Raw genomic sequence first — 56,109 nt, forward strand, 5'->3', positions numbered from 1 at the left:
CTCCTCGGGAAACCGGTCGGCGATCGGGTCGACGCCCACGTCGGCCAGGACGGCCAGCGCCTCCCGGCGGGCCTGGCCGGCGCGCACGCCGTCCAGTTCCCTGGGCAGCATCACGTTCTCGGCGGCCGTCAGGGACGGGATCAGGTTGAGGTCCTGGAAGACGTACCCGACGCTGCCGCGTCGCAGCGCGGCCAGGTCGCGGACCCCGGCCAGGTCGCGGCCCTCGATCAGGACCGTGCCCGACGTGGGCCGGTCGAGGCCGCCGGCCAGGTTGAGCAGCGTCGACTTCCCCGAGCCCGACGGGCCCATGACCGCGACGAGCTCCCCTTGTGCCACCTCCAGGCTCACGCCGCGCAGGGCGTGCACCTGGCCGTGCTCGCGGGTCACGTCCCGCAGCTCCACCACAGTCATTGGTTCTTCTCCTTGACAACGGCCTCGCAGTGGTCGAGCCAGCGCTGCTCGGCCTCGGCCTTGAAGATCATCGATTCCAGGACGAGCCGCTGGGCGAGGCCGTCACCGGCGGCCCTCTTGGCCCTGGTCAGGTCCTGGAGCGTGCGCATGGTCGCCATTCGCTGGGCCAGGATGACCGCGCCCACGTCCACGTCGGTGGCGGCGACGGCCATCGCGATCTTGATGGCGAGTTCGTCCCGAGGCCGGTCGGAGTGGTCGACGGGGGTGCTGAACCATCGCTCCAGTTCCTCCCGACCGGCCTCGGTGATCGTGTAGACGGCCCTGCCCTGCTCGTCGGCTCCACCCGGCGCCACCAGGCCGTCACGTTCCAGGCGGGCGAGCGTCGTGTAGACCTGGCCGATGTTGAGCGGCCAGGTCGCCCCCGTCGACGCCTCGAACTCCATCCGGAGCTGATAGCCGTAACGCGGTGCGCTGCTCAGCAGGGCGAGCAGTCCGTGTCTGATCGACATGGATACTGAGTATGCATACTGAGTATGGCCATCGCAACTGATCCGCGTATTCTGGACACGGAACGCCGTTCAGGCCGATACTCGGGACATGAGCTCCACCCAACCGCCGTTCCGCGCCTCCGACGGGGAACGCGACCGCGCGATCGACGAGCTCAAGCACCGGGCCGTGGAGGGCCGGATCTCCCACGACACCTTCGTCGGCCGGGTCGACCAGGCGCTGCGGGCGCGCAACCAGCACGAGCTCGACGAACTGGTCGCCGACCTGCCGCGCCGGCCCACGATCAGGCAGCGGCTGACGGACGCGGTCTCGTCGGTGTCGGAACTCACCACCCGGCTGCAGGCGGCCTGGCGGCGGCCGCGGCTGCCCCGGCTGGCATTGCCGGACGACGACCGGCTGCGTTACGTCGTGGGCCGGGGGTCGGCCTGCGACCTCGTCCTGTCGGACCTGACGGTGTCGCGCGTGCACGCCGAGCTGCGGCGGGAGGGCGACGGCGGCTGGCTGCTGGTCGATCTCGGCTCGCTCAACGGCACCCGGCTCAACGGGTGGCGGCTGGTGGGGCCCGTCCGGGTCAAGTCGGGCGACGAGATCTCCTTCGGCGACTGCGGCTTCCTCCTCGCCTCCGGCCAACCTTCCGCCTGACCCCCGCCCCTTCTCCGGGCCCCGCGCCGAGCCGGCTTCAGAAATACGGATATTTGCGGATTACACGGCGACTGCGCTGATTCATGCTCACATGCGATCCCCCCAGTCCCTTGGAGACCACATGCGGCGCACCTCAGCCTCCCTCCTCGCGGGCACGCTCGTCGCGGCACTCGCGTGGGCGTCCGGCCCCTCCACACCGGCGGTCGCCCTCGACCCCTCGCCCGGCGTGGCCGACCTGACCCAGGACATCAACCAGATCCTCGGCGACTCCCGGCTCACGATCGCCAGGGCGGGCGTCGTCGTGAAGAGCGCCGCGAACGGCGAGCAGCTCTACGCCACCGACGCCGGCAAGCTGCTGACCCCGGCGTCCAACACCAAGCTGTTCACCTCGGCGGCGGCGGTGGAGACGCTCGGCCTGGACTACCGCTTCCCGACCACCGTGCTGAACGCCGGCCGCAAGGTCGGCTCGGTGCTCACCGGCGACCTCGTGCTGCGCGGCACCGGCGACCCGACCATGCTCGCCGAGGACTACGACGCGCTGGCGGCCAAGGTCGCGGCGGCCGGCGTCAAGGTCGTCACGGGCAAGCTGATCGCCGACGACACCTGGTTCGACGGCCAGCGGCTCGGCACCGACTGGGCCTGGGACGACGAGACCGCCTACTACGCGGCGCCGATCTCCGCGCTGACCGCCTCCCCCGACCGCGACTACGACGCCGGCTCGGTGATCGTCTCGGTCGAGGCCGACGCGGGCCAGGTCAAGGTCTCGACGACCCCGGCGACCGACTACCTGAAGATCGTCAACAAGGCCACCGTGGGCGCCGAGACCGACGTCCTCATCGAGCGGCAGCACGGCACGCGGACGGTCGTGATCACCGGCACGGTCGCCGACCCGTACCAGGAGTGGGTCGCGGTGGACGACCCCACGGCCTACGTGTCCTCGCTGTTCCGCAAGGCGCTGGCCGCGCACGGCGTACGGGTGCTCGGCCCGACGGCGACGGGCGCGGCTCCCGCCGGGGCGGCCGAGCTGGCCAGGCACGACTCGATGCCTCTGAGCGAGCTGCTGGTGCCGTTCCTGAAGCTGAGCAACAACATGCACGCCGAGATCCTCACCAAGGCCATGGGCCGCAAGGCCGCGAACCAGGGCACCTGGTCGGCCGGGCTGAAGGTCGCCACGGACTTCGCGAAGGCCAACGGCGTCCAGGTGATCAACATGCGGGACGGCTCGGGCCTGTCGCGCCGCGACGGCTTCTCGCCGGGCTCGATCGTCCAGCTCCTGACCGCCGTACGGACCAAGCCGTGGTTCAGCACCTGGTACGAGGCCCTGCCCATCGCCGGCAACGCCGACCGTCTCACCGGCGGCACGCTGCGCAGCCGGATGCGGAACACCCCCGCGGCGAACAACGTGCACGCCAAGACGGGCTCGCTGACCGGCGTGACCTCGCTGTCCGGCTACGTGACCAGCGCCGAGGGCGAGCCGCTGATCTTCTCGATCATGCTGAACCAGTACCTGTCCGGCTCGCCGAAGGACATCGAGGACAAGATCGCCGTACGGCTCGCGCAGTTCTCGCGGGCGACGGCGACCGACGTCACCGCCCAGCTCAAGGCCGCCGACCAGGGCACGGCGGGCGACCTGGAGTGCTCGTGGCTGAAGCCGGCCCAGTGCTGACGAACCAATGAACGCCCCGGCGGCCTCCGGATGCCCGGTGGGCCGCCGCGGTGCACCCGGCTCGACAGGCTGGTCATCACGCTCCGATCACCTGGAGCTCCAGATATAGTCCGCATTTTCACTACATAGCCGACATAGGCGCGCCAGAATGCGGATTCAACGCCGTGGCGAACCCCTGACCCCGAGAGCGCCGGGCCGTCGCCGGCCCCCACCCCCAAGCCGGTCGTCCCACCGCATGCCCGGCACGCTCCCCTCCCGGCGGGCCCGCGCCGCACGTCCCCCCGCACACCGGACCGCGGCCGGGCCCGCCCCCCTCCGGCAGAGCGCGGCCCTTCGGCCTTCGCGCTGGACCCGGAAAAGGACACGACAAAGGGGCCTGCCCCGGTGGACAGGCCCCTTAGTCGTGCAGTTCAGCCGCTGAGGAATTACTTCAGCTGACGGCGCACTTCGTGTCTTTGCTCTTGATGCCGAGGATCTGGCTCAGGATGTCGCCGGTCTCGAGGACGAGCACGCCGCTGGTGCTGTTGTCGACCTCGCCACGGGCGAAGATGTTCTCGTCACCGCAGACGAAGAGAACCCGGCCCGGGTCCTCGTCGGAGTGAGGGACGAAGGCCATGTGAGGGGTCGCCGCTAGAGCGGAGCCGCCGACCATGACCATCCCGCCGACGAGCCCGGCCAGGATGAGCCCTTGTCTGAACATATCGATTCTCCTTGATACCTATCGACTACTCTCCGTAGCTATCGGGAGGAGATTTGCCCTAGGCCCTCTTTCAACAAACGCCGCTATTTCTGTCTTTACCTGCACAAATACGCGGCTTGGGGGAAGGGGTGCCACAGCTCGCCCTTCTTGACCGATCGGTGTACGCAGCAGAGGAATATCCGGTCCGGCCGTGACCGCGCGCTGACGGGAGGCGTCAGGGGAGGGTGAGAACCACCGGGCCGTCCGCGGTGATGGCCACCGTGTGCTCGACGTGGGCGCTCCTGCTGCCGTCGCCGGAGCACACCGACCACCCGTCCTCGGCCATGACGTACTCGTCGTCGCCGCCCGCCATCAGGCTCGGCTCGATGGCGATCACCAGTCCGGGGCGCAGCCGCAGGCCGCGTCCGGGGCGGGCCTCGTTGGGCACGAAGGGCGATTCGTGCATGGCCCGGCCGATGCCGTGGCCGCCGAAGTCGTTCTGCATGCCGTAGCCGGCGCCGCGGCCGACCAGCGACATCGCGTGCCCAATGTCGCCCATCCGGCCGCCCGGCACGGCGGCCGCGATGCCCGCCGCCAGCGTCTCCTCGGCCACCCGGATGAGCTTGAGGTCCTCGGCGCGGCCGGGCCCGACGGTGAAGGTGACCGCACCGTCGGCGTGCCAGCCGTCGACGTGCGCGCCGAAGTCCACGCTCAGCACGTCGCCCTCGCGCAGCCGGTACGGCGTGGGCAACCCGTGCAGCATGACCCCGTTCACGGACGTGCACACCACCCCCGGGTACGGCATGGCCCCGAACGACGGGTGGTAGCCGAGGAACGACGACCGCGCCCCGGCCGCGTGCATGACCTCGCGGGCCACCTCGTCGAGCTGCAGCAGCGACACCCCGGCGGCGGCCCGCTCCTTGACGGCGGCGTGCACGTTGGCCACGACACGGCCCGCCTCCCGCATGGCGTCGATCTCCCCGGCGGTCTTGAGCGTGATCACAGCGGCCTCCCAGCCCTCGGCGCGATAACTATACCGGTATTATTATCACGCTTCCCGGAAGCTCGCAGCTGTCCCGCCACCCTGTTGACTAATCACCCAGAGTAATCGTTATAGTGCTCAGAGTATGCGTTTCGGACGGTTCTCCATGCTCGCTCTGGCGCTCGCGGCAGGGGCCGTCGACGCGCTGAGCTTTCTCGCGCTCGGACAGGTGTTCACCGCGAACATGACCGGCAACGTCGTCCTGCTCGGCCTGGCGCTCGGCACCGGCGACACCTCGCACGTCATCCGCTCGGGAATCGCCCTGACCACGTTCTGCCTGGGTTTGACGATCGGCTTCACCCTGCTGGGCGGCACCACCCCCGCAGGACGCGCTCCCCCGCCCCCACGGACCACCACCCCACCCGCCCGCGCCCCGACAGAGGCACAGGCCCAGCAGCCCGCGACGGCGCCGGACAGGGAACCGGCAGAGGCGCAGGCTCACGAGCCCGCGGCGGCCCGGGGCGGGGAACCGGCAGAGGCGCAGGCTCACGAGCCCGCGGCGGCCCGGGGCGGGGAACCGGCGGAGGCGCAGGCTCACGAGCCCGCGGCGGCCCGGGGCGGGGAACCGGCGGCGAGGCCGGACCGGGAACGCGTGGAGGTGCAGGTCCAGGAGCCTGTGGAGGGGCCGGTGGGGGTGCCGATCGGGATGCCCGTGCGGCCGCTGGTGGTGCTGCTCGCGGAGCTGGCGCTGCTGGTGGTGGTGGCGGCCGGATGGGCGGCGCGCGTGCTGCCGCATCCGGCGCTGATCGCCGCCTCGGGGACGGCGATGGGCCTGCAGAGCGCGGTCACGCGCTGGGCGGGCGGCCCCGGGCTGTCCACGACCTACGTCACGGGCACGTTGACCAGCCTGGCGGGCCGGGCGGTCCGCCCGCGCTCGGGGGTGCTGCGCCCGCTGGGCGTGGTGCTCTGCGTGGTCTCGGGCGCCGTCGTGGCGGCCTCGGCGCTGCGCGTGCACGCCGCCGTCACCCCGTTCATCGCCCCGGCCACGGTCGCGGCGGCCACCGCCGCCTGGGCCCTCACCGCGACCCATCGCGCAAGACCGCGCCCACGCGGCCGGTCAGCCCTGTAGCGGGAAGCCGGGCGCTTTGCGGCAGGTGAGCGCCACCCCGGAGGGGGGCGCGCCTGGCGATAGGTCAGCCCGGAAACCCCAGACGGTACGCCTTGCGGCAGGTCAGCCGGAACCCCCAGGCGGCACCCTCTGCAACGAGTCAAGCCCGGAAGCCCCGAGACGACAGGTTGCGGCAGGTCAGACCGGAAGCCCCGAGGCGGCAGGTCAGACCGGTAGCCCTGAGGTGGCGGGTTCGCGGTGGGTCAGACCGGATGCCCAAAGGTGGCGGGTTTGCGGTAGGTCAGGAGGTAGCGCCAGAAGAGGAGCCGGCGCAGGGAGAAGCCGGGCAGCAGGGACGCCGCTTCCCGCCGTACCTCAGCGAAGGACATGTCCGGCGGCCGCACCGGCGCGGGCACGGACCCGGCACGCGCCCCGCCCACGCGCTCCCCCGCCGCCACCACCACCCGGGCCGCCGCGTTCACCGGTATGGCGGCCAGGCTCCACGCGAAGTCGGCGGCCGTCCGCTCCGCGTAGCACCCGAGGACGGCCAGCACCCCGCCGGGCGCCAGCGCGTCCCGGAAGGCGGCCACGGTCCCGAACGGCATGTGGTGCAGGCTGGCCAGGCAGGAGATGTAGTCGTAGCGCCCCGCGGGCAGCTCCATGCGCGTGACGTCGGCGCACAGGAACCGCACCCCGCTCACCGGCGCCGACGAGGCGGCCTCGATCACCTCGGGCGCCGGGTCCACCGCGTCGACCTCGATCCCGAGACCCGCCAGCCGCCGCGCGAACCGCCCGGTGCCGAAGCCGACGTCGAGCGCCCTCCGGGCCCCCTCGGGCACGAGCCGCGCCATCGCCGGGTGGTAGTGATCGTTGTGATCGAAAGGCATCCCGGCATCATGCCATCGCCTCGCCAGGGAACCCCCGAAAACGGGCGAAAAGCATCGCCCGCCCGCTGACCGTGCAGCAGGCGGGCGACGTACGGCGAAAGGTCAGCCCTTCAGCCAGCTCATCATCGGACGCAGCTTCGCGCCCGTCTTCTCGATCGGGTTCTCGGCCAGCTCCTCGCGGTGACGCGTGAACTCCTTCTGGCCGCCGTCGAACTCCTCGACGAGCTGCCGGGCGAAGGTGCCGTCCTGGATCTCGCCGAGGATGCGGCGCATCTCCTGGCGGGTCTCGTCGGTGATGACGCGCGGGCCGCGGGTGTAGCCGCCGTACTCGGCGGTGTCGGAGACCGACCAGTACATCTTGGAGATGCCGCCCTCGTACATGAGGTCGACGATGAGCTTCATCTCGTGGAGGCACTCGAAGTAGGCGACCTCGGGCTGGTAGCCGGCCTCGATGAGGGTCTCGAAGCCCGCCTTGATCAGCTCGGAGACGCCGCCGCACAGCACGGCCTGCTCGCCGAACAGGTCGGTCTCGGTCTCCTCGGTGAAGGTGGTGCGCAGCGCGCCGGCGCGGGTGCCGCCGATGCCCTTGGCGTACGACAGCGCCAGGTCGAGGGCCTTGCCGGAGGCGTCCTTCTCGACCGCGACGAGACACGGGACGCCGCGGCCGGCCTCGAACTGGCGGCGGACCAGGTGGCCCGGGCCCTTCGGGGCGACCATGCAGACGTCGACGCCCTCGGGCGCCTCGATGAGGCCGTAGCGGATGTTGAGGCCGTGGCCGAAGAAGAGCGCGTCGCCCTCGACGAGGTTGGGGGCGACGTGCTCGGCGTACAGGTGGCGCTGGATGTGGTCCGGCGCGAGGATCATGGTGAGGTTGGCCTCCTCCACCGCCTCGGCCGGGGTGACGACCCGCAGCCCGTCGTTCTCCGCCTTCTCGCGGCTCTTGGAGCCCTCGGGAAGGCCGACGCGTACGTCGACGCCGGAGTCACGCAGGGAGAGCGCGTGGGCGTGGCCCTGGCTGCCGTACCCCAGCACGGCCACGTGACGCCCCTGGATGATCGACAGGTCGGCCTGGTCGTCGTAGTAGATCTCGGTCACTTGAATAAAACCTTTCAGGCGGTACGGTCCAGTGCCCTGAGGGACCGGTCTGTGATGGAACGGGCGCCGCGGCCGATGGCCACCATGCCCGACTGAACGAGTTCTTTGATCCCGAACGGCTCAAGGACCTTGACGAAGGCCTCAAGCTTGTCGGGAGTGCCGGTGACCTCTATGGTCACCGCGTCGGCCGCGACGTCCACGCAGCGGGCACGGAAGAGGTTGACGAGTTCGAGGACGTGCGACCGGTTCTCGGCGTCCGCCTTGACCTTGATCAGCATGAGTTCGCGCTGGACCGACTGTGACGGGTCCAGTTCGACGATCTTCAGGACGTTGACCAGCTTGTTGAGCTGCTTGGTGACCTGTTCAAGGGGCAGCTCCTCCACGCTCACCACGATCGTGATGCGCGAGATGTCGTCGTGCTCGGTGGGCCCGACGGCGAGCGAGTCGATGTTGAACCCCCGCCTGCTGAACAGCGCGGAGACCCGAGCGAGAACACCCGGCTTGTTCTCGACAAGCACCGACAGCGTGTGTCTACTCATCCTCGTTCTCCCACTTCGGCGCCATGTCACGGGCGATCTTGATGTCGTCGTTGCTGGTGCCGGCCGCGACCATGGGCCAGACCATGGCGTCCTGGTGGACGACGAAGTCGATCACGACCGGCACGTCGTTGATCTCCATGGCCTTCCTGATGGTCGCGTCGACGTCCTCGGCGCGCTCGCACCTGAGGCCCACACAACCATAGGCCTCCGCCAGCTTGACGAAGTCGGGGATGCGACGCGCGGTCTGGAGGTTGGTGTTGGAGTACCGCTCCTCGTAGAAGAGCGTCTGCCACTGGCGGACCATGCCGAGGTTGCCGTTGTTGATGACGGCGATCTTGACCGGCACGCCCTCCAGGGCGCAGGTGGCCAGCTCCTGGTTGGTCATCTGGAAGCAGCCGTCGCCGTCGATGGCCCACACCGTGGCCTCCGGCCGGCCCATCTTCGCGCCCATGGCGGCCGGGACGGCGAAGCCCATCGTGCCGAGGCCGCCGGAGTTGATGAACGTCCCGGGGTTCTCGTAGTCGATGAACTGCGCGGCCCACATCTGGTGCTGGCCGACCCCGGACACGTAGTAGGCGTCGGGCCCGGCGATGGCGCTCAGCCGCTCCATCACGTACTGGGGGGCCAGCGTGCCGTCCTCGAAGGTCTCGTAGCCCAGCGGGTAGGTCTCCTTGTAGCCGTTCAGGACGGTCCACCAGTCGGTGTAGTCGCCCTTCTGGCCGGAGGCCTGGATCGCGCCGACGAGGTCGCTGATGACCTCCTTGCAGTCGCCCACGATGGGGACGTCGGCGTGCCGGTTCTTGGAGATCTCGGCGGGGTCGATGTCGGCGTGCACGACCTTGGCCTGCGGCGCGAACGAGGCCAGGTTGCCGGTCACGCGGTCGTCGAAGCGCACGCCCAGCCCGATGATCAGATCGGATCTCTGCAGCGCGCCCACGGCCGAGACGCTACCGTGCATGCCCGGCATGCCCATGTGCTGGGGGTGGCTGTCCGGGAACGTGCCACGGGCCATCAGGGTGGTGACGACCGGGATGCCGGTCAGCTCGGCGAGCTGCAGCAGCTCGGCCGACGCGCCGGCCTTGTGCACGCCGCCGCCGACGTACAGAACCGGCCGCTGGGACTCGGCGATCAGCTTGGCGGCCTCGCGGATCTGCTTGGAGTGCGGCCTGGTGACCGGGCGGTAGCCCGGCAGCTGCATGACAGGCGGCCAGCTGAAGGTGGTCTGGGCCTGCAACGCGTCCTTGGAGATGTCCACCAGCACCGGCCCCGGACGGCCGGTCGAGGCGATGTGGAAGGCCTCCATGATCGTGCGCGGGATGTCCGCGGGATCGGTGATCAAGAAGTTGTGCTTCGTGATCGGCATGGTGATGCCGGAGATGTCGGCTTCCTGGAACGCGTCCGTGCCGATCATCGGGGCGGCGACCTGGCCGGTGATCGCCACGATCGGCACGGAGTCCATGAAGGCGTCGGCGATCGGCGTCACCAGGTTGGTGGCCCCCGGGCCGCTGGTCGCCATGCAGACCCCGACCTTGCCGGTGGCCTGCGCGTAACCCTCGGCCGCGTGGCCGGCGCCCTGCTCGTGCCGTACAAGCACGTGCCGGACCTTGGTCGAGTCGTAAAGGGGATCGTAGGCGGGCAGAATCGCGCCGCCCGGGATCCCGAACACGGTGTCGACTCCCACGTGCTCCAGCGCCCTCACCAGGGCCTGTGCACCTGTCATCCGTTCGGTCATCGGCTCGTTCCTTGCGTGGCTACTCACTTAAGGACATAAAAAATGCCCCTTCCCACCGGCGGGGGTGGGACTGGGGCGGCGCGCAGGTCGGAGTGCTTCGCTATCGGCCTGCGCGCCGGCGAAGTACTACGAGAATCTCACTGCGAAGCATGCCTTACACCATAGCCGCTCAGAACGCCCCGATGTCAACTTGGCGGGACGCGAGTCTCACACGGTGAGACTCGTCCGCATGAGACTGTCCACGCCGCGGGCCGCCATGGGACGCGCCACCAGGAATCCCTGCCCTCTGGTGCAGCCCATCTCGCGCAGCAGCTCCAGCTGCTCGGGCCGTTCGATGCCCTCGGCCACCACGGTGAGCCCGAGGTCGTGGCCGAGCCGCACGATCGTGCGGGTGAGCAGGGTCAGCGTGTCGTCCCTGCCGAGCCCGGACACGAACGACGGGTCGATCTTGATCATGTCGACCGGGAGCTGCCGGAGGAAGGCCAGCGAGGCGTAACCGGTGCCGAAGTCGTCGATCGCCAGCCGCACGCCCAGCGCGCGCAGCTCCGACAGCCGCCTGATGGTCTCCTCGGCGTCCTCGACGAGCATCTCCTCGATCACCTCAAGGGTGAGCGCGGAGGCGGGCAGGCCGCTCTCGGCCAGCGCCTGCTCGACGGTCTCGACGAAGCGGGGCGCGGTGATCTGCCGCGCCGACAGGTTGAGCGACAGCCCGATGTCCCAGGACGAGGCCCGCCAGGACGCCACCTCGCGGCACGCCTCGCGCAGGATCCACTCGCTCAGCGGCACGATCAGCCCGGTGTCCTCGGCCGGGCCGAGGAACTGCTCCGGCGGCACGAACACCGAGCCGCGCCACCACCGCACCAGCGCCTCGACCGCGGTCACCCGGGACGTGGCCAGGTCGACCACGGGCTGGTACTCGATGGCGAACTGCTGCTCGATGAGCGCCCGCTGCAGGTCGGCGGCCAGCTCCAGGCGGCGCACCACGTCGGCGTGCATCTGCGCGGCGAACACCTCGACCCGCCGCCCGCCCAGCTCCTTGGAACGCGCCATCGCCACATCGGCGTTGCGCATGAGGTCGCCGGCGGGCAGGCCGTCCTCGGTGAAGGCCACGCCCACGCTCGCGGTCAGCGCCACGTCGCGGTCGGCGACCCGGAACGGCTCCTGGGAGACCGCGCGTACCAGGCGCTCGGCCATGTCCACGGCCATCTGCGCGTCGCCGCCGGTCTCCACGAGCACGGCGAACTCGTCGCCGCCCCACCGGGCCAGCGTGTCGTCGGCGCGTACGGCCCCGCGCAGCCGGCGGGCGGCCTGGCCGAGCAGGTAGTCGCCGCTGGCGTGCCCCACCGAGTCGTTGACCGAGGTGAACCCGTCGAGGTCGAGGAAGATCACCGCGACGTTGCCGGACGTGCGGCCGGCCAGCACCTCGCGGGTGCGCTCCTCGAAGTAGGCGCGGTTGGGCAGCCCGGTGACGCCGTCGTGGAAGGTCAGGTGGGCGACCTGGTTGCGCAGGGCCTCCTCGTCGCTGACGTCGCGGGTGGTGACGAGCATGAGGTCGTCGCCGCCGATGTGGCGGGTGGCGACCGACTCGGTGGGCCGCCAGGTGCCGTCGGCGGCCCGCACCCGGCAGGCGATCATGCAGGCGCCCGGCGCGGCGCCCTCCTCGTCGGTGGTCATGGCGCGCATCGCGGCCTGGATGCCCGGGACGTCCTCGGGGTGGATGTAGTCGAAGATCGAGCCGCCGACCAGTTCCTCGGGCGGGTAGCCGTAGGTGACCTCGACGCCGGCGCCGATCTCGTGGACGACGCCCTCGTAGTCGCACAGCAGCACCACGTCGCCGGTGCTCTCGGCCAGCTCCCTGAGCTGCCGCTCGCCCAGCGAGACCAGGCCGCGCAGCCGGATGGACGCCGCCGAGAGCACGAACAGGCGTACCAGCAGGAGCAGCACCACGGAGACCGCGACCACCACGACGCCGGTCACCGGCTGCGCGGCCCGGGCTCCGGCCAGGTGGGCGAGCAGCGTGCAGGCGGCCACGGCGACGAGCGCGAGCGGCATCATCGCGACCACGTTGCGCACGACGGGACCGCCGACCGGCCGCGCCCGCGGCCCCCAGGGCACGGCGGCCAGCAGGAGCAGCGCGACGGGCACGAGCATGACGGTCCACATGGGCGGCGGGTCGCCGGCCAGGCGGGCCATGGCGGCCGACAGGCCGCCGACGGTCATGGTGGCCAGCACGCCCACCCCGGCCAGGCCGAGCAGCCAGGAACCGGCCCGGCTGGTGAGCACCGAGGGGATCACCCCGCAGGTGACGAGCAACGCGATCATCGGCGGCACCATGGCGAACGTGAACGTGGGCGCGTCGCCCGCGTCCTCGTAGTAGTGGCGCAGCGCCACCACCCAGCCGATGAGGAAGAGCGAGGCCGCGCACAGGTACGCGTCCGTGAGATGCCGTAACACGACCTTGGCCGGGAACCTGCGGTCGGCGGCGATCAGCGCGCCGCCCGCGATGATCACGGTGCCGAGCAGGACGAACAGATCGGCGAAGCTGACGACGAAGCTGGTGGCGACCGCGCGGAGCGCCACGCCGGCGAGCCACACGACGGCTCCGCCGCCCATCCAGCGCGCGGCCATCGCCATCGAGCGATGTTCGGCCGACCTGACCGAGGCCACCAGCAGCGAGGCGGCGGCGACCAGGGCCGCCACGCCTCCCGCCACGGCACCGGTCAGCACGGCCGGCCCGCCCGCGAGGAGCGCGGCGGCGAACGCCACCACTCCGGCCGCCCCTGCGGCGGCCAGCGGCGCCCGTGGATCACGCCAGCGGATCACAGTCGTTGCCCATCCTGTCTTGAACCCTGCACCAGTGACCGCCGAAGCCCGGCGCTCACATCGCCAGTGTGTGCGGTCGCGGATGCGCGGGTGGTGACAACGCCGATGTCGTCACCGATCTGATAACCACACAGACCAATTTCCGCCAAGAGTTCCTTGACAGCGAGTCAGGAACTCCCTGCAGACGCCACCGTACGCACGAAAGGTCACGGACCAGCCACGTTCCGGGATCCTCTCAATACGAGTCGGTAATGACGTTGATCAACTCTTCACCTGCGAGGTAGCGCCCGAGCTGCTCGCGGATCAGCCGGAGCGTGCGCCGCACGGAGGCGGGGGTGCTGCCCGCGATGTGCGGCGTGATCAGCACGCCCGGAGCGCTCCAAAGGGGGTGGCCCTGCGGCAGCGGCTCGGGCGCGGTGACGTCGAGCGCGGCGCGTAGCCTACCGGTTTTGAGCTCGGCGATCAGGGCTTCGGTGTCGACCACGCCGCCCCTGGCGGCGTTGACCAGGACGGCGCCGTCCTTCATGCGGGCCAGGAAGGCGGCGTCGACCATGCCGGCGGTGTCGGGCGTGGCGGGCACGAGCAGGACCACGACGTCGGCCGACGGCAGCAGCGCGGGCAGCTCCTCCATCGCGTGCACGCCCTCGCGCGCGCTCCTGGCCACCCGGACGACCTCGACCTCGAAGCCGCTCAGCCGCCGCTCGACCGCCGCGCCGATGGACCCGTGGCCGACGATGAGCACGGTGGAGTCGGCCAGCACGCCGGTGTGGTGGTAGGTCCACTCGCCGCGGCGCTGGGCGTCGGTGAATCCGGGGAACTCCCTGAGCACCGCGATCATCGCGCCGACCGCCCACTCGGCGGTGCCGGCGTCGTGCACGCCGCGGGCGTTGCACAGCACCACCCCTTCGGGCAGGTGCGGCCGGTACGGCTCCACCCCCGCGGTGACGGTCTGCACCAGCCGCAGCGAGCGCATCCGCGCCAGCGTCCCCGGCACGTCGGGCACCACGACCAGCGGCGGGATCCAGACCTCGACGTCCTCGATGCCGTCCGGCATGGCCGAACCATCGTAGACAGTGCATTCGACGCCTGGAATGTCAGACAGGACATCCGCCGCCGCTTCGGACGGAACCCAGATCTTCATGCCGAGAACCTTACGACCCGCGGGGAAGTATGGAACACATGAGGAAGCTCTGGACGATCGTGCTCCTGGCCGCGCTCCCCGCCTGCTCGGCCGGCGGCGAGGCGCCGACGGCCGAGGACCCGGCGGCCCCCACCCCCACGGCCTCCACCCCGACGACCGGGGCCCCTACGGCCAAGGCTCCGACGGCCAGGGCGCCCCGCGCCCCCAAGGACGTGGCGACCGGTCTGGCCGTGCCGTGGGCGATCGCGTTCCTGCCCGGCGGGGACGCCCTGGTCACCGAGCGGGACACGGCCAGGCTGCTGCGCGTCACCCCCGCGGGCAAGGTCACCGAGGTCGCCCGGATCGGCGACACGCGGCCCGGCGGCGAGGGCGGCCTGCTGGGCGTGGCGGTCAAGGACCGGCAGGTCTTCCTCTACTACACCGCCGAGCAGGACAACCGGATCGTCCGCTACCAGCTCGGCGACGACGGCCTCGGCGACGAGCGGCTCCTCGTGCAGGGCATCCCCAAGGGCGGCATCCACAACGGCGGCCGGCTCGCCTTCGGCCCCGACGGCTACCTGTACGCCACCACCGGCGAGACCGGCGACCGCGGCCTGGCCCAGCGGCGCGACTCGCTCGGCGGCAAGATCCTGCGCATGACCGTGGACGGCGCCCCGGCCCCCGGCAACCCGTTCGGCACGCTCGTCTACAGCTACGGCCACCGCAACGTCCAGGGCCTGGCCTGGGACACCGCGGGCCGCCTGTACGCCTCCGAGTTCGGCGCCGACACCTACGACGAGATCAACCTGGTCCGGCCAGGCGCCAACTACGGCTGGCCGGTGGTCGAGGGCAAGGGGAAGGACGCCCGGTTCGTCAACCCCATCGTCACCTGGTCCACCGGCGAGGCGTCGCCGTCCGGCATGGCGTACGCGGACGGCGCGCTGTGGGTGGGCACGCTGCGCGGCCAGCGGCTGTGGCAGGTGCCGCTGGCCCGGGACGGCTCGCCGGGCGCGCCCGTGGCCCACTACACCGGCCGCTACGGCAGGCTGCGCGCGGTCGCCGCGGCGCCCGGCGGCGGCCTGTGGGTGAGCACCAGCAACAAGGACGGCCGGGGCTCACCGCGTCCGGGCGACGACCGCATCCTGGCGGTCGCCACGTCCTAGCCGGCCGCGACGCAGGTGAGCGCGGTCTGCGGCCGGTACTTGGTGACCAGCTTCTTGTCCTTCTTCACGATCTCGCCGTCCTTGTGGAACACGCGGGTGACGTCGATCGTGAAGCCCTGCTGGCCGGTGGCCGGCACGCAGCCCGGCTCGCTGCTGGTCGCCCGGCCGAACGGCTTGAAGTCGCGCCGCTCGGACTCGACCGCCTCGACCTTGTCGTACCGCTTGGTGCTCCACAGGGTGACGCTGACCGTCGTGGCGGTGGTGGCGGTCTTGATCAGCACGCCGTACTCGGAGTCGTTGCGCCACTTGAGGTCGCGGTCGGGGTAGAGCAGCGCCACGTCGCGCCCGGCCGGGTAGGAGGGCGCGTAGTAGTCCATGGGCTCGTGCTCGACCAGGTCGAAGCCGCCGAGGAAGGCCGCGTTGTACATGGTGGTGGCGAACTGGGAGACGCCGCCGCCGACGATGTCGACCATCCGGCCGCCGACGATCTGGCCCGCCCGGACGTAGCCGTCCTCGACCGTGCGCTCGCCGGTCGCCTCGTTGAGCGAGAGCGTCTCGCCCGGCTTGACCAGCCTGCCGTCCAGTTCCTGGGCCATGCGGCGGATGTTGGTGACGCGCGGCGGGCAGCAGTCGAAGGACGTGCTGAACGTGCCGACGTTCTCCTTGATGCCGAGGCCGCGGATCTGGCTCGTGGTGACCTCCGGGGTGACCACGCCGAGCTTGACCTCCACGGTCCGCGGGCCCGCCGAGGCGAGCAGCTTCTCGACGTCGCGGGCCAGCAGCTTGGCGTTCACGCCCCGGCCCTTGCGGGCGGGCACCAGCACCGGCTTGTCGCCGACGATCTGGTACGTCGCGTCGCGCGGCTGCTGGGTGGCGTCCACGAGGCTGTTCTCCACCGGCGCGAGCGCGGCCTCCGCGTCGAACTGGGGGACGAGCGCGCCGTCGCCGCCCGGCACGTAGGTCAGGTGGGCGGCGATCATGGCGGGGGTGAGCTGGGCCTGCTTGCCGGCGAGGGTCAGCGTGACGGGCGCGGAGACGGCCTTCCTGGCCGCGGCCAGGGCCGACTCGACGCTCTCGGCCGAGGTGGCGGGCTTGGCCGGGCGCATGGAGAGCACCACGGCGCCGCCGCCGCGCAGGAACGCCTCGCCGATCCGGCGCACGGCGTCGTCGCGGTCGAGGAGCACGCCGTCCTCGGGCATGCGGGCCTTGGGCTCCAGCCCCGAGAAGGTCACCCTGCCCTCGCGGGCCTGCTTGTCCACGCCTTCGGCCAGGCCCTCGACGGTCCTGGTGAGCTGGGAGGAGTCGATGGTGATCTTCGGCGGGACGTCGGTCGTGCCGGTCAGGCCGCGCCAGACCTCGACCGGGCCGGGGAAGCCGCTGGGGGCCTGCCCGATGGTGCCGACCACGTCGAGTTCGAGACCGGCGTCGTCGGGCTGGACGGTGTCCTTCTTGCCGTTGATGTTCACCGTGACCGGCCGGCTGAGCCTGGGGCCCAGCTCGGTGCGCAGCTTGTCGGCCGCCTGGGTGACGGTCAGGCCGCCGATCTCCACGCCGCCCACCCGGGTGCCGCGCAGCACGGCCCCCGACATCATCACGGCCGGCACCACGTACGCCAGCGTGGCCAGGACGAGCACCAGCACCAGCACCCCGGGCAGCAGGCGACGCCGGCGGACGGGCTCCGGCTCGAAGGCGGCCGGCCGGTCGCCGCTCCCCCCGAACACGGGGGCGGGCCCGGCGGGGTCCTTGTCCTTCATCGGCCACGGTTGCGCGGGAGGCGCCTTCGGTGGCAGCGCGCCGCCGGTCTGACCGCCGGGCGCGCTCGGTCCTGGGGCCGGCCGGGGCTCCTGCTGGTCCTGCGGGCCGAAGATGTCACGGGACACGCCCGGAGGTAATCCTTCGATCCGCGGCTTCTTGGAGACACCCGACGTGGGCATCGGCACCGAGGCGAACGGGTCCGTCGGTGATTCGATCGGTCCGGCGTTTCGCACGCCTCAATCTCCTCCCGGTCCGCAGCCAAGTCTCAGGCAACAGTAAGGCACGAGTATCCGACTATGTCACCAGAAACGAATACGGAAGTGTGTCAACCTAGCCACCGGTAGCGATGTTCCGGCCGTCCGGCGGTGCCGTACCTGGGGTGGAGCTCGGCCCGGCCGGACGCGCACAGGTGCTCCAGGTACCGCCGCGCGCTCACCCTCGACAGGCCCGTGAGCTCGGCCGTCTCGGCCGCCGACAGGTCGCGCCCGGCCTCGCGCAGCGCCTGCGCCACCAGCGCGCAGGTGGCCGCCGACAGGCCCTTGGGCACCGGGACGGGCTGCTTGGGCGCGCCGAACAGCCGGTCCACGTCGTCCTGGCGGGCCTGGGGGCCGATGGCGGTGAGCCGCCTGCGGGTGTCGGCGTACTGGCGCAGGCGTTCGGTGAGCGCGGCGGCGGTGAACGGCTTGATCAGGTAGTTGACCGCCCCGCCGCGCATGGCCTCCCTGACCGTGGCGACGTCGCGGGCCGCGCTGATCATCAGGACGTCCACGTCGTCGATGGCCTTGAGCACCTCCAGGCCGGACATGTCGGGCAGGTAGATGTCGAGCAGCACCAGGTCGGGCCGGAGCTCGGCCACGGCGGCGAGCGCGTCTGCCCCGGTGTGCGCCACGGCGACGACCTCGAAGCCGGGCACGCGCGAGACGTAGCCGCCGTGGATCCGGGCGACCATGAAGTCGTCGTCCACCACCAGGACCCGTACGTCGTTCACGCGTGGACCTCGGCGGGCAGCAGGGCGGTGAAGACGGCGCCGCCGGCGTTGCGCACCCGGACCCAGCCGCCGCGGCGCAGGCACGCCTGCCGGGTCAGCGCCAGCCCCAGGCCACGCGGCCCCGACAGGGCGGCCTTCGTCGTGAACCCCTCCCTGAAGACCTCCTCCACCAGCTCGGGGGTGATGCCGGGCCCTGAGTCGCCGACGCGGACGTGCAGCCCCTCGGCGTCGGCCACGACCGAGACCTCGATCGTGCCGCCCGCGCCGTCGAGCGCGTCGATCGCGTTGGCCACCAGGTTCCCGACCACCAGGACGGCGTCCTGCGGGTCGCCGAGCGCGCCCTCCGGCACGGCGGAGTCCTCGGCCAGCACCAGCCGCGCCCCGCGCTCGGCCGCCTCCGCCGACTTGGCCAGCAGCAGCGCGGCCAGCGTGGGGTCCTGGACGCGTTCGCGCAGGCCGGTGGCGTACGCGCCGGCCGTGGTGCGGGTGATGAAGCCGATCGCGGCCTCGTGCTCGCCGAGCTCCAGCAGGCCGACGACGGTGTGCATGCGGTTGGCGAACTCGTGGGCCTGGGCCCGCAGGGCCTCGGTCGCGCTGCTGGTGTCGTCCAGCTCGCGGGCCAGGCGGACCAGCTCGGTGCGGTCGCGCAGGGTGACGACCCAGCCGCGGTGCCGGCCGCGTACCGCGACCGGGGTCCTGTTGAGCACCAGCACGCGCTCGCCGTGCAGCACCACGCGGTCCTCGCCCGGGTCGGCGCCGGTCAGCACGTCGCGCATGCGCTCGGAGACCGGCATGCGGGTCACGTCGGTCCCGAGGTCGCCGAGCAGGTCGCGGGCGGCGTCGTTGACCAGCGTGACCCGCCCGGCCAGGTCGAGGGCCAGCACGCCCTCCTTCACGCCGTGCAGCACGCCCTCGCGCTGCTCCAGCAGCGCGGCGATCTCGCGCGGCTCCAGCCCGAACGTCTGCCTGCGCACCCGGGCGGTGATCAGCGCGGCCAGCGCCAGGCCGGCCAGCAGCACGGCCAGCGCGGTCCAGATCAGCGGCGGCAGCGCGCCGCCGAGCTGGCCGGTGACCGTGGTCTGGAGCACGCCGACCGACACCAGGCCGATGACGTTGCCGTATTCGTCGCGGATGGGGGTCTTGCCCCTGACCGTGGTGCCGATCGTGCCCGTCTCGGTGCCGACCCAGCTGCGGCCCGTACGCAGGACCGCGGTGCCGTCGGTGGACAGCCGCTTGCCGATCAGGGCGGCGTTGGGATGGGCGTAGCGCTTCTGCTCGGCGTTGGCGATGGCCACGTAGTCGGCTCCGGTCTCGTGCTGGACGCTGAGCGCCAGCGGTTGCAGCACCGACTCCGGCCTCTCCAGCCTGAAGGCGTCGCGCACCTGCGGAAGGGCGGCCACCGACTGGGCGATGGCCAGGGCGCGCTGCTGGTGCAGCGCGTCGAGCTGCTCCCTCGTGTGCCCCGCCCACACGCCTGCCGTGCCGCCGACGGCGAGCAGCACGATCACCATCTGGAGCACGAACAACTGGGTGCCGAGGGGGGCGTCGGTAACCCTGCGCACGCCCACATGGAAACAAAGCCAGGTCACGGCCAGGTCGCGACCAATACGACCACTATGACGGCAACCGCCCAAAGCCTCGACCGGGCGGGGAACGGGCATCACCATCGCAGGCCAACGACTGTGCGAATCCCCCTTGGAGTGATCATGCGCTTGCGCGTTTTCGCCGCCGCCCTGGCGGCACTCTCCGTCGCCGCCCTGTCCGGCTGCGGCGAGACCGGCGCCTCCGGCGGCGACGGCTCTCTGCGGATCATGGCCCCCGCGGCGGCCGGCGGCGGCTGGGACCAGACCGCCCGCACGGCCGAGCAGGCGCTCAAGACGGCCGACCCCAAGCGCAAGGTCGAGGTCTACAACGTGCCGGGCGCGGGCGGCACGATCGGCCTGGCCCAGCTCGCCGGCGAGAAGGGCAACGGCAACCTGCTGATGACCATGGGCCTGGTCATGGTGGGCGCGATCGAGCAGAACAAGTCGAAGGTCACCCTGGCCGAGACCACCCCCATCGCCAAGCTGACCGAGGAGTACGAGATCGTCGTGGTCCCGGCCGACTCCCCGTTCAAGACGCTGGCCGACATGGTCGCCGCGTGGAAGGCCGACCCGGCGAAGGTCTCCGTCGCGGGCGGCTCGGCGGGCGGCACCGACCACATCGTGGCCGGGCTGATGGCCAAGGCCGCGGGCGTGGACCCCAAGCAGGTCAACTACATCGCCCACTCCGGCGGCGGCGAGGCGCTCAACGCGCTGCTGGGCAGCAAGGTCAGCGCGGGCATCTCGGGCGTCGGCGAGTTCGCCGAGCACGTGAAGTCCGGCAAGCTGCGGGCGCTGGCCGTCAGCAGCGGCTCGCGCGTCGCCGGCCTCGACGCGCCGACGCTGAAGGAGGGCGGCCTGGACGTCGAGCTGGCCAACTGGCGCGGCTTCGTCGCCCCCGGCGGCCTGGACGACGCCGCCAAGAAGTCCCTCACCGACCTGGTCACCAAGATGCACGACTCCCAGCCCTGGAAGGACGCCGTCGCCAAGAACGGCTGGATCGACTCCTTCCAGACCGGGCAGCAGTTCGCCGACTACCTGAAGTCCGAGGAGACCAAGGTCAAGGGCATCATCGCCGAAATGGGGCTCGTGTCCTGATGGCTCGCCGGTGGCGGCCCGAACTCGGGCTGGCGGTCGTGGTGCTCGGGCTGGGCGTGCTCGTGATGGTCGGCACGCTCGACGTCTCGGCCGCGGCCTCCCAGCTCGGCCTCGGGCCGCGCTTCTTCCCCATGCTGGTCGGCGCGGCCATGGTGCTGATCGGCCTGTTCTACGTGATCGACGTGCTGCGCGGCGGCGCCGGCGACCCCGAGGAGAGCGAGGACGTGGACGCGGACGCGCCCACCGACTGGCGCAGCGTCGGCCTGGTCAGCGGCGTCTTCCTGGCCTTCGCCGCGCTCCTCGACGTGCTCGGCTGGGTCATCGGCGCGAGCCTGCTGTTCTTCGGCCTGTCGGTCGTGCTCGGGGCCGAGCACAAGGTGCGGGCCGCCGTGGTGGCCGTGGTGCTCGGCGTGACGACGTACCTGCTGTTCGTCAAGGGCCTCGGCGTCTCGCTGCCGGCCGGCCCGCTCGGCGGGGTGATCTGAGATGGGCTCGTTCCAGCTCCTCATGGACGGCTTCGCCGCCGCCCTCACCCCCGTCAACCTGCTGTACGCCCTGATCGGCGTCACCCTCGGCACCCTGGTCGGCGTGCTGCCCGGCATCGGGCCGGCGATGACCGTGGCGCTGCTGCTGCCGATCACCTTCACCGTGCCGCCGGCCAGCGCGTTCATCATGTTCGCCGGCATCTACTACGGCGGCATGTACGGCGGCTCGACCACCTCCATCCTGCTCAACACGCCCGGCGAGTCGTCCTCCATGATCACCGCCCTGGAGGGCAACAAGATGGCCAGGCGCGGTCGGGCGGCGCAGGCCCTGGCCACGGCGGCCGTCGGGTCGTTCGTGGCGGGCACGATCGCCACCGCGCTGCTGGTGGTGGCCGCGCCCGCCGTGGTGAGCTTCGCGATCTCGTTCGGCCCCGAGGACTACTTCGCGCTGGCGATCCTGGCCTTCACCGCCGTGTCGTCGGTGTTGTCGCGCTCGGTCGTGCGCGGGCTGGCCTCCCTGGGGCTGGGGCTGGTGATCGGGCTGATCGGCATCGACCAGCAGACCGGTCAGGCGCGGCTCACGCTGGGCGTCCCGCAGCTGCTCGACGGCATCGACGTGGTGATCGTCGCGGTCGGCCTGTTCGCGGTCGGCGAGGCCCTCTACGTGGCCTCCCGGCTGCGGCACGCCGCGCCCGAGGTGGTCCCCGTGGGCCGGGCCTGGATGGGCCGCGCCGACTGGCGGCGCTCGTGGCTGCCGTGGCTGCGCGGGACCGCGCTCGGGTTCCCGTTCGGCGCCCTGCCCGGCGGCGGCGCGGAGATCCCCACGTTCCTGTCGTACGCGGCCGAGAAGCGCCTGGCCAAGGGCGTGGCCAAGGAGGAGTACGGCAAGGGCGCCATCGAGGGCGTCGCGGGCCCGGAGGCGGCCAACAACGCCTCGGCCGCCGGGACCCTGGTCCCGCTGCTCACGCTGGGCCTGCCCACGTCGGCCACGGCCGCCATCCTGCTGGCCGCCTTCCAGCAGTACGGCCTGCAGCCCGGCCCGCAGCTCTTCGACCACAACCCGGCCCTGGTGTGGGCGATGATCGCCTCGCTGTTCGTCGGCAACACGATGCTGCTGGTGCTGAACCTGCCGCTGGCTCCCCTGTGGGCCCGCGTCCTGCGCATCCCCCGGCCGTACCTGTACGCCGGGATCGTGCTGTTCGCCGCGCTCGGCGTCTACGCCCTGAACGGCACCGTCGTGGACCTGTTCGTCCTGTACGTCCTCGGCCTGCTCGGGTTCTCCATGCGCCGCTTCGGCCTGCCCGTCGCGCCCGCGGTGATCGGCATGATCCTCGGGCCGATGGCCGAGATCCAGCTCCGCCGCGCGCTCGCCATCGGCGCGGGCGACGTCAGCGTGCTGGTACGCAGCCCGATCGCGGCCGTGCTCCTCGTCCTGGCCCTGCTCGCGCTGCTCACGCCGGTGTTTCGGCGGCTGATGGCACGCCGGGGCGTCGATGCGGTCACACCCGTGTCACGCGAGGACTGACCGGCCCGCCCGCCGGGAACGTCGCCCGGTGGTTCTTGGGACCCGCCTTCCGACGGCTGCACGCGCGGAAGGCACGGCGCCCGCGAGCGCACCCCTCGGTGGCCCCGCCGATATGTCCGGATCGGCGGGCCCACCAGGGGCCCCGCGGATGTGAACGGATCCGCGGGGCCACCGAGGGCCCCGCGGATGTGCCGGACTACTCCGAGACGCCCAGCTTCTCCAGGATGAGCTGCCGGGCGCGGGCCGCGTCGGCCTTGCCGCGGCTGGCCTTCATCACGCCGCCCACCAGCGCACCGGCGGCGGCGACCTTCCCGGACCGCACCTTCTCGGCCGCGTCCGCGTTGTCGGCCAGCACCTGGTCGATGATCGCCGACAGCTCGCCCTCGTCGTTGACGATCTGCAGGCCGCGCGCCTCGACCACCTCGTCGGGCGTGCCCTCACCGGCCAGCACGCCTTCGAGCACCTCCCGGGCGAGCTTGTCGTTGAGCGCGCCCGAGGCCACCAGCTCGGTGACCCTGGCGATCTGGGCCGGCGTGATGGGCAGCTCGGCCAGCGCGACGCCGCTCTCGTTGGCGCGCCGCGCCAGCTCGCCCATCCACCACTTGCGCGCGTCGGCCGCCGGGGCGCCGGCCGCGACCGTGGCCTCGACCAGGTCGATCGCGTCGGCGTTGTGCATGGCCTGCATGTCGAGGTCGGACAGACCCCACTCGGCCTGCAGCCGCTTGCGCTTGACCGACGGCAGCTCGGGCAGCGCCGCCTTCAGCTCGGCCACCCATGCCGGGTCGGGCTCGATCGGCACCAGGTCGGGCTCCGGGAAGTACCGGTAGTCCTGGGCCTCCTCCTTGGACCGCCCGGACGTGGTGGTGCCGGTGTCCTCGTGGAAGTGCCGCGTCTCCTGGATGATCTTGCCGCCCTCGGCGAGGACCCCCGCCTGACGCTCGATCTCGCTGCGCACCGCCCGCTCGACGCTGCGCAGCGAGTTGACGTTCTTGGTCTCGGTGCGGGTGCCCCACTCCGACGACCCGCGCGGCATGAGCGAGACGTTGACGTCGCAGCGCAGCGAGCCCTCCTCCATGCGCACGTCGGACACGCCGAGCGAACGCATGATCTCGCGCAGCTCGGTGACGTACGCCTTGGCCACCTCCGGCGCGAGCCGGTCGGTGCCCGGGATGGGCTTGGTGACGATCTCCACCAGCGGGATGCCCGCGCGGTTGTAGTCGACGATCGAGTAGTCGGCCCCGTGGATGCGACCGGTCGCGCCGCCCATGTGGGTGGACTTGCCGGTGTCCTCCTCCAGGTGCACGCGCTCGATCTCGATGCGCACGGTCTCGCCGTTGACCTCGACGTCGACGTAGCCGTCGAAGCAGAGCGGCTCGTCGTACTGGGAGATCTGGTAGTTCTTCGGCATGTCCGGATAGAAGTAGTTCTTCCGGGCGAAGCGGCACCATTCGGCGATCGAGCAGTTCAGCGCCAGGCCGATGCGGATCGTCGACTCGATGGCCATGGCGTTGGCCACGGGCAGCGAGCCGGGCAGCGCCAGGCAGGTCGGGCAGACCTGGGTGTTGGCCGGGGCGCCGAAGGCGGTCTTGCAGCCGCAGAACATCTTCGACTTGGTGCCGAGCTCGACGTGCGTCTCCAGCCCGAGCACCGGCTCGAACCTGTCGAGCGCTTCGTCATAGACCATGGTCATAGCGACGGGGCCTCCTTCAGCAGCGGGCCGCCCCAGCGGCTCTCCAGGGCCTTCTCGACGGCGGCGCCGACGCGGTAACAACGGTCGTCGGCCAGAACCGGGGCCATGATCTGCAGGCCGACCGGCAGGTTGTCCTCGTCGGCCAGACCGCACGGCACCGAGATGGCCGCGTTGCCGGCGAGGTTGGACGGGATGGTGCACAGGTCGGCGAGGTACATCGCCATCGGGTCGTCGGTGCGCTCGCCCAGCCGGAACGCCGTGGTCGGCGTGGTCGGCGAGACCAGCACGTCGACCTGCTCGTAGGCCGCCTCGAACTCGCGCGAGATGACCGTGCGCACCTTCTGCGCCTGGCCGTAGTAGGCGTCGTAGTAGCCGCTGGACAGCGCGTACGTGCCCAGCATGATGCGCCGCTTGACCTCGGGGCCGAACCCGGCCGCCCTGGTCAGCGCCATGACCTCCTCGGCGCTGCGGGTGCCGTCATCGCCGACGCGCAGGCCGTAACGCATGGCGTCGAAGCGGGCCAGGTTGGACGAGCACTCCGACGGCGCGATCAGGTAGTACGCCGGCAGCGCGGTCGTGAACGACGGGCAGGACACCTCGACGACCGTGGCGCCCAGCGACTCCAGCAGCTTGACGACCTCGTGGTAGCGGGCCAGCACGCCCGGCTGGTAGCCCTCGCCGGCGAACTCCTTGACCACGCCGATGCGCATGCCGGACACGTCGGGGTTCCTGGCCGCCTCGACGACGCTCGGGACCGGCGCGTCGACCGACGTGGAGTCCATCGGGTCGTGCCCGGAGAACGCCTCCTGCAGCAGCGCCGCGTCGAGCACGTTCCGCGCGAACGGCCCCGGCGTGTCGAGCGAGCTCGCGAACGCGATCAGCCCGTACCGGGACGAACCGCCATAGGTGGGCTTCATGCCCACGATGCCGGTGACGGCGGCGGGCTGCCGGATCGAGCCGCCGGTGTCGGTGCCCGTGGACAGCGGCGCCTCGTACGCGGCGACGGCCGCGCTGGACCCGCCGGACGAGCCGCCCGGGATCCTGTCCAGGTCCCACGGGTTGCGGGTGGGGTGGTAGGCGGAGTTCTCCGTGGAGGAGCCCATGGCGAACTCGTCGAGGTTCGTCTTGCCGAGGATGACCAGCCCGGCCTCGCGCAGGCGCGCGGTCACGGTCGCGTCGTACGGCGGCCGCCACCCTTCGAGGATCTTGGACCCGGCCGTGGTCGGCATGTCGCGGGTGGCGAAGATGTCCTTGTGCGCGACCGGCACCCCGGCCAGCGGCCCGAGCTTCTCGCCCGCCCGCAGCCGGGCGTCGACCGCCCGCGCCTGCTCAAGGGTGGTCTCCCGGTCGACGTGCAGGAACGCCTGGACCTTGGGCTCCACCTCGGCCATGCGGTCGAGGTGCGCCTCGGCCACCTCGGCGGCCGACACCTCGCCCGCGGCGATCATCGCGCCCAGTTCGGCGGCGGTCTTGCGGATCAGACTCATGCCTCCTCCCCGAGGATGCGCGGCACACGGAAGCGGTCGTCCTCGACGGCGGGAGCGCCGGAAAGGGCCTGCTCCGGAGTCAGGGACTGTCGCACCTCGTCGGCACGGAAGACATTGGTCAGCGGAAGCGCGTGCGACGAAGGCGGCACGTCCTCGGCGGCGACCTCGGCCACCTTCGCGACCGACTCGATGATGGCATCGAGCTGGGTGGCGTAGTGGTCGAGCTCGTCGTCGGTGAGCGCCAGCCTGGACAACCGGGCCAGGTGCGCGACCTCGTCGCGGGTTATGGCGGACATGAGTCGTTGAACCCGTTTCGTGGATGGAGTTTGGGACACTGCCATCCTAGGGGGCTTGACGCCGCAGGCCCGAACCCTTAACCCGGCGGAAACACACTCATCCGTAGAGCTGGTCCAGGCCGATCGCCAGCACGTCGCTCTCCTGGGCCACCCCGGCCTCGAATCCCGCTCCGCTGTAGCAGACCAGTTTGGCGTCCCGCACGTCGAATCCCTTGGCGTCGAGCAGGTCTCGTGCCCTCCTGAGCCGGGCGACGTGCCGGGGCCCCATGACCTTGCCCCATTTCACCTCGCCCAGCGACAACACTCGCTTGCGCTCGCCGCGCATCGCGGGTGCGAAGACCGCGACGTCGATCTGGATCTGCTCGTGTCGTACGGGATCGACGACGATCCCGGCCCCGATCTCGCCCGGCGACTTCCCCAGGACCTCGAGTTCCAGCAGGTGGAACTGACGGCACATCTCCTCGAAGTGCGGGCCGAGCACCTGGTCGCTGAAACTCGCCTTGGCGTTCTCCCAGGCGTTGGTGGCCAGGCCGCTCTCCAGCAAGCCCCACTGCGGCCGCATGACGACCTCGTAGAAATGGATGAGCGGCTCGCACACGCGGTACACCGATCGCGAGGGACGGAAGACGTCCGGCTCTCTCCGCAGCAGGCTGCTGTCCTCCAGCACGTTGAGGTGATGACCGATATCGGCCGCCTTGCGCCCCACGTAGTTCGCGATCCCGCCTCGTGTGCTGTTCCCCGTGGCCACCGCCGCCAGGACGGACTTGTACATGGAGTCCCGCGTCTCCGTCTCCTCTTCGAGGACATAGCGCGCTTCCTTGAAGAGCGGGGTCGTGGACCGGAGCACCGTCCGCCGCACCCAATCGTCGAAGTCACCGAGGTCTTCCGGCCTGTCGTTGTTGACCAAGGGCAGGTAGGCGGGCGTTCCTCCGGTCACCGCATGCAGCTGGACGGCCAGCCGCGGGTCGGTGATCTCCCAGTACCGGGCGGCGAGACGGTAGTCGAACGGCCGGACCACAAGCTCCATGGAAGCCCGCCCTCTCAACGGCGCGTTGCCCGCCAGGAGCCGGCCCATCACGGACATCGCCGAGCCGCACAACAGCAGCGACACGGGCAGCTCGTCGAAGACGGCGCGATCGATCTCCCGCTGAATGATCGAGGGCAGTGCCGGCGATGCCCTGCTGAGGTAGGGGAACTCGTCGATCACCATGAGCTGGCGTCGCTCCGCGCTGATGGCGAAGAGGTGTTGAATCGCATCGTCCCAGGTCGCGAAGTGGATCGGCGGCGCCCCGATGTGGCGGCTCAGCGCGTCCGCGAACAGGTTCAGCGACTCCCTCTCCGTGGCCTCCGACGCCCCGAAATAGAATCCGCCCGTTTCCCGGGCCAGCGAGGCGACCAGGAGGGTCTTGCCCTGGCGGCGCCTTCCGCTGACGACGCCCAGCTGCGGACGAGAGGTGCGACGCTCGACGAAATCGGACAGCGCCTGCCACTCGAAGTCTCGCGCGAAGATCCGCTTCGGCTTCGGGATCACTGAGCCCCCAGGACATCGAAGTCAACTTCGACGAAGTGTACTTCGACGAAGTACAGTCCTGTAATCGGTCAGGCCGTCTGGGTGACCTCGGACTGGTACCCGAACTCGATGGCCGGCGCCACCTCGCAGCGGCCCCTGAGCCAGGCGGTGGCTTCGGCGGCCGGCATGGGCTGGCAGAACAGCCAGCCCTGGCCCAGGTCGCAGCCCATCTCGGCCAGCCGCAGCGCGACGTCGTCGGACTCCACGCCCTCGGCGACCGAGCGCAGGCCGAGCGAGCGCACCAGGTCGACGATCGAGCGGACGATGCGGTCGTCGTCATCGGACTCGGCGATGCGGCGGACGAACGAGGCGTCGATCTTGACCTCGGAGACCGCCAGGCGCTGGAGCCTGATCAGCGAGGAGTAGCCGGTGCCGAAGTCGTCGAGGGACAGCGGGACGCCGAGCGTGGCCAGCGCCTTGATGGTCTCCTGGGTGTAGGCCTGGTCGCCGGTCAGGATGCGCTCGGTGACCTCCAGCTGGATGGCGGCGGGCGGCAGGCCGTACCGGGTCAGGCCGACCTCCAGCTGCTCGGGCAGCGCCGCGTCGAGCAGGTCGCGGGCGGAGATGTTGACCGAGATCTGCACCTGCAGGCCGGTGTGCCACCAGCGGGCGGCCTGCTCCAGCGCGGCCTCGATGACGTATTCGGTGAGCTGGCGCATCAGGTACGTCTGCTCGGCCAGCGGGACGAAGTCGGACGGCGGGATCGGCCCGTGCACCGGATGGCACCAGCGCAACAGGGCCTCCACCCCGGTCACCGCGCCGCCGGCCAGGCTGACCTTGGGCTGGTAGTGCAGCTGCAGCTCGCGGTTGTCGATGGCGCGGCGCAGATCGCCCAGCAGGTTGAGCCGTTCAGGCGAGTTGCGGTCTTTGTCGGGCTGGTAGAGCTCTACCCCGGTACGCCCTTCCTTGGCCAGGTACATGGCCACGTCGGCGCGTTGCAGCAGCAGCTCGAAGTCGGGGGCGTGGTCGGGGAAGAGCGCGATGCCGACCGAGCCGTCGAGGTCGAAGCTCATGCCCTCCAGGCGTACGGGCTCGGTCAGGGCGGCCCGCAGCCTGGCGGCCACCTCCCTGGCGGCGTTGGCGTCCCGGATCGAGGGCAGCAGGACGGCGAACTCGTCGCCGCCGAGCCTGGCCACCACGTCGCCCGGACGCACGGAGTGGGTCAGCCGGTGGGCCACCATCTGCAGCAGGCGGTCGCCCACCGGATGGCCCATCGTGTCGTTGACCTCCTTGAACCGGTCGAGGTCGAGGAGGAACAGCCCGACCCGCTCGTCCTGGCGGGACTCGGCCAGCGCCTCCTCCGTGCTGACGATGAGCATCTTGCGGTTGGGCAGGCCGGTCAGCTCGTCGTGCAGGGCCTGGTGGTCGCGGCGCATGGACAGCGTGGCGGTGAAGTAGACGGCGGCGAGGGGGGCGACGAAGAGCGGCACGAGGCCGGGCGAATGGTCCATCACCACGACGACCAGCGGCGCGAGGCCCAGCAGCGCGGTGTAGACCAGCCCCTGCGGCCCGGCGGTGACCCGCAGCACGCGGACGATCGAACGCCGCTCGTGCAGGGCGACCGCCCCGGACACGAGCGCGGCCCTGGTGGCGAAGTAGGCCACCCCGGCCAGCGCGATCGCCGGCAGGTCGGCCCCGCTGGGCGTCCACGGCACGGCCGGGCCCGGCACGACGCCGAACAGCCCGAGCACCACGGCCGCGGCGGTGAGCGCGAGGGTGGACTGGGCGACGTTGAACATGACCCGGTGCCACGCCTTGCGCGTCACGACGCCGTTCATGGCGATCGCGACGGCCTGCATGAGCACGGCGGTGGACAGACCGAAGTGCAGCAGCACCGCGAAGGTGAACATGGTCGACGGATACGTGCCGCCGACCGCGGTCGCCGAGGACACCATGACGGGCCGCAGCTCGCCCAGCATCACCAGCACCGCCAGCATCCAGAACAGCGGGGTACGGGCGAGCTCCGCCAGCGCGACCGGATCCAGCCTGAGCATGGCCACGACCAGCGCGGTGAAGCCGATCACGGTGATGCCCGCGAGGAACGCCCAGAGCGGCGTGCCGACGCGTGGACCGGTGTCACGGGTGTCGGTTGGGTCAGTCATCGGTAACAGAACCCCCATTAGGTCACTATGGGAGGGTACGACCTTCACCCCACTTCGCGAAACCAAGCGCGTACGTTCCGTCACTTCTCCTTTCCGACATATACCCAAAAACCACTATGGGTAGCGCGGTCATCGACAATCCGTACACGACTCTGATCCCCAGCTCGCCGGGCGCGCATCCACGGGGCCACCGAACACCAGCCCCGCCGCAAGGGCGAGCCGGGCTCCCGCTACGTCTCCTCGACGACCGCCACGCGCGCCGCGGCCTCCGGGCCCTCCTTCAGCAGCAGCTCGAACCCCTGCTCGTCGAGGATCGGCACCTTCAGGCTGACCGCCTTGTCATACTTCGACCCGGCGTTCTCCCCCGCCACCAGGAACGACGTCTTCTTCGACACCGATCCGGCCACCTTCCCGCCCCGGCTGGTCAGCGCCTCGGACGCGGTGTCACGCGTGTACGCCTCCAGCGTTCCGGTGACCACGAACGTCAGCCCCTCCAGGATCTGGGGCTCCGTCTTCTCCGGAGCGGGGCCGTCGTCCATCCGCACCCCGGCCCGCCGCCACCGCTCGACGATCTCCCGGTGCCAGTCGACCTCGAACCACTCCCGGATCGTCGCCGCCACCCGCGGCCCGATGCCCTTGACCGAGGCCAGCTCCTCCTCGGAGGCGTTCATGATGGCGTCGATCGACCGCATGGAGTCGGCGAGGTCGCGCGCCGTCGGGGGCCCGACGTGCCGGATCGACAGCGCGACCAGCACCTGCGCGAGCGGCGCGGACTTGGCGCGGGCGAGCTCGTCGACCAGTGTGCGGGCGGCCTGGCTGGGCCCGCCGTCGAGGTTGGAGAACAGGGAGACGACCTTCTGCTCGCCGGTCTCGGGGTCGAGCTTGGGCAGGCCGGTGTCCTGGTCGCGGACGACCGACCGGATGGGCATGAGCTGCTCGATCGTCAGGTCGAACAGGTCGGCCTCGGTGCGCAGGACGGGCTCCTGCGGCGGCACCGGCTGGGTGAGCGCGGTCGCCGCCACGTAACCCAGCCCGTCGATGTCGAGCGCGCGCCGGCCGGCCGCGAAGTAGAGGCGCTCGCGGATCTGGGCGGGGCAGCTGCGGGCGTTGGGGCAGCGCAGGTCGGCGTCGCCCTCCTTCTCGTAGGCCAGCTCGGTGCCGCACTCGGGGCAGTGGGTCGGCATGACGAACTCCCGCTCGGAGCCGTCGCGCAACGCCGTGACCGCCCCGACGATCTCGGGGATGACGTCGCCCGCCTTGCGCAGCACCACGGTGTCGCCGATCAGCACGCCCTTCTTGATCACCGTGGCCGCGTTGTGCAGGGTGGCCCGCTCGACGGTCGAGCCCGCGACCACGATGGGCTCCATCACCGCGTACGGCGTGACCCGGCCGGTGCGGCCCACCCCCACCTGGATGTCGAGCAGCTTGGTGTTGACCTCCTCCGGCGGGTATTTGTAGGCGATCGCCCAGCGCGGGGCCCGTGAGGTGGACCCGAGCTCCCGCTGCGTGCGGAAGTCGTCGACCTTGACCACGACCCCGTCGATCTCGTACGCCGGATCGTGCCGGTGCACCCGGTAGTGCTCGATGAACTCGTCGACCTCGGTGAGGCCGGGCACCACCTGGAACAGGTCGCTGACCGGCAGCCCGAACTCCCGCAGCCGCTCGTAGACCTCCGACTGGGCGCGCGGCACGGCCGAGCCCTCCCAGACGCCGATGCCGTGGACGAGCATGCGCAGCGGGCGCTGGGCGGTGACGCGCGCGTCCTTCTGCCGCAGCGTGCCCGCCGCCGAGTTGCGCGGGTTGGCGAACGGCGGCTTGCCCTGCTCCACGAGCTGCTCGTTGAGCTGCTTGAAGCCCTCGACCGGGATGTAGACCTCGCCGCGCACCTCGACCAGGCTCGGGACGCCCTCGCCCTTGAGCCGGTGGGGCACCCCCTTGATCGTGCGCACGTTGGCCGTGACGTCGTCGCCGACCCGGCCGTCGCCGCGGGTCGCGCCGCGCTCCAGTTTGCCGTCGCGGTAGACGAGCGCGATGGCCAGCCCGTCGATCTTCAGCTCGCACAGGTAGGGCCCCGGGTCGCGCTCGGCCAGCCGCTCGACGCGGGCCATCCACGCGGCCATGTCGGCCTGGTTGAAGGCGTTGTCGAGGCTCTCCATGCGGTTGAGGTGGCTGACCTTGGCGAAGTCGCCCGAGACCGGCGCGCCCACCTTCTGGGTGGGCGAGTCGGGCGTCTGCAGCTCGGGATGGGCCTGCTCCAGCGTGAGCAGCTCGCGGAACCACTCGTCGAACTGCGCGTCGCTGGCCGTGGGCTGGTCGAGCACGTAGTAGCGCCAGCGCGCGTCCTCGACCAGCTCGCTCAGCTCCGCATGCCGCTTGAGCGCGGCCACGGGCACGCCCCCGACCTCGGTGTCACGCTCGCTCACGCTGGGTCTCCTTCCACGTCGGACACGCTGAGGAAACGCTACCGCCGGGCCCCGACAGGAACGACTCCGCCGGTCATCCGCCCTGGGCCCAGACGCCTTCCCAGACCGAGCAGTTACCGGTGATCTTCCTTGCCGTGCCCCGGCAGACCCTGCCCTCGACGGAGAGCATGTAGCCGGTCTTGAGCGAGAACTCCAGCGGCTTGGTGCCCGAGCAGTTGCGGTACGTCTTGCGCCCCTCGCCGCCGCCGTCCTTGACCCAGCGCAGTTGCAGCCACGAGCACCCGGTACGGCCGGGGAAGTCGTACAGCCCGCCGCTGACCACGAACCCCGGCCGGTCGAGCAGGACCCTGCCCTTGGCCTTCCCGGCCCGGTCGGCGGAGTAGATCGGCCCCCAGCTCCAGATCTCCGGGTTGGCCGAGGCCCCGGCGGGGACGGCGATCGAGGCGGACGCGATCAGCATGGCGGCACCGACGGCCAGAGCGCGAGCAATCATGGCAAGGACGCTACTCAGCCGCCTTGCATCCCGCTTGCCGGATCGTCCTTGAGCACCTGGGCGGCCTTCCTGCATGCCGCCAGGGCCGCCCGCGCGTAGCGGGGCGAGGCTCCGGCCAGGCCGCAGGCGGGCGTCAGGGTGACCTTGGCGGCCAGCCCGTCGGGGGCGAACCCGAGCCGCCGCCACAGCTCCACCGCGGGCCTGGCGACCACCCCGGTGTCCGGCAGCGCGACGTCCCTGCCCGGCACGACGCCGAGCAGCAGGCCGGCCCCGGCCTCGAAGAGCTCGCCGAGCTGGTCGTCGTCCCTGCGGCGCAGCAGGGACGCGTCGACCGACACCGCGCGCACGCCGGCCCGCCGCAGCAGCGCGTAGGGCACTTCGGGCGCGCAGCAGTGGACCACCGCGCCGGGGAACAGCCGCAGCGACTCCTCCACCCGCCACTCCTCGACCGCCGCCAGCCGCCCGAACCCGGACGCGGTCGGGACCGTGCCCGCCAGCACACCCGGCAGCCCCGGCTCGTCGAGCTGCAGCACGATCTCGGTGACCCCCGGCAGCCGCCGCCGCACCTCGGCGCAGTGGTCGGCGACCCCCTGGGCCAGCGACGCGACCAGGTCGCGCACGGCGCCCGCGTCGGAGAGCATCTTGTCGCCGTACTTCAGCTCAAGGGACCCGGCCAGCGTCCACGGCCCGCACACCTGCAGCTTGAGCGGCCCGGAGTAGTCGTGCGCGACCTCCTCCAGCCCGTCGAGGTCGCGGCGCAGGTGATCGACGGCCCGCTGATGGTCGCGGCCCGGCCGGTCGGCCAGCCGCCACCCCGACGGCTGCACCTCGACCGGCAGGTCGATCAGCAGCCCGGCCGTCCTGCCGACCATGTCGGCGCCGACCCCGCGGGCCGGCAGCTCCGGCAGGTACGGCAGGCCGGGCAACTCGCCGAACACGACACGGATCGCCTCAAGATGATCCTCACCCGGATGTGACCCGACCCCGGTGGCTTCCCACGTAGACATGGGCACAAGCGTAGGCTCTGCCGAATGGAGCTCACCAAACTCACGCACGCCTGCGTACGCCTTGAGAAGAACGGCAAGGTCCTGGTCATCGATCCGGGCACCTTCTCGCAGGAGCCGGTTCTCGACGGCGTCGACGCGGTCCTGATCACCCACCAGCACTTCGACCACTTCGACATCGAGAAGCTGAAGGCCGCTCCCGCCGGGGTCGAGGTCTGGACGTGCGAGGGCGTCGCGGCCCAGCTGACCGACGTGCCGGTCAAGGTCCAGGTGGTCCGACACGGCGACGCCTTCGACGCGGCGGGTTTCCGGGTGAAGGCGTTCGGCGAGTGGCACAGCAAGAACCACCCTGATGCGCCCGTCGTGCAGAATGTCGGTTTCATGCTCGACGACGAGGTGTTCTACCCCGGCGACGCGCTCACCTTGCCCGGCGTCGAGGTGCCCACCCTCCTCGCGCCGACCAACGCCCCTTGGATGAAGCTCAGCGAGATGGTCGAGTACCTGCGCACGGTGCGCCCGGCCCGCGCGTTCTCCACGCACGACGGCCTGCTCAACGACATCGGCCTGTCGCTGGTGGACACCTACCTGGAGCTGGAGTCGGACAAGCAGGGCGCCGACATGCGCCGGCTCAAGGTCGGCGAGTCGGTGACGCTGCCCTAGGCGGCCGAGACGATGGTGGCCGAGCCGATGACCGTGTCGCCGGAGTAGAGCACGGCCGCCTGGCCCGCCGCGACGCCGGTGGCCGGGCGGTCGAGGTCGATGCGCAGGCCGCCGCCCGCCTCCTCCTCGAAGCGGCAGCCGTAGACCTCGCCGTGGGCCCTGAGCTGCACGGTCAGGTCGTCGAGGCGGGACGGGCCGTTCCAGACCGGGCGGACGCACGAGATCGAGGTGACCTCCAGCGCCGAGCGCGGGCCGACCGTGACCGTGTTGGAGACCGGCTCGATCGACAACACGTAGCGCGGCCTGCCGTCGGCGGCCGGACGGTCGATGCGCAGGCCCTTGCGCTGGCCCACCGTGAAGCCGTGGGCGCCCTGGTGGGTGCCCACCACCGCGCCCTCCTGGTCGACGATCGGGCCTTCCTCGGCGCCGAGCCGGCCGGCCAGGAAACCGCGGGTGTCTCCGTCGGCGATGAAGCAGATGTCGTGGCTGTCGGGCTTGTCGGCGACGGTCAGGCCGCGCCGGGCGGCCTCCTCGCGCACCTCGGCCTTGGTGGAGCCGCCGAGCGGGAAGATCGCGTGGCTGAGCTGCTCACGGGTGAGCACCCCCAGCACGTACGACTGGTCCTTGCCCTGGTCGACGCTCCTGGACAGCACGCCGTCGGACAGCTTGGCGTGGTGGCCGGTGGCGACGGCGTCGAAACCGAGGGCGAGCGCCCGGTCGAGCACCGCCTCGAACTTGATCTTCTCGTTGCACCGCAGGCACGGATTGGGGGTGCGGCCCGCGGCGTACTCGGCCACGAAGTCCTCCACCACGTCGCGCTGGAACCTCTCGGCCATGTCCCAGATGTAGAACGGGATGCCGATCACGTCGGCGGCCCGCCGCGCGTCGCGGGAGTCCTCGATCGTGCAGCAACCCCGCGCGCCCGTGCGGTGGGATTGAGGGTTGGCCGACAGGGCCAGATGCACACCAGTGACGTCGTGACCGGCCTCGGCGATCCGGGCGGCGGCCACGGCGGAATCGACGCCGCCCGACATGGCGGCAAGCACACGCAGTCCCATGACCGTTCCAGCGTACTGTCCGGCGGGGAGTGCGCGGCCATCGGCTCCGTCTGGGAGGATTCAGCGCATGCGACTGTTCGGGCGCAAGGACGAAGACGAAGAGGCCGGCCGGCCCGGCGACGGCGTGGCCGCGTTCTGGGCGTGGTGGCAGGAGGCCAGGCCGCGGCTCGACCCGCTGGTGGCGGCGGGCACCGCCGACGGCATCGAGGAGCTGGTCGCCCCCGCCGTGGCCGCGATCGACCCCGGCCTGGTCTGGGAGGTGGCGCCCGGCAGGAACGCCGCGCACGCCCTGGTGGTGACCGCGGCCGGCGACGCCGAGCTGCGCTCGCTCGCCCACCGCTGGGCCAGGGCCGCGCCGCCGGCCGACCTGCTGTGGGAGTTCCATCCGTCCCGGCAGGCCAACCCGCAGGCGCTGGAGCTGACGCTCGACGTGGGCGGCTTCGAGTTCGCGCTCGACAAGCTGGTCTTCGGGCTGCGCGTGCCGCGCAACCAGCCGCGCGTCGACGTGACCGCCCACCACCCGATCTTCGGCGAGCTCGACGAGGAGACCCGCCTGGAGGCGACGCTGCTCGCCCTCGACTGGCTGCTGGGCGAGGACGACGTCGCCAGGTGGGTGGGCGAGATCACGCCCGCCACGTTCCAGCCGATCGACGCGGTCGCCGCCGTCCACCTGCCCGCCGTGGTCGCCGACCTGGCCTCGGGTTATGAGGGCGAGGAGTGGCTGCTGCTCGAAGGGCAGACCGGCGAGGGCGCGCCGCTGGTGGCCACCGCGCGCTTCCCGCTGCGGCCCGTCGACCACCCGCTGCTCGACCAGCACATCGAGATCACGCTTCCGTACGCCCACCGCGACGCCGACGGCCTGCCCGCCGGCGATTCGCTGAAGGCGTTGAGCGACTTCGAGGAGCGCCTGACCGCCCGCCTGCTCCAACTGCGCGACGACGCCCTGCTGGCCGCGCACCTGAGCGCCGCCGGCCATCGGGTCGTCCACGTCTACGCCGACCCGGCCTCCGACGCGGCGATCCACGCCAAGGAGCTGATCGCGAGCTGGCAGGAGGGCGAGCCGCGGGTCGACGTGGGCCACGACCCCGCCTGGGCCGCGGTCTCCCCCTTCCTCAGCTGAGCCCGGCCCTGCGGGCCCGCTCGACGGCCGCGGGCAGCACCTCGATCAGGCGGTCGACGTCGGCGGCGGTCGAGGTGTGGCCCAGGGTGAACCTGAGCGAGCCGCGCGCGGCCGCCGCGTCGGCGCCCATCGCGAGCAGCACGTGCGAGGGCTGCGCCACGCCCGCCGAGCAGGCAGAGCCGGTCGAGCACTCCACGCCCTTGGCGTCGAGCAGCATGAGCAGCGCGTCGCCCTCGCAGCCTGGGAAGGAGAAGTGGGCGTTGCCGGGCAGCCGGCCGGTCGGGTCGCCGTTGAGCACGACGTCGGGGACGGCTTGGCGGACGCGCTGGATGAGCTCGTCGCGCAGCGCCGTCAGGCGGCGGCCCAGGGCCTCCTGCTCCTTCACGGCGGTCCGCACGGCGGCGGCCAGGCCCGCGATGGCGGGCGCGTCGAGGGTGCCGGAGCGCACGTCGCGCTCCTGACCTCCGCCGTGCTGCACCGACACCGGGGTCAGCCCCCTGGTCAGCAGCAGCGCCCCCACGCCCATCGGGCCGCCGACCTTGTGGCCGGTCAGCGTGAGCGCGTCGGCGCCGGAGTCGGCGAACGACACCGGGAGCTGCCCGATCGCCTGCACCGCGTCGGTGTGGAACGGGACGCCGTGGTCGTGGGCGACGGCCGCCAGCACGTGGACCGGCTGCACCGTGCCCACCTCGTTGTTGGCCCACATGACGCTGATCATGGCGACGTCGTCGGGGTCGCGCTCGATGGCGGCGCGCAACGTGTCGGGATGGACCCGGCCGTGTTCGTCGACGTCGAGCAGCTCGACCTCGGCGCCCTGGCTCTCGGCCAGCCACGCGGCCGGGTCGAGCGCGGCGTGGTGCTCGACGGAGCTGAGCAGGATGCGGCGCCGGGGCCTGCGCGCCCAGTAGAGGCCCTTGATGGCGAGGTTGTCGGCCTCGGTGCCGCCCGAGGTGAACACGACCTCGCTCGGCCGGGCCCCCAGGGCGTCGGCGATGCTCTCGCGGGACTCCTCGACGACCCTGCGCACCTGACGGCCCGCGGCGTGCAGCGACGAGGCGTTGCCGACGCGTTTGAGTTGCTCCGTCATGGCCTCGATCGCTTCGGGCAGCATGGGCGTGGTCGCCGCATGATCAAGATAGGCCGACGGTCGTGTCACCAGATCAGGGTATCTCGTTTGCCACTGTACCGTCCGGACGGTACAGTTGAGGCATGCGAAGGGACGAGCTGTTGGACGCGGCGGAAGACCTCCTGTGCGACCAGGGGTCGGCCGCGCTGACGCTGTCCGCCGTGGCTGACCGGGCCGGGGTGAGCAAAGGCGGTCTTCTTTACCACTTCGGCACCAAAGAGGCCCTGATCAAGGGCATGGTCGAACGGCTGATCGAAGAGTTCGACGACCTGATGGCCGCGCAGCCGGACGGCACGTACACCGAGCGGTACCTCGGCGCCACGCTGATCGCCGTGCGCTCGGGGCGGCTGCGACGATGGGCGGTCGTGACGGGCGCGTCGGGGAACCTCTTCCTGCTCGCGCCGCTGCGAGAGGCGATGTCGCGATGGCACCGGGAGGGGCTGGGCGACGAGCCCGACCCGCTGGCCGCGCAGATCGTGCGGCTGGCGTGCGAAGGGTTGTGGGACGTGGCCAGCCATGACCCGCAGCTCAACTCGGAGGCGGACCTGCGTGCCCTCGAAGCCCGGCTGAGAGCGCTGCTCAAACCCGGCTGAACCGTCGGGCTCCGCTGTGTCGGGAGTCACCGTGGTCCCGGGAATGTGCCGGGGTCACTCGCGGTTCAGGTGTCGGAGCTTCGATCACGGAGCTTTCCGCGGTTCCCCGCGGCTTCCTGTGATGGACCGGAACGGATGGGAGGGCGGTCTCGCGATGACGATCCCGTGCTCCCACGACCCCTGTCCCGCGGCCTTCGCCCGCTTCCCGTCCAGACCGAGCGCCCCGGCGGCGCCCGCCGTCCCCGTCAGACCGGCCCGTACGGGCTGGGCAGGCCGGACGCGCAGGCCCCCGTCAGGCAGACGGTAGGCCGGAGGACGCGGGCGGCGGCCGAGCGGCGAGAGCCGACCGGCCTGGCCGTCAGCCCGGCAGGGCCGGCCGTCCGGTCATGACGCGGGCCACGATCGAGCGCCCGGGTCGCCCACCGAGCAGCACGAGCTGACCCCGACCGGCTCCGGTCGGCCGCACGCTCACCGACACCACCGCTCGACACCCACCCGCGCCCTCAACCGCGCCTCAGCCCGTCCAAGGGCCCCGACCGCCTCAACCCACCCAAGGCCGAGCCCGGTCGGCCGACCTCGGCCAGCAGCCCGTCAACAGCTTGAGTCGCCCTGCCCCCGCACAGCCGGGCACTCGGCAGGCGCGCCGGATGGGCCGCGGCGGCGGGCCGGACGCGTGGCGGTTGGTGGTTCTGTCCCTTCGAGTGTTCCTCCCCCCGGATTTCCTGGGCGCTCCCCCTTGGGAGCGCCTGATTTGTGGCGAAATAACGAGTTTCTGAGAGGTGTGCCTTATGACCCGCGACCTGAGGACGGCCCGCTACGGGGCGATCCTCACCTTCGTCCTCGGCGGCCTGATGGTGGGCACGATGACCGTGCGCATCCCCGCCCTGACCGACAAACTCGGCCTGTCCGAGTCCACGGTCGGCGCGGTGCTCCTCGCATGGGGCCTCGGGGCCCTCGTGACCATGCAGTCCATGCGACGGATCATGGCCCGCGCGGGCAGCAGGGCGGTTCTGCGGATCGGCGCCCCACTCACCGCGGTCGGCCTGCTGGCCGTCGCCTTCGCCCCGAACCTGCCCCTCCTGATCGTGGCCGCCACGTTCTTCGGCATGGCCTTCGGCACCGTGGACGTCGCCATGAACGCCCAGGGCTCCACCGTCGAGCAGGCGTACGGCCGCCCGCTGATGAACGGCATGCACGCCGGCTGGTGCGTGGGCGCCATCTCGGCGGGCGCGCTGGGCAGCCTGTCGATCGCCGCCGGCCTGTCGTTCACCGCCAACCTGGCGCTGGTCGCCCTGGTCTCGCTGCCGGTCGCGCTGCTGATCGGCCGTACGTACCTGCCGGAGGCCCCGGCCACGGAGGCGGCGCGCACGGCCCGGCACCGCATGCCGGCGATCGTCTACCTGCTCGGCGCGATCATGTTCTTCGCCTTCATGGTCGAGGGCGTGGTCGCCGACTGGAACGGCCTGTACATGCGCAACGAGCTCGGCGCGCCCGAGGCGCTGGCCGCGCTCGGCTACCCGGTGTTCGAGGCCGGCATGCTGCTGGCCAGGCTCACCGGTGACCGGCTGCGCTCCCGGTTCGGGGTGCGCGGCATGCTGGGCGTGTCCGGCGTGGCCACGGCCGGGTTCTTCACGGTCGTGCTGATGGCTCCGGCGGCGCTGGTGGCGGTGCTGGCGATGTTCTTCGTCGGACTCGGCGTGGCGACGATCGCGCCGCTGACGCTGTCCCTGGCGGGCACCGCGACCGACGCACCCGGACCGGCCATCGCCCAGGCGGGCGCCATGGGCTACGCGGGCCTGCTGCTCGGCCCGGTGGTGATCGGCTTCCTGTCGGACGCCACCTCGCTGCGCGGCGCGCTCGGCATCGCGGTCCTCCTGGGCGTGCTGATCGCCGTGGCGTCGCGGTTCCTGCCCAGGCGGGAGGCGCCGGTGTTCGCAGCCGTTCCGGTGCGGGAGCCGGTGAAGGTCGCCGCGTAGGACATTTGTCATGCCAAGCCTCGTACATCCGTCCATGTCCGATTCATGGAGGGCGTGCGAGGCTTAGGCGGTGTTCAAGCCATATGTCACCGCCGTCGTCCTCGTCGGCACGGCGGTTCCGAGCCTGCTGCAGTTCGCCGTCCCGGGGCTGGAGGCCGGGTGGATGCGCGATCCGGCGGCGATCTCCGGCGGCGAGTGGTGGCGGCTGGGGACGGCGCTCGTCGTCCAGGACGGCGGCGTGTTCGGCACCCTGTTCAACCTGGCGTTCCTCGCGGTGCTCGGCTACGTCGCCGAGCGCGCGCTCGGCCCCGCGCGCTGGCTCCTGCTGTACGCCGCGGGCGCGGTCGCGGGCGAGGCCGCCGGCTACCTCATGAACGACCCCGGCGCCGGCAACTCGGTCGCCCTCTGCGGCCTGGCCGGCGGCCTCGCCGTGGCCGCCGCCGGGCCCCTGGAACGCTCGCTGGGCGCGTTCTACGCGGTCCTGTCGGGCGCCTGGACCCTGTCGGCGTCCGGGACGGTCGGCGTGGTGCTCATGGTCGTCCTGGCCGGGGCCGGCTTCCAGCTCGTGGCGCAGCGCGACCGGGTCCCCGCGCCGCTGTTCCCCGCGGTCGCCGCGGCGGCCGCCGTCGTCCTGTGCGCGCTGCTGGACCTGCACGGCTTCGCCCTGCTGGCCGGCGTCCTGGCCGGATGGGCGCTGAAGGCGGCCGGCGCCCGGACCGCGCCCGCCGCGTCCGCCTGAGACGGCGGAGGCGGCGCCGCACGTCGTGCGGCGCCGCCTCCGACCGGCGCTGTGCGCGCCGATGATCCCTGACGCTACTTGCGCTTGCTGATCTCTTCGGTGAGCTGCGGGACGACCTGGTGCAGGTCACCCACGACCCCGTAGTCGGCGAGCTCGAAGATCGGCGCCTCGGGGTCCTTGTTGATCGCGACGATGGTCTTCGCGGTCTGCATGCCGGCCCGGTGCTGGATGGCGCCGGAGATCCCGGCCGCGATGTAGAGCTGCGGCGAGACCGTCTTGCCCGTCTGGCCCACCTGGAACTGGTGGGGGTACCAGCCGGCGTCCGTGGCGGCGCGCGAGGCGCCGACGGCCGCGCCCAGCGTGTCGGCCAGGCCCTCGATGACGGAGAAGTTCTCGGCGGAGCCCACGCCCCGGCCGCCGGAGACCACGATCGCGGCCTCGGTCAGCTCGGGCCTGGCGCCCTTCTCCTGCTTGACGCGCTCGACGATGCGGGCGGCCTTGGCCGCCTCGCTCAGCGCGACCGACACCTCCTCGACGGCGCCGGCGCCCGCGGCGGCCTGCGGGGCCGTCGAGTTCGGGCGTACGGCGACGATCGGGGTGCCCCTGCGCACCTTGGAGTGCACGTTGACGCCGCCACCGAAGATCGACTGGTCGGCCACGAAGCCCTCGGACAGGCCCACGGCGTCGGTGATGACGCCGGAGTCGGTCTTGACGGCCAGCCGACCGGCGACCTCCTTGCCCTCGGCCGTGGCGGCCACGAGCACCGCGGCGGGCGACTTCTCGGCGACGAGCTGGGCCAGCAGCTCGGCCTTGGGCGCCACCACGTGGTCGACGATGTCGGCGGAGCCGGCGTTGTAGATCGTCTCGGCGCCGTACTCGGCCAGCTTGGCCTTGGCGGCGTCGCCGAGACCGGGGCCGGCCCAGACGGCGGCGGGCGTGCCGAGCGAGCGGGCCAGGGTCAGCAGTTCGAGCGTGACCTTCTTGACCTCGCCGTCGACCTGCTCCACGAGAACGAGAATCTCCGACATATCAGTAAAACCCCCGTTCTCAGATGAACTTCTTGGAGGCGAGGAAGTCGGCGGCCTTCGAGCCTCCGTCGCCCTCGTCCTTGACGATCGTGCCGGCGGCGCGCGGCGGCGCGGCGGCGAAGTCGACCACCTCGGACCAGGCCGCGCCCAGGCCCACCTGGGCGGCGTCGATCTCGGCGTCGGCGATGGCCAGCGTCTCGACCGGCTTCTTCTTGGCCGCCATGATGCCCTTGAAGGACGGGTAACGCGGCTCGTTGATCTTCTCGACCACGGACACGACGGCCGGCAGCGAGGCCTGGACCTTGTCGAAGCCGTAGTCGGTGATGCGCTGGACGCTGATCGAGGAGCCCTCGATCTCGACCTTGTTGGCCAGGGTGAGCTGGGCCGTGCCCAGGCGCTCGGCCAGCATCGCGGCCAGCACGCCGGTGCGGGCGTCGGTCGACTCCGAGCCCAGGACGACCAGGTCGAACCCGATCTTCTTGAGCACCTGGGCCATCGCGTACGAGGTGGACAGCGCGTCGGAACCGTGCAGCGCGTCGTCGCTCAGGTGGACCGCCTTGTCGGCGCCCATCGCCAGGGCCTTGCGGATGGTCTCGGTGGCCTTGCCCGGGCCCATGGTGAGCACGGTGACCTCGCCACCATGCGCCTCCTTGAGCTTCAGCGCCTCCTCGACCGCGTACTCGTCAAGCTCGTTGACCACGCCGTCGACGGCGTCACGATCGAGCGTGTTGTCATCGGACCGCAGCTTGCGCTCGGTCGCCGTATCGGGGACCTGCTTCACGCAGACGACGATGTTCATGGCCGGTGGCCGACCTCCCGTGTTCGCGTGCGCCCACCGCGTCGCTGCGATAGGCGCCGAATGCAATGCTGACCAGACTGCCAGGTTCCCGACGGGCTCCTGACACGGGGTGGGTCAGAGTCGTGCCCTGGCTCCCGCGGTCATGTTACCCGTGGGTAGCTTACGCGCAAACCGGCGGTTCCCGCGTCAAGCCCCTACCCTTCCCACCATACCGAACTTTATTCGGTACGTTCCGATCGCCCCCCAGGGGAAATCAGGCGGACAACAGGAACACGATGCCCACCACCAGGGCCGTACCCGCGAACAGGGCCAGGGTGAACGTGCTGAACACCGCGGCGAGCCCGAAGCACAGCCCCACCGCCCCCGCCACGCTCACCAGGTCGGCCACCATCCGGCCGCGCCGGTACGGCCCGCGCGAGAGCAGCGCCACCCCCGCGTCGCTCACCACCGCCAGCACGTAGGCGGCCAGCAGGAACAGCGCCACCTCGGGCAGCGGCTCGCGGGCAGCCGCCGCCAGCAGCGACACGAACAGGCCCGAGCCGATCAGCCACCGCCTGCGCACCTTCTCCCGGTGCCGCGCCCTGGACTCCTCGACCGGCCTGCGACGGCCGTCGCCCGGCCGCCACTCTCTCGTGCTCATGTCGTCGGCCGGCCGGGGACGGGCCACCGGGGCCGAGGGACGGGGGCCGGTCTGCCGTACGTGCGGGACGGGGGCGACGCCCAGCCGGGCGCAGATCTGCGCGGCCGTGGGCCGGGCGGCGGGGTCGGTGGACAGGCACTCGCGTAACAGCGGCGCCAGCCAGTCAGGCACGCCCTCCAGGTCGGGCGGGTGGTGCACGACCCGGTAGGCCACCGCCGAGGCCGGCCCCTGCCCGTACGGCTGCCGCCCGGTCGCGGCGTAGGCGAGCGTCGCGCCGAAGGAGAACACGTCGGCCTCGACGCCCGCGCTGCCGCCTTCGAGGATCTCCGGCGCCAGGTAGCCGGGCGTGCCGACCACGGCGCCCGACGCGGTGACCGACAACGAGTCGAGCGCGCTGGCGATGCCGAAGTCGATGACGACCGGGCCGTCCTCGCTCATCATCACGTTGGCCGGCTTCAGGTCGCGGTGGACCACCCCGGACTCGTGCATGGCCAGCAGCGCGTCGGCCAGCCCCGAGGCCAGGGGGCCCAGCTCGGCGACGGGCACCGGCACGGCGCTGAGCGGGCGGCCCTGGACGTAACGGGTCACCAGGTAGGGTCTGGGGCCCTCCAGCGAGGCGTCGAGCACCTCGGCGACGTGCGGCCCGCCGACCCGGCGCATCGTCTCCACCTCGCGGTCGAGCCTGCCGAGCGCGAGGGCGTCGGCCGCGACGTGCGGATGCAGCACCTTGACCGCGACCGTGCGCCCCTGGACGTCGAGCGCCAGATGGACCTCGCCGAAGCCGCCCGCGCCGAGCCTGGAGAGAAGCTCATAAGGGCCGAGGCGCTCGCTCATACCTCATCTCTCCCCCGCCGGGCCGAGGGGGACACTCACGACCACGGAGTCAGGAAGCCCAACCCCAGCCCGTCGAGCAGACTTTCGATCAGGCCGGTGATCAGCCCGATGGTGCTCTGCCTGGCGTCGCTCGCCAGGTCGTCGATCACGCTCTGCGGGGCCCGCCAGGGCGTCCAGACCGGGTCCTGGCCGAGCGCGAACATCGCCGCGAACAGCGCCGCCGTGCCCACCGCGACGACCGCGACGAGCGCGGCTCCGGGGCTGCGCAGCACGCCGGTGAGCGTCCGGGTCACGGCCTTGCGCGGCGCGCCGCCGCCCGGCAGTACGAACAGGCCCCCGGCGAACGCGCCGGCCGCGAAGGCGGCGGCCTGGTTGGTGCCCATGCCGCCGGCCCAGTGGAGCGCCCCCCACACGCACGCGCCGAACAGCAGCGCGAGCGGCACGTGCACCAGCGTCACCAGGGCGGCCTTGACCAGCGCCCACGGCGTGCCGACCAGCGCGAGCAGTGGGTCGGCCGAGCTGCTGCCGCGGATCTGGCGCCGCTTGACCATGTCGCCGAAGAGGTATTCGCCCACGCGTAGCACCACCGCGAGCGCGACGGCCACCGCCCCCATGACGACGGGCATCATGACGGTCAGCGCCACCAGCGTGACCAGCAGCAGCAACCCGGTCACCTGGGCGCCGAACAGGTACCTCTTCCGCTCCGCCGGCGGCACGTGGCCGCGCGGCTGGGGCGGCGGCGTGTAGGGGCGTGGTTGCGGCGGCGGCGCCGGGTAGCCGGCCACCCGCTGGTCGGTGCGCGGCACCGGGCGCGCCGAGGTCGGCGCGGGCACGTAGGGCGGCGGCCGCTCCTCCCGGCGCGCGGGCGGCGGCGGGGGCGGGGGCGGGGGCGCGGGCTTGCGGTAGTCGACCGGCGGCAGCAGGTCGGAGAACGTGTCCATGGCGCGCGTGCCGCTGCCGATGCGCTTGGTGCCGGTCGGGCCCTCGATCTCGTTGAACGTCGTCACCGACGGGTCGAGCTCCCTGGCCATCCGCAGCAGCTCCTGCGCGCCTGGCCGGGCGGCGGGATCGACCCGCAGCGCGCGCGACAACCAGCCGCGCAGCCACGCGGGCGCCCGGTCGAGCTGGGCCCGCCCCTCCATGATGTTGAAGCAGACGGCCTCGAACGTCCCGGTGCCGAACGGCGGCGCGCCCGTGGCGGCGAAGAACACCGTCGAGGCCAGCGCGTGCACGTCGGCCGCCTGGGTGATGTCGGAGTCGCGGATGATCTCGGGCGCCAGGTAGCCGGGCGTGCCGACGAACATGCCGGTCTGGGTCAGCCGGGTCGCGTTCACCAGGTGGGCGATGCCGAAGTCGATGACCAGCGGCTCGCCGTCGACCAGCATGACGTTGGACGGCTTGAAGTCGCGGTGGATCACGTCGGCCGCGTGGATGGCGACCAGCGCCTGGCACAGCCCCTGGGCCAGCCTGATGACCTGCCGCGCCTCCAGGGCGCCCTCGGTCAGCACGGTCTCCTCCAGCGTGCGCCCCGGGGCGAAGCGGGTCACGACGTAGGGCTGGCCCCCCACCAGCTCGGCGTCGATGACCTCGGCGACGTACGGGCTGCGCACCCGGCGCATGGTCTCGACCTCGCGGGTGAGCCGGTCGCGGGCCTTGAGGTCGGCGGCCACGTGCGGGTGGAGCACCTTGATGGCGACCTCGCGGCCCTCACCGTCGAGACCCAGGTGGACGACCCCCATGCCGCCCTCGCCGATCTTCCTGACGATGCGGTAGGGGCCGAGGCGTTCCGGCGCTTGGATGCTCATCGCCACCTTCCTCGGCTCAGCCGCCGCCCTTCAGGCTGCTGAGTTGCTCTGTCACGGGTGTGACGTCCAGTGGACTCCATACACTCCCCCTTGGCGTGTCCCCGAACGTGCCGTAGGCGAGGATCAGCGAGAGCGCGGCGCCCGCCGCCAGGACTCCCGCCATCGCCATGGCCGCTGTCCTAGAGGGTACGAGCGATGAGAGCGTTCTGCGCATCTGCCGCCCCGGGCCCTCGACGCCCGGCCCCGCGCAGAGGGTCCAGAGCGCGACCGCGGCCCCCCATGCGAGGGCGTTGGCCGAGTTCATCTTGACCACCACGCTGAGCAGCAGCGTCACCGGCAGGCCGAGGATCAGGGCGTACAGGACGAGCGCGACCGTGATGCCCACGGACTTGGCCAGCGCCTGCGGATGGGCGAAGACCCTGAGCACGTCGAGGGCGGCGGACCCGGCGGGCCTGCGCCCGCTGAGCGCCGGCTGGGCGAGGTCGGCGGCGCGCAGCAGCACGGCGATCGGGATCGCCACCACCGCCACCAGGACGGGGGCCGTCACCGCCGCCACGATCATGAGGATGAGCAGCATGGCGCTCGCCACCCCGTACGCCTTCGAGCGCTGCAGCGGCTGCGCCGGACGCCCGCCCTGGTGGTACGGCTCGCGAGCGGCCTGCGGCTCCTGCGGCGGGTACTGCGGCTGCGCCGGGATGTAGGGCGGCGGCTGCACGGGCACCGGGCCGTAGTTGGCCGCTTCCTGGCCGGAGTTGAACCGGCCGTGGTCCACCGGCTGCGCGCCGGACCCGAGCCGGCCGTGGTCGACCGGCTGGGGGCCGGAGCTGAGCCGGCCGAACTCGGCCGAGTCCGGGCGCACGCGCCGGGTGGGCACGTCGGCCTCGTGCGGGTTGACCTGCGGCAGCGACTGCGACTGGGGCAGCGGCTGGGGCTGTGACTGCGGCTGGGGGTGGAGCGGGGGCTGCTGCTGCGGCCAGGGCTGGCTGGGCCCGGCCTCGCGCTGGATCTGGCGCAGCTCCTCCGGCGAGACCCGGCGGGTCGGCCACGGGTCGCCCGCGCCCTGGTCCGCCGGCGCCGCGCCCTGTTCGGGCAGCACGGCGCCGGGCAGCACGGAGCCAGGCAGCCCGGCGCCGGGCAGCGGAGCCGCCTGGCTGGGCAGCCCGGCCGCCTGGTTGGGCAGCAGCGAGACGAAGTGCGGGTCGGCGGGCGGCGCGACCGGCTGCTCCTGGCCGTCGATCAGCCGGCGCGGCGTCATCGGCGGCGTGGAGACGTCGTAGGACGGCTTCTCCCCCACGAACGGCGGCCGCCTGGTCGGGTAGTCGTCGGGCGCGTCGGGCCGGGGGACGGTGGAGATCTCGTCGGGCACGCCGCGCGGCGGCCTCGGCAACATCCGGGCCGTCTGCTCGGCCAGGTCGGCGGCCTTGGGCCGCTTGGCCGGGTTGCGCTGGAAGCCCGCCTTGAGCAGCGGCTGCAGCTCGGCCGGCACGCCGCTGATGTCGGCCTTGCCGGCGGTGATGTTGTAGAAGATCATCTCCAGCGTGCCCTTGCCGAAGGGCGGCTGGCCGGTGGCGGCGTAGAGCAGCGTGCCCGCCCAGGCGTGGATGTCGACCTCGGGGCCGGCCTCCTGGCCCTCGATGATCTCGGGCGCGAGGTAGCCGGGGGTGCCGATGAACATGCCGGTCTGGGTCAGCCTGGTCGCGTCGACCGCCTGGGCGATGCCGAAGTCGATCAGGACGGGCTCGCCGTCGAGGATCAGCACGTTGCCCGGCTTGAGGTCGCGGTGGATCACGCCGACGGAGTGGACGACGGCCAGCGCGGAGGCCACCCCGTGGGCGAGCCGGACCAGCGCGGGCAGGTCGAGCGGCCCGTCGTCCTTGACGATCTCGTCGAGAGGACGGCCGGGCACGTAACGCGTGACGATGTAGGGACGATGACCGGTTACGTCCGCATCGACCACTTCTGCGATGAATTTGCTGCGGACCCGGCGCATGGTCTCGACCTCACGCGAAAGCCGTCGCCTGGCGACCTCGTCACCGGCGACCTCTCCGCGCAGGACCTTGACCGCCACCTGTCGCCCCTGGGGGTCGACAGCGAGGTGGACAACGCCCATCCCGCCTTCACCGAGCCGCCTGAGCAGCCGGTAAGGGCCTAGTCGGTCATCGTTCATGGCATGAAGCACCATACCGGCTTAATCCCCGCCCACGAGATGAACCATGAGGCCACATTCCCACTCGTACAACGTCCGATACAGCCTCATCGGTTTCCCATCCAACGGTCTCGAATTGGCTTCAGTTCGGCTTCGGGGCCTTCAGGTCGTCAGGGACAGGACCTCGGCGCCCTTCAGCCCGGCCAGCGCGGCGCCCGGCACGGCGAGCTTCGACCTGCGCAGGCCGCTGCCGATCACCACTCTGGGATGTTCGGCGACGTGCACGTCGACCAGGACGGGCCAGTCGCCGGGCAGCCCGAGCGGGGTGATGCCGCCGTACTCCATGCCGGTCAGCTCGACCGCGTCGGCCATCGGCGCGAAGCTCGCCTTGCGGGCGTCGAGATGTCTGCGCACCACGCCGTTGACGTCGACGCGCATCGTCGCGAGCACCATGCAGGCGGCGTAACGCGTCTCGCCGCCGCGCCTGGCGGCCACGACCACGCAGTTGGCCGACTCGTCGAGCCGTACGCCGTAGCGCTCGCAGAACGCGGCCGTGTCGGCCAGGTCGGGGTCGATCTCCGTCACCTCGGCGCCCTCGACGCCCGGCACGGCGAACGCCACCGGATCGGCCAGCAGGTCGGCGCGGCCGGTCGCGGGCACCCAGTGCAACGTCATCCTCGTCTCCTCGATCGCTCTTCCTTGACCGACCCTATGCCGGTCGAGGAAGTGGCGTGCGACGTCACGTGGACTGCAGCACCCGCCGGTGCAGCAGGGTGACGGCGCTGCGGGCCGACTCCATGGCGCCTGCCTGCCAGGCGATCAAGTGGGTGAGCCAGTCACCCGCGAAGTAGACCCTTCCGGCGGGGCGTTGCAGAAGAGTGAAGGACGAATCAAAGGACGGCCAGTACATCCAGCCTCCCTGGATGTGCTCCTGGCGGTGCCAGGCGATCGAGACGCTGGACAGCAGGTTCTGGCGGTACTTGTCGCCGTGGATCTTCCTGCCCTGGGTGAGGGCCTTCCGCCTTCTGTCCTCGGGGGTGAGGGAGCCGTACAGCTCGGCGTTCTGCTCGGTGTTGTAGTAGCCGACGATCAGGCCGCGTTCGGAGTGGTAGCCGTGGGAGGGGTACCAGATGTGGGTGATGTCCAGGTCGGTCTCGGTGACGCCGCCGTAGATGCGGTCCTCCAGCTCCCACCAGCGCCTGCCGTACTCCAGGCCGATCTTGCCGGCGGAGACCGGGATGGGGGTGGCCAGGGCGCTGGTGACCTGCGCTCCGAGGTTGTGCGGGATCTTGGCGAGGAGGTGCGGGGGGAGGGTGGCGATGCAGTAGTCGGCCTTGACGCTGCCGCCGTCGTACGTCACCTCGACGCCGTCGTCCAGGGTCGTGATCCTGGTGACCTTGGCGCCGGTCCTGATCCGGTCGGCCCCTACGGCCTCGGTCAGCTTGGTGACGATCGCGTCCATGCCGCCGACCGGCTGGAACATGGGGGTGGCCATGTCGTAGCCGAAGTCGTTGGTGATGGCGCGGCCGGTGGCGGCGGCCAGCACGTCGTGGAGGGTGCCGGGGGGCGGGACGGGGGTGCCGCCGTCGAGCGCCGGGTACTTGGTGAAGCCGCGCCGGGGTGAGCCCTCGTAGTCGAGCTTGGGGCCCAGGTCGCCGAACCGGCGGAGGAACTCCAGCAGGCGCTGCCGGTCGTCGGCGGTGATCGCCTTGTCGAGCGCGCCGATATTTGTGGCCTTGGCCAGCAATTCCGCGACATATCCGTACATGTCGGCTCGGGCGGTGCGGGCCCGCACGGTCTTACCGTTGGTGTGGACGTACGCCGAGGCGTTGTTGTTGACGAACGTCTCGATCGGGACGCCCAGCTCCCTGCAGTAGTCGAGGGTGACCATCCAGGGGGCGATGCGGCCGGGCCCGGCGTTGAAGTAGACGCCCTCGCCCAGCTTGACGTCCTGGGCCGGGCCGTTCAGCTCGGTCAGGCGGTCGCCGCCGCGCAGCGTCAGGTTCCGGCCGCCGGCCCTGCCCCTGGCTTCGAGCAGGGTGCAGTCGTAGCCGGCCTTGCCCAGCTCGTACGCGGCGGTCAGCCCCGCCACGCCCGCGCCGAGGATCACCACCTTGGCCGCGCCCTTGCCGCGCAGGGAGAAGTCGCCGGGGCGCGGCGCGGCGAACTCCTTGTCCTGCTCCGAGGGGGCGAGCCCGAGCGCGCCCATGGCGGCGTACATGGCGCCCGCGCCACCCACCGCTCCGATCCCGACGAGCAGCCCCCGCCGGGTCAGCGCCGCGCCTTCCACCGTCACCCGCTCCCTGAGTCAGCAGTTACCGACATCTCAGCCGTACGGTCCGCTGCCGCAGGCCACCTGGCCGCCGATGGTGGCGAAGATCCCGAGCAGCGCCATGATCTGGCGGAAGTCGTCGGTGGTGAACTCGGTGTGCCGCGAGCCGGCCGTCTTCACGCCGGGCACCAGCGCCACCGCCGCCGCGATGGCGGTCGAGTTCCACTCCACCCCCAGCGTGTACGGCGCCTCCACCCGATAAGGCGTGAAGTCGCTCAACCGGGACAGCGCGCGAGCGGCGGCCTCACGGATCTTCGCCTGGGCGACGCTCGGCGGCAGCAACTCGGCCGAGAACTTGTCGATGCCCTTCTTCACCGCGACCGTCTCGACGTCGCCGAGCAGCTCGCGCGCCTCCTCGCCGACGGCCTCGTCCCCGGTCACCAGCACGACCGGCACGCCGTGGAAGCCCGCGCACGCCGCGACCAGCCGGGTCTCGCCGCACAGCTCGCCGTTGAGATAGACGTTCTGGATCTCCTTGCCCATCCACGTGTGGTTGAGCACGCCGTGCTGGACGCCGGCCCTGGCGTGGTAGCCCACGAAGCACGCGGCCTGGAACGTGCCGTCGAGCCCCTGGGCCATGCGCTGGGCCTTGCCCGGCCCCCGGATCAGGGTCGCCCGCGGGTCCAGGAGGTCGATCCGCAGGTTCTTGGTGGACCCGTGGGCGTCGTTCACCAGCACCGAGCCGGCCCCCGCGGCGAACGCGCCCTCGACGGCGGCGTTGGCGTCGGCGGTCATCAGCTCGCAGCCGCGGTCGTAGCCGCGTTTGCCGGCGTGCATCTCCTCGGGGTCGGTCAGCCCCGTCACGCCCTCCATGTCCACCGACAGGTAAACCTTCACGCAGTCAACTCCTCGCACTTCGCCGGATCCGTCCCGCGGACGGTCACACGCCCCACGTCTCCACCCGCCGTACCTCGGCCTCGGTCATGAGGCCGACCTGGGAGGTCAGGAAGGCGGCCGCCTCCGCCCGCCACGGCTCGGGGATCTCCTCGATCGCCGGCGGGTAGCAGTGGTCGAGCCAGCTCGTGGACTCCTCGGTGGCCTCGAAGTGGTCGAGGGCCTTGGCGAACAGGGACCGTTCGACGCCAGGGATCCGGGCGAGGCCGTACTCGATCATCTCCTGGCCCCCGAAGGGGGGCGGCCGCAGCCACTTGCGGGCCACGGGACGGTCGGCGGTGAGGGGCGTGTCCAGGGGACGGCGCTCGACGGCGGCCTGGATGAGCTCCTTGTACAGGCACTTGCCGCAGGTCCGGCAGGGGCCGTCGGTGCCGCGCAGGCACCAGCGCACCTGGTCCTTGAGCTCGGAGTTCAGGGCCAGCCGCATGGTGACGGCCTCACTCACCCCGCCGACCGGGAGCACGATGTGCACGCCTGCGGCGGCGAACAACCGGCCCCACGCGCCGTGCGGCGCCCACATGGGGTTGTCAGGCGTGAACCGCAACAAGTAACGGTCACCGCCGAGCCAGCGTGAACCGAGTTCATAGCCGAAGCCCAGGCCACCGAGGTTCATCCGGTCGGCCAGCAGGAGCGCCCCCACCGCGACGGCGTGGTGCTCCGGATAGCCCGGACGCGGCTCGGCGAGGGTGAACTCCAGGTCGGAGGTGACGGTGGTGAGCTCGCGGCCGGTCCGCTCGGCCAGCTTGGCCAGCACGTCGGAGCGGTAGTGCGGCCACCGGTTGGGCACCCGCGGATGCGGCACCCGCCGGAAGTGCACGAACGGCGCCGACGGATGGATGGCCGCCGCGGCCACGGAGTCCGCGCCGCCGCTGTAGGAGAGGGCGAGCCGGTCCCCGGCCCGGCGCGGCTCGGCCCCGACCGGCCCGGCCTCGACGCCCCACCCGTCGTGCAGGGCCGCGGCCACCTCGGCGGAGACGGCCCGGTCGAACGTGATCCGCCGCCTGGTCCAGGGCGCCACGATCGTCCAGGCGGCCACGGCGAACAGGTCGGGGTGGGCGTCGGCGGGCACGCCGCCGATCGAGCAGGAGTTGGTGGCCAGCTTGACGGGATGGTCGTCGGCCGCCCTGCCGGTGATCTCGTCCTCGGGGTCGAGACGGAAGGTCAGCTCGGTGCCGGACCAGATCACGCGCACGGCCGGCCCCCCTCGGGGACGCGGGCCCGCAGGTCGTCGATGGCCTGCCAGACGAGCACCTCGTTCTGGAGCACGCCGTCGAGGGCCTGCGCGGTCTCCTGCGCCAGCCGGTACGTGTCGTCGACCCTGGCCTTGTCGATCACCGGCCCGGCCGGCGGGCGGGCGTTCCGCAGCCGCTCGACCTCGCCCTGCAAAGTGGCCATCTCCCTGCGCAGGGTCTGGACCTCCCAGAGCGCGTCCCGGATGTCCTGCCGGTGGTCGGCGACGGAGATGTAACGGGAGTCGAACCACGAACGCACGGCTTTACGCAGCCGGGCGGGGACCGGGACGCGCATCATGAAACGCCACCATACTGGCAAACCCGCTTCCCCTTGGACGGCCTACTCCAAAGGGTCGCATTCGTATGGCGGCCAGGCGGTCACCGTCCGGTGAACTTGGCCTTGGCCTTCTCCGCGAAGGCCCGCATGCCGATCCTGGCGTCGTCGGTGGCGAACAGGCCGGAGAAGTGCAGGCGCTCGATCTCCAGGCCGGAGTCGAGGTCGACCTCGGCGCCCTGGTCGACGGCCTGCTTGGCGGCGCGCAGCGCCACGGCCGGGCCGCCGACGAACGTGGCCGCCCACTCCAGGGCCGCCGTGTAGACCTGCTCGTCCGGCACCACCCGGTCGACCAGCCCGATGGCCAGGGCCTCGGCGGCGGGGACGTGCCGGCCGGTGAAGATCAGATCCTTGGCGCGGGACGGGCCGACGAGCCGGGGCAGGCGCTGCGTGCCGCCCGCGCCCGGAATGAGCCCGAGCAGGATCTCCGGCTGGCCGAGCCGGGCCGACTCGCCGGCCACCCGGAAGTCGGCGCACAGGGCCAGCTCGCAGCCGCCGCCCAGGGCGTAGCCGGTGACGGCGGCGATGACCGGCTTGCCGATGCGGGCCACCGTGGTGAAGCACGCCTGGAGCGTGCGGGAGTGGGCGGACATGTCGGCATAGGACATGTCGGCCATCTCCTTGACGTCCACGCCGGCGGCGAAGACCCGCTCGCCGCCGTAGAGGATCGCCGCCTGCACCTGGTCGTCGGCATCGACCTGAAGCGCCGCCTCGACGAGCTCCCGCTGCGTCTGAACGTCGATCGCGTTCATCTTCGGACGGTCAAGACGGATCGTGGCGATCTGGTCGGCCACCTCGACGCTCACAAACTCACCCATGAGCCGAACCTAACAGAGCGTCCCCCCTCACCCCGCTGCGGCCGACCTCACCTCGTCGGCGGCCTTCTTGCTGGTCGACACGCGGACCAGCGCCGCCGACAGGCGGGCCAGCTCGTCGCCGGAGCCGGCCAGGCGGGCCAGGCCGCGTTCCTGGCGGGGCAGGCCGAGCCGGGCCGCGCCGTCCAGGACCCGGCCGTCCAGGTGCGGCGCGACCTGCGGCCACACGCCCTGGACCTCGCGCAGGAAGATGTCGGCGCCGGTCGGGCCGATGCCGGGGAACTCCCGCAACAGCTCGCCGATGCGCCCGGGGTCGCCCCCGGCCTCGTCGCGCAACCTGCGCAGGTCGCCCTTCCAGCGGTCGAGCAGCAGCTCGGCGCCCCTGCCGAGCATGGTCGAGGTGCGTTCGTCGTAACGCCGGTAGTGGCCGCGGCCGAGGGCGTCCACGCGGTCCTGCCAGCTCGCCCGCGCCATGTCCCGCGGCGTGCGGTACCCGGCGGCGAACAGCTCGCGCGCCGCCGCCACCGCCACCCCGGACGAGATGCGCGCGCTGAGCAGCGTGGCCAGCACGAGGAGCTGGTACAGCGGCCGCGGCCGGTCGGCGAGCCGGATGCCCGCCTCCGCGGCGAACGTCTGGCCGCACTGTTCGAGCAGGGCGTCCAGCACGCCCTTGTCCTTGTCGGCGTCCTTGTCGGCGTCCTTGTCAGCCATGACGCTCCGCTACCCCCATGGCGGGCGCTCATCCCGGCCCGGCGCGTTTGCCGCCCTGGTCGCGGGGGAGGCGGGGGGTCTCCAGCGAGAAGGAGCGCATCGTGCTGACTCTGACTGACAACGCCGTGGTCGCGATCCGTGACCTGATGGTCGGCGAGGACGTGCCCGCGCACGCCGGCCTGCGGATCGCCGCCAAGCCGGACGAGGCGGGCGCCTTGGAGGTGTCGCTGGCGAGCACGCCGTACGCCGGGGACCAGGTCATCGAGCAGGGTGACGTGCGCGTCTTCGTGGCCGAGGACGCCGCGCCCATCCTCGACGACAAGTCGCTGGACGCCCAGCCGGGCACGCCGGGGCATCCGACGTTCCGGCTGGACCGCCGGACCTGACCGGCCCTGCCGGGCCTCCGGCGGCCCGCCCGTCACCTCGGGGCCGCCGGGAGGCCGTCAGCCGGCGGCGCGGCCGGCGCGCACGGCGTCGGCCAGCTCGGCCAGCAGGCGCTCGGTCTCCTCCCAGCCCACGCAGGCGTCGGTGATGCTCTGCCCGTACGTCAGGCCCTCGGCCGGGCCGGGCTCCTGCCGTCCCGGCACCAGGAAGCTCTCCACCATCAGCCCCGCGATGCCCTTCTCCCCCGCCGCCAGGCGGCCGGCCACCTCGCGCACCACGGCCGCCTGCCGTACGTGGTCCTTGCCGCTGTTGCCGTGGCTGGCGTCGATGATCAGCCGCTCCGGCAGCCCGGCCTTGGCCAGCAGCGCGAGCGCGTCGCCGATGGACTGGGGGTCGTAGTTGGGGCCCGTGCGCCCGCCGCGCAGGATGACGTGGCAGTCGGGGTTGCCGGTGGTCGAGACGACCGCGGCCCGGCCCTCGTCGTCGATGCCGAAGAACACCTGCGGGTGCGCGGCGGCCTTCACGCCGTCGATGGCCACCTGCACGTCGCCGTCGGTGGCGTTCTTGAAGCCGACCGGCATGGACAGGCCGGAGGTGAGCTGGCGGTGCACCTGGCTCTCGGGCGTGCGCGCGCCGATCGCGCCCCAGGTGACGGCGTCGGCGATGTACTGCGGGCTGGTGGGCTCAAGGAACTCGCAGCCCACCGGCAGCCCGGTGTCGAGCACGTCGAGCAGCACCGTCCTGGCCAGGCGCAGCCCGCGCTGGACGTCGTGGCCGCCGTCGATGTCCGGGTCGTTGATCAGGCCCTTCCAGCCGATGGTGGTACGCGGCTTCTCGAAGTACACCCGCATGACCACGCACAGGGCGTCGCCGAGGTCGCGGGTGGCGGCGGCCAGGCGGCGGGCGTAGTCGAGCGCGGCCTCCGGGTCGTGCACCGAGCACGGGCCGACGATGAGCAGCAGGCGGTCGTCGTCGCCGGCGAGCACGTCGCGCACGGCGTTCCTGCTCGCCGCCACCAGCGCCTCGCGCTCCG

General features: G+C 71.8%; 49 protein-coding genes (2 of these 49 cut by a window edge). 13 read left to right on the plus strand and 36 right to left on the minus strand.

All coding sequences use genetic code 11. From position 1 onward, the window contains the following. Both ACWEJ6_RS01630 and ACWEJ6_RS01635 read right to left on the minus strand, forming a co-directional pair. Positions 1-411 carry the 5' portion of an ABC transporter ATP-binding protein gene (locus ACWEJ6_RS01630; protein WP_452420537.1) on the minus strand. It extends 270 nt beyond the left edge of the window, so the window shows 411 of its 681 coding nt (coding positions 1-411); the start codon lies at positions 409-411; its stop codon lies beyond the left edge, outside the window. Beyond that, complete coding sequence (locus ACWEJ6_RS01635) at positions 408-920, minus strand: PadR family transcriptional regulator (RefSeq protein WP_452420539.1); 513 nt, start codon at positions 918-920, stop codon at positions 408-410. Before ACWEJ6_RS01635 ends, ACWEJ6_RS01630 begins: the two co-directional genes overlap by 4 nt. 88 nt (positions 921-1,008) lie before the next feature. Here ACWEJ6_RS01635 and ACWEJ6_RS01640 point away from each other — a divergent pair, with 88 nt between their 5' ends. Next, entirely contained in the window at positions 1,009-1,560 is a 552-nt protein-coding gene (locus tag ACWEJ6_RS01640; protein WP_358288640.1) for a DUF1707 and FHA domain-containing protein, read from the plus strand. 121 nt (positions 1,561-1,681) lie between these two features. Continuing rightward, positions 1,682-3,226 carry a D-alanyl-D-alanine carboxypeptidase/D-alanyl-D-alanine endopeptidase gene (dacB, locus tag ACWEJ6_RS01645; protein ID WP_452420542.1) on the plus strand — a complete coding sequence of 515 codons (1,545 nt, stop codon included), beginning with the start codon at positions 1,682-1,684 and terminating at the stop codon, positions 3,224-3,226. A 430-nt stretch (positions 3,227-3,656) separates the two neighbouring features. Here dacB and ACWEJ6_RS01650 read toward each other — a convergent pair whose 3' ends face one another. Next, complete coding sequence (locus ACWEJ6_RS01650) at positions 3,657-3,926, minus strand: hypothetical protein (protein ID WP_352318980.1); 270 nt, start codon at positions 3,924-3,926, stop codon at positions 3,657-3,659. A gap of 214 nt (positions 3,927-4,140) precedes the next feature. Further along, positions 4,141-4,908: a type I methionyl aminopeptidase gene (gene map / locus ACWEJ6_RS01655; RefSeq protein ID WP_452420544.1), complete on the minus strand. Its 768-nt coding sequence runs from the start codon at positions 4,906-4,908 to the stop codon at positions 4,141-4,143. Between the two features lie 124 nt (positions 4,909-5,032). On the opposite strand from map, the gene ACWEJ6_RS01660 reads away from it, so the two are divergent. Then, the gene (locus ACWEJ6_RS01660; protein ID WP_452420546.1) at positions 5,033-6,016 is read left to right on the plus strand and encodes a DUF1275 family protein; all 984 of its coding nucleotides are present in this window, start codon (positions 5,033-5,035) and stop codon (positions 6,014-6,016) included. A gap of 242 nt (positions 6,017-6,258) precedes the next feature. Here ACWEJ6_RS01660 and ACWEJ6_RS01665 read toward each other — a convergent pair whose 3' ends face one another. From ACWEJ6_RS01665 to ACWEJ6_RS01690, 6 genes are all read right to left on the minus strand, one after another. Further along, on the minus strand, positions 6,259-6,882 hold the full coding sequence (locus ACWEJ6_RS01665) for a class I SAM-dependent methyltransferase (protein ID WP_452420548.1): 624 nt from the start codon (positions 6,880-6,882) through the stop codon (positions 6,259-6,261). Positions 6,883-6,984: 102 nt separating this feature from the next. Beyond that, positions 6,985-7,968, minus strand: coding sequence for a ketol-acid reductoisomerase (gene ilvC, locus ACWEJ6_RS01670; protein WP_352319077.1), 984 nt, complete (start codon positions 7,966-7,968; stop codon positions 6,985-6,987). 23 nt (positions 7,969-7,991) lie between these two features. Further along, positions 7,992-8,516 carry an acetolactate synthase small subunit gene (ilvN, locus tag ACWEJ6_RS01675; RefSeq protein ID WP_352318972.1) on the minus strand — a complete coding sequence of 175 codons (525 nt, stop codon included), beginning with the start codon at positions 8,514-8,516 and terminating at the stop codon, positions 7,992-7,994. Further along, a complete protein-coding gene (locus ACWEJ6_RS01680) occupies positions 8,509-10,248 on the minus strand; it encodes an acetolactate synthase large subunit (protein WP_358288656.1) in 1,740 nt (579 codons plus the stop codon). The genes ilvN and ACWEJ6_RS01680 overlap by 8 nt, the downstream gene beginning before the upstream one ends. Positions 10,249-10,455: 207 nt before the next feature. Beyond that, positions 10,456-13,071 (minus strand): putative bifunctional diguanylate cyclase/phosphodiesterase, encoded by a 2,616-nt coding sequence (locus ACWEJ6_RS01685; protein ID WP_364330518.1) that lies wholly within the window; start codon positions 13,069-13,071, stop codon positions 10,456-10,458. A gap of 235 nt (positions 13,072-13,306) precedes the next feature. Continuing rightward, positions 13,307-14,125 (minus strand): 2-hydroxyacid dehydrogenase, encoded by an 819-nt coding sequence (locus tag ACWEJ6_RS01690; protein WP_397164555.1) that lies wholly within the window; start codon positions 14,123-14,125, stop codon positions 13,307-13,309. A 116-nt stretch (positions 14,126-14,241) separates the two neighbouring features. On the opposite strand from ACWEJ6_RS01690, the gene ACWEJ6_RS01695 reads away from it, so the two are divergent. Continuing rightward, positions 14,242-15,354: a PQQ-dependent sugar dehydrogenase gene (locus ACWEJ6_RS01695; RefSeq protein ID WP_452420551.1), complete on the plus strand. Its 1,113-nt coding sequence runs from the start codon at positions 14,242-14,244 to the stop codon at positions 15,352-15,354. On the opposite strand, the gene ACWEJ6_RS01700 is transcribed toward ACWEJ6_RS01695, so the two are convergent. The 3 genes from ACWEJ6_RS01700 to ACWEJ6_RS01710 all read right to left on the minus strand — a co-directional run bounded on the left by ACWEJ6_RS01700 (position 15,351) and on the right by ACWEJ6_RS01710 (position 19,659). Continuing rightward, entirely contained in the window at positions 15,351-17,234 is a 1,884-nt protein-coding gene (locus ACWEJ6_RS01700) for a VanW family protein (protein WP_452420553.1), read from the minus strand. The genes ACWEJ6_RS01695 and ACWEJ6_RS01700 overlap by 4 nt on opposite strands. Positions 17,235-17,434: 200 nt before the next feature. Further along, positions 17,435-18,097, minus strand: a complete 663-nt coding sequence (locus tag ACWEJ6_RS01705) for a response regulator (RefSeq protein WP_358288670.1) — start codon at positions 18,095-18,097, stop codon at positions 17,435-17,437. Continuing rightward, positions 18,094-19,659, minus strand: coding sequence for an ATP-binding protein (locus ACWEJ6_RS01710; protein WP_452420555.1), 1,566 nt, complete (start codon positions 19,657-19,659; stop codon positions 18,094-18,096). The genes ACWEJ6_RS01705 and ACWEJ6_RS01710 overlap by 4 nt, the downstream gene beginning before the upstream one ends. Positions 19,660-19,803: 144 nt before the next feature. Between ACWEJ6_RS01710 and ACWEJ6_RS01715 the strand changes: the two genes are divergently transcribed. The 3 genes from ACWEJ6_RS01715 to ACWEJ6_RS01725 are packed head-to-tail and all read left to right on the plus strand — an operon-like array spanning position 19,804 to position 22,785. Further along, complete coding sequence (locus tag ACWEJ6_RS01715; RefSeq protein ID WP_357973258.1) at positions 19,804-20,775, plus strand: tripartite tricarboxylate transporter substrate binding protein; 972 nt, start codon at positions 19,804-19,806, stop codon at positions 20,773-20,775. Then, complete coding sequence (locus ACWEJ6_RS01720; RefSeq protein ID WP_387671089.1) at positions 20,775-21,260, plus strand: tripartite tricarboxylate transporter TctB family protein; 486 nt, start codon at positions 20,775-20,777, stop codon at positions 21,258-21,260. The genes ACWEJ6_RS01715 and ACWEJ6_RS01720 overlap by 1 nt, the downstream gene beginning before the upstream one ends. Before the next feature lies 1 nt (position 21,261). Continuing rightward, on the plus strand, positions 21,262-22,785 hold the full coding sequence (locus tag ACWEJ6_RS01725) for a tripartite tricarboxylate transporter permease (protein WP_452420558.1): 1,524 nt from the start codon (positions 21,262-21,264) through the stop codon (positions 22,783-22,785). 196 nt (positions 22,786-22,981) lie between these two features. On the opposite strand, the gene gatB is transcribed toward ACWEJ6_RS01725, so the two are convergent. From gatB to ACWEJ6_RS01765, 8 genes are all read right to left on the minus strand, one after another. Next, positions 22,982-24,469 (minus strand): Asp-tRNA(Asn)/Glu-tRNA(Gln) amidotransferase subunit GatB, encoded by a 1,488-nt coding sequence (gene gatB / locus ACWEJ6_RS01730; protein WP_387671303.1) that lies wholly within the window; start codon positions 24,467-24,469, stop codon positions 22,982-22,984. A 2-nt stretch (positions 24,470-24,471) separates the two neighbouring features. Further along, on the minus strand, positions 24,472-25,962 hold the full coding sequence (gene gatA / locus ACWEJ6_RS01735; protein ID WP_352318951.1) for an Asp-tRNA(Asn)/Glu-tRNA(Gln) amidotransferase subunit GatA: 1,491 nt from the start codon (positions 25,960-25,962) through the stop codon (positions 24,472-24,474). Further along, positions 25,959-26,258: an Asp-tRNA(Asn)/Glu-tRNA(Gln) amidotransferase subunit GatC gene (gene gatC, locus ACWEJ6_RS01740; RefSeq protein ID WP_101787882.1), complete on the minus strand. Its 300-nt coding sequence runs from the start codon at positions 26,256-26,258 to the stop codon at positions 25,959-25,961. The genes gatA and gatC overlap by 4 nt, the downstream gene beginning before the upstream one ends. 97 nt (positions 26,259-26,355) lie before the next feature. Beyond that, positions 26,356-27,789: an ATP-binding protein gene (locus ACWEJ6_RS01745; protein WP_452420560.1), complete on the minus strand. Its 1,434-nt coding sequence runs from the start codon at positions 27,787-27,789 to the stop codon at positions 26,356-26,358. A gap of 68 nt (positions 27,790-27,857) precedes the next feature. Continuing rightward, positions 27,858-29,930 (minus strand): putative bifunctional diguanylate cyclase/phosphodiesterase, encoded by a 2,073-nt coding sequence (locus ACWEJ6_RS01750; RefSeq protein ID WP_452420562.1) that lies wholly within the window; start codon positions 29,928-29,930, stop codon positions 27,858-27,860. Between the two features lie 230 nt (positions 29,931-30,160). After that, a complete protein-coding gene (gene ligA, locus ACWEJ6_RS01755; RefSeq protein WP_387671096.1) occupies positions 30,161-32,353 on the minus strand; it encodes an NAD-dependent DNA ligase LigA in 2,193 nt (730 codons plus the stop codon). Between the two features lie 73 nt (positions 32,354-32,426). Next, positions 32,427-32,846: a hypothetical protein gene (locus ACWEJ6_RS01760; protein WP_452420564.1), complete on the minus strand. Its 420-nt coding sequence runs from the start codon at positions 32,844-32,846 to the stop codon at positions 32,427-32,429. Between the two features lie 14 nt (positions 32,847-32,860). Further along, positions 32,861-33,853 carry a methionine synthase gene (locus ACWEJ6_RS01765; RefSeq protein ID WP_452420566.1) on the minus strand — a complete coding sequence of 331 codons (993 nt, stop codon included), beginning with the start codon at positions 33,851-33,853 and terminating at the stop codon, positions 32,861-32,863. A 24-nt stretch (positions 33,854-33,877) separates the two neighbouring features. Here ACWEJ6_RS01765 and ACWEJ6_RS01770 point away from each other — a divergent pair, with 24 nt between their 5' ends. Beyond that, positions 33,878-34,510: an MBL fold metallo-hydrolase gene (locus tag ACWEJ6_RS01770; protein WP_364330558.1), complete on the plus strand. Its 633-nt coding sequence runs from the start codon at positions 33,878-33,880 to the stop codon at positions 34,508-34,510. Here ACWEJ6_RS01770 and mnmA read toward each other — a convergent pair. Next, a complete protein-coding gene (gene mnmA, locus ACWEJ6_RS01775) occupies positions 34,507-35,568 on the minus strand; it encodes a tRNA 2-thiouridine(34) synthase MnmA (protein ID WP_352318938.1) in 1,062 nt (353 codons plus the stop codon). The two genes, ACWEJ6_RS01770 and mnmA, sit on opposite strands and share 4 nt — an antisense overlap. Positions 35,569-35,635: 67 nt before the next feature. Here mnmA and ACWEJ6_RS01780 point away from each other — a divergent pair, with 67 nt between their 5' ends. Next, complete coding sequence (locus ACWEJ6_RS01780) at positions 35,636-36,688, plus strand: DUF695 domain-containing protein (protein WP_452420568.1); 1,053 nt, start codon at positions 35,636-35,638, stop codon at positions 36,686-36,688. Here ACWEJ6_RS01780 and ACWEJ6_RS01785 read toward each other — a convergent pair. Continuing rightward, the gene (locus ACWEJ6_RS01785; protein WP_352352232.1) at positions 36,681-37,844 is read right to left on the minus strand and encodes a cysteine desulfurase family protein; all 1,164 of its coding nucleotides are present in this window, start codon (positions 37,842-37,844) and stop codon (positions 36,681-36,683) included. The genes ACWEJ6_RS01780 and ACWEJ6_RS01785 overlap by 8 nt on opposite strands. Before the next feature lie 53 nt (positions 37,845-37,897). Between ACWEJ6_RS01785 and ACWEJ6_RS01790 the strand changes: the two genes are divergently transcribed. The 3 genes from ACWEJ6_RS01790 (at position 37,898) to ACWEJ6_RS01800 (ending at position 41,122) form a co-directional block, all read left to right on the plus strand. Continuing rightward, positions 37,898-38,407, plus strand: coding sequence for a TetR/AcrR family transcriptional regulator (locus ACWEJ6_RS01790; protein ID WP_352318933.1), 510 nt, complete (start codon positions 37,898-37,900; stop codon positions 38,405-38,407). A gap of 788 nt (positions 38,408-39,195) precedes the next feature. Then, a complete protein-coding gene (locus ACWEJ6_RS01795) occupies positions 39,196-40,383 on the plus strand; it encodes an MFS transporter (RefSeq protein WP_387671105.1) in 1,188 nt (395 codons plus the stop codon). Positions 40,384-40,453: 70 nt separating this feature from the next. Then, the gene (locus ACWEJ6_RS01800) at positions 40,454-41,122 is read left to right on the plus strand and encodes a rhomboid family intramembrane serine protease (protein WP_452420571.1); all 669 of its coding nucleotides are present in this window, start codon (positions 40,454-40,456) and stop codon (positions 41,120-41,122) included. Between the two features lie 74 nt (positions 41,123-41,196). On the opposite strand, the gene ACWEJ6_RS01805 is transcribed toward ACWEJ6_RS01800, so the two are convergent. From ACWEJ6_RS01805 to ACWEJ6_RS01860, 12 genes are all read right to left on the minus strand, one after another. Next, positions 41,197-42,150, minus strand: coding sequence for an electron transfer flavoprotein subunit alpha/FixB family protein (locus ACWEJ6_RS01805; protein ID WP_358288707.1), 954 nt, complete (start codon positions 42,148-42,150; stop codon positions 41,197-41,199). A 19-nt stretch (positions 42,151-42,169) separates the two neighbouring features. After that, a complete protein-coding gene (locus tag ACWEJ6_RS01810) occupies positions 42,170-42,949 on the minus strand; it encodes an electron transfer flavoprotein subunit beta/FixA family protein (protein WP_352329623.1) in 780 nt (259 codons plus the stop codon). 253 nt (positions 42,950-43,202) lie between these two features. After that, positions 43,203-44,423: a serine/threonine-protein kinase gene (locus tag ACWEJ6_RS01815; protein ID WP_387671109.1), complete on the minus strand. Its 1,221-nt coding sequence runs from the start codon at positions 44,421-44,423 to the stop codon at positions 43,203-43,205. A 35-nt stretch (positions 44,424-44,458) separates the two neighbouring features. After that, positions 44,459-46,228, minus strand: coding sequence for a serine/threonine-protein kinase (locus ACWEJ6_RS01820; protein ID WP_452420574.1), 1,770 nt, complete (start codon positions 46,226-46,228; stop codon positions 44,459-44,461). A gap of 16 nt (positions 46,229-46,244) precedes the next feature. Then, positions 46,245-48,410 carry a protein kinase domain-containing protein gene (locus tag ACWEJ6_RS01825; protein ID WP_452420576.1) on the minus strand — a complete coding sequence of 722 codons (2,166 nt, stop codon included), beginning with the start codon at positions 48,408-48,410 and terminating at the stop codon, positions 46,245-46,247. A 126-nt stretch (positions 48,411-48,536) separates the two neighbouring features. Further along, complete coding sequence (locus ACWEJ6_RS01830) at positions 48,537-49,049, minus strand: YbaK/EbsC family protein (protein ID WP_449919582.1); 513 nt, start codon at positions 49,047-49,049, stop codon at positions 48,537-48,539. 64 nt (positions 49,050-49,113) lie between these two features. Continuing rightward, complete coding sequence (locus ACWEJ6_RS01835; RefSeq protein WP_452420578.1) at positions 49,114-50,670, minus strand: flavin monoamine oxidase family protein; 1,557 nt, start codon at positions 50,668-50,670, stop codon at positions 49,114-49,116. Between the two features lie 30 nt (positions 50,671-50,700). Further along, entirely contained in the window at positions 50,701-51,543 is an 843-nt protein-coding gene (locus ACWEJ6_RS01840) for a M55 family metallopeptidase (protein ID WP_358288724.1), read from the minus strand. Positions 51,544-51,586: 43 nt separating this feature from the next. Further along, positions 51,587-52,792 carry a DUF6395 domain-containing protein gene (locus ACWEJ6_RS01845; RefSeq protein ID WP_452420580.1) on the minus strand — a complete coding sequence of 402 codons (1,206 nt, stop codon included), beginning with the start codon at positions 52,790-52,792 and terminating at the stop codon, positions 51,587-51,589. After that, positions 52,783-53,130 (minus strand): hypothetical protein, encoded by a 348-nt coding sequence (locus tag ACWEJ6_RS01850; protein ID WP_352352245.1) that lies wholly within the window; start codon positions 53,128-53,130, stop codon positions 52,783-52,785. The genes ACWEJ6_RS01845 and ACWEJ6_RS01850 overlap by 10 nt, the downstream gene beginning before the upstream one ends. 80 nt (positions 53,131-53,210) lie before the next feature. Next, entirely contained in the window at positions 53,211-53,984 is a 774-nt protein-coding gene (locus ACWEJ6_RS01855) for an enoyl-CoA hydratase/isomerase family protein (protein WP_452420582.1), read from the minus strand. Between the two features lie 27 nt (positions 53,985-54,011). Further along, positions 54,012-54,692, minus strand: coding sequence for an endonuclease (locus tag ACWEJ6_RS01860; RefSeq protein WP_397164519.1), 681 nt, complete (start codon positions 54,690-54,692; stop codon positions 54,012-54,014). Positions 54,693-54,793: 101 nt separating this feature from the next. On the opposite strand from ACWEJ6_RS01860, the gene ACWEJ6_RS01865 reads away from it, so the two are divergent. Next, positions 54,794-55,078 carry a HesB/IscA family protein gene (locus tag ACWEJ6_RS01865; protein ID WP_352328823.1) on the plus strand — a complete coding sequence of 95 codons (285 nt, stop codon included), beginning with the start codon at positions 54,794-54,796 and terminating at the stop codon, positions 55,076-55,078. A gap of 57 nt (positions 55,079-55,135) precedes the next feature. Here ACWEJ6_RS01865 and ACWEJ6_RS01870 read toward each other — a convergent pair whose 3' ends face one another. Further along, positions 55,136-56,109: the 3' portion of a 3-deoxy-7-phosphoheptulonate synthase gene (locus ACWEJ6_RS01870; protein WP_387671125.1), read on the minus strand. Its footprint extends 85 nt past the window's final position; 974 of the gene's 1,059 nt are visible here — the last part of the coding sequence; its start codon lies off the right edge, out of view; it ends in the stop codon at positions 55,136-55,138.

Source organism: Nonomuraea sp. NPDC004702 (assembly GCF_053601695.1).

Excerpts from the sequence above, each read along its gene's own strand:
- ACWEJ6_RS01760 (WP_452420564.1), bottom strand. The coding sequence starts at position 32,846 with ATGATTGCTCGCGCTCTGGCCGTCGGTGCCGCCATGCTGATCGCGTCC.
- ilvN (WP_352318972.1), bottom strand. The coding sequence starts at position 8,516 with ATGAGTAGACACACGCTGTCGGTGCTTGTCGAGAACAAGCCGGGTGTT.
- ACWEJ6_RS01680 (WP_358288656.1), bottom strand. The coding sequence starts at position 10,248 with ATGACCGAACGGATGACAGGTGCACAGGCCCTGGTGAGGGCGCTGGAG.
- ACWEJ6_RS01820 (WP_452420574.1), bottom strand. The coding sequence starts at position 46,228 with ATGAGCATCCAAGCGCCGGAACGCCTCGGCCCCTACCGCATCGTCAGG.
- ACWEJ6_RS01855 (WP_452420582.1), bottom strand. The coding sequence starts at position 53,984 with ATGGGTGAGTTTGTGAGCGTCGAGGTGGCCGACCAGATCGCCACGATC.
- ACWEJ6_RS01795 (WP_387671105.1), top strand. The coding sequence starts at position 39,196 with ATGACCCGCGACCTGAGGACGGCCCGCTACGGGGCGATCCTCACCTTC.
- ACWEJ6_RS01790 (WP_352318933.1), top strand. The coding sequence starts at position 37,898 with ATGCGAAGGGACGAGCTGTTGGACGCGGCGGAAGACCTCCTGTGCGAC.
- ACWEJ6_RS01815 (WP_387671109.1), bottom strand. The coding sequence starts at position 44,423 with ATGAGCGAGCGCCTCGGCCCTTATGAGCTTCTCTCCAGGCTCGGCGCG.
- ACWEJ6_RS01780 (WP_452420568.1), top strand. The coding sequence starts at position 35,636 with ATGCGACTGTTCGGGCGCAAGGACGAAGACGAAGAGGCCGGCCGGCCC.
- ACWEJ6_RS01690 (WP_397164555.1), bottom strand. The coding sequence starts at position 14,125 with ATGCCGGACGGCATCGAGGACGTCGAGGTCTGGATCCCGCCGCTGGTC.
- ACWEJ6_RS01665 (WP_452420548.1), bottom strand. The coding sequence starts at position 6,882 with ATGCCTTTCGATCACAACGATCACTACCACCCGGCGATGGCGCGGCTC.
- ACWEJ6_RS01660 (WP_452420546.1), top strand. The coding sequence starts at position 5,033 with ATGCGTTTCGGACGGTTCTCCATGCTCGCTCTGGCGCTCGCGGCAGGG.
- ACWEJ6_RS01715 (WP_357973258.1), top strand. The coding sequence starts at position 19,804 with ATGCGCTTGCGCGTTTTCGCCGCCGCCCTGGCGGCACTCTCCGTCGCC.
- gatA (WP_352318951.1), bottom strand. The coding sequence starts at position 25,962 with ATGAGTCTGATCCGCAAGACCGCCGCCGAACTGGGCGCGATGATCGCC.
- dacB (WP_452420542.1), top strand. The coding sequence starts at position 1,682 with ATGCGGCGCACCTCAGCCTCCCTCCTCGCGGGCACGCTCGTCGCGGCA.
- gatC (WP_101787882.1), bottom strand. The coding sequence starts at position 26,258 with ATGTCCGCCATAACCCGCGACGAGGTCGCGCACCTGGCCCGGTTGTCC.
- ACWEJ6_RS01725 (WP_452420558.1), top strand. The coding sequence starts at position 21,262 with ATGGGCTCGTTCCAGCTCCTCATGGACGGCTTCGCCGCCGCCCTCACC.
- ACWEJ6_RS01695 (WP_452420551.1), top strand. The coding sequence starts at position 14,242 with ATGGAACACATGAGGAAGCTCTGGACGATCGTGCTCCTGGCCGCGCTC.
- ACWEJ6_RS01650 (WP_352318980.1), bottom strand. The coding sequence starts at position 3,926 with ATGTTCAGACAAGGGCTCATCCTGGCCGGGCTCGTCGGCGGGATGGTC.
- ACWEJ6_RS01830 (WP_449919582.1), bottom strand. The coding sequence starts at position 49,049 with ATGACGTTGCACTGGGTGCCCGCGACCGGCCGCGCCGACCTGCTGGCC.
- ACWEJ6_RS01720 (WP_387671089.1), top strand. The coding sequence starts at position 20,775 with ATGGCTCGCCGGTGGCGGCCCGAACTCGGGCTGGCGGTCGTGGTGCTC.
- ACWEJ6_RS01750 (WP_452420562.1), bottom strand. The coding sequence starts at position 29,930 with ATGACTGACCCAACCGACACCCGTGACACCGGTCCACGCGTCGGCACG.
- ACWEJ6_RS01765 (WP_452420566.1), bottom strand. The coding sequence starts at position 33,853 with ATGTCTACGTGGGAAGCCACCGGGGTCGGGTCACATCCGGGTGAGGAT.
- mnmA (WP_352318938.1), bottom strand. The coding sequence starts at position 35,568 with ATGGGACTGCGTGTGCTTGCCGCCATGTCGGGCGGCGTCGATTCCGCC.
- ACWEJ6_RS01825 (WP_452420576.1), bottom strand. The coding sequence starts at position 48,410 with ATGGTGCTTCATGCCATGAACGATGACCGACTAGGCCCTTACCGGCTG.
- ACWEJ6_RS01810 (WP_352329623.1), bottom strand. The coding sequence starts at position 42,949 with ATGAACATCGTCGTCTGCGTGAAGCAGGTCCCCGATACGGCGACCGAG.
- ACWEJ6_RS01635 (WP_452420539.1), bottom strand. The coding sequence starts at position 920 with ATGTCGATCAGACACGGACTGCTCGCCCTGCTGAGCAGCGCACCGCGT.
- ACWEJ6_RS01640 (WP_358288640.1), top strand. The coding sequence starts at position 1,009 with ATGAGCTCCACCCAACCGCCGTTCCGCGCCTCCGACGGGGAACGCGAC.
- ACWEJ6_RS01850 (WP_352352245.1), bottom strand. The coding sequence starts at position 53,130 with ATGATGCGCGTCCCGGTCCCCGCCCGGCTGCGTAAAGCCGTGCGTTCG.
- ACWEJ6_RS01805 (WP_358288707.1), bottom strand. The coding sequence starts at position 42,150 with ATGTCGGAGATTCTCGTTCTCGTGGAGCAGGTCGACGGCGAGGTCAAG.
- gatB (WP_387671303.1), bottom strand. The coding sequence starts at position 24,469 with ATGGTCTATGACGAAGCGCTCGACAGGTTCGAGCCGGTGCTCGGGCTG.
- ACWEJ6_RS01860 (WP_397164519.1), bottom strand. The coding sequence starts at position 54,692 with ATGGCTGACAAGGACGCCGACAAGGACGCCGACAAGGACAAGGGCGTG.
- ACWEJ6_RS01770 (WP_364330558.1), top strand. The coding sequence starts at position 33,878 with ATGGAGCTCACCAAACTCACGCACGCCTGCGTACGCCTTGAGAAGAAC.